Below are 45,874 nucleotides of genomic sequence, written 5' to 3'. Positions count from 1 at the left end.
TCCCAAGCACCACCTCAGCACATCCCAAGTACCACCTCAGCACATCCCCAGCACACACCAGCATCACCCTGCGCTTTATCGTAAAAAAAACAGACGCCTTCCCCATCCTGCAAAACCGACAGAATAAGACATGCTTAACTATATTTAACTATTTTTTAACTTTTAGCTTGCCTGTCTTGTAAGTTTTGCTTATTTTTAAATCAACGGCGAACACACATACCTACGTTTATGAACAAAGGCCGTTCAGATGTTGCCCAGCCCTTTTTTTTAAACGAGGGGCTGGGCAACACAAAGAATCCAGCCAATTTACGGGGCTAAGTGCACAACGCCACCTCTGTTTAAACGGCACCTTTTGTCCCTTCCCAGCAGAGGCCACAGCACGGCTTGAGTCACGCTCGCCCCAACCAACACCAGAGACAGCCTGCACAAAAAACCACAGGCACACTGGATGGAGCCAAACCGATCCGAGCGGGAAGCAGCGCATAGGGAAAAGACAGGCGGCTAAAGAGATGCGCCGCACAGGCTAAAGAGGAAGGCGAAAAGGATTGGATCGTATCAACAAGCGATTCAAGTCAAGGGCAGAACAGTTGAGCATCGCCCGCCCCACTCATACCGCACACTCAAAGCCAGAGATCGCCGGAACAAGGGCTCAACAGCCGCTTACAAGAGATGTTCACAAAAAACCAAGTGCGGATCACAGAACAGACAAGCGCGCACACCCTGACCTGCTTAAAAGATCAAGAGCGCGCCCCAAACCGCACACATAGTGAGCAAAGGCCGTGGCCACAAATTAGAATTTACCGACATGCGACATTAACCAAGTCCAGAACGGTGCAACAGAGCCCCTCACCTGCCAACTCTCACAGGCAAAGCCCCATCAAGCAGAGGCGTATGAGCGGCTTGAGTCGCGTTTATCCATAACCAACATCAGAGATAGCCTGCACAAAAGACCACAGGCCACTAGGTGGAGCCAAACCGATCAGAGCGGGAAGCCGCGCATGGATAAAAGACGGCGGGCTGCTAAAGAGATGCGCCGCACAGGCTATAGAGGAAGGCGAACATGATTCAATCGTATCAACAAGAGATTCAAGCTTGGGCTGAAGAGCCTACGGCGAGCCACTGTTTTACAGCGCTTGCCAAGCATGAGCAGTGGGCGTTGGCGGGCCTTTTTTATCAACAACACCCGGCTTGGCTTGAGGATGCCATGGGAGAGATGCCCTCTGACGCCAAGAGCGCGATGACCTGGGGATTACTCGGCCAACCCACCTTAATGGATGATGCCCTGGCAGCCTTAACCCACTACTGCGCTCGGCAGATTCAACAGGACATTGATTTAGCCACAGAGTCTATAGAACGTGAGGACGACTTCCCCATGCACATGGGCACCTGCATCACCATCATCGAAGCCGACACCCGCACCAGAGCCAAAGAGAGCAAAAGAGAGCAAAAGAGATAAACAAATAACCTGAATCGACCTGTAGTGATGAGGCTACACTTTTCTGTACGGCAAGCTCACACTTCACCTTTCTAAGAATCTTTATGATCTGGTGTTCTGTGAATCGGGTTTTACGTATAGCAGCCCCCCGGCAACCTCAGTCTGCCAGAGAGCACTCTACTTCTGAACGGCACTACTTAGGGAATGCTTACTGGAAAGGTTCAGCTTACAGTTCCTGGGGTGTCATATGGTGATCTGGTTGCCGTTGATACCTGCTTTGATGTCACCCTCAAAGATGTTGGCAAGACCTACCTGCAATGAGCTATCAAATTTGCCGGTTAGGTGTGACTCGGGAACACTCTATCCCAACAAACTACCCGTTATCACTGCTTACGGATGCTGCACCTACCTGCAAGCCACACAACGCTCAGTGATAACAAACGAGTTTTTGTGCTCGCCCTGACCGTTACCCTACAAGACCTTACTTAATGAGAAGAGATTGAGATAGAACACCCAGACATCAAGACCCCAGAGCAATGGTATTGTAGAACGTTCACATCGCTCTTTGCTAGACGAACATTTCAGGGTAATGGGATGGATAAAAAGGATGTATGAATCAATTGAGCAGAGGAAGAGAGTCTGGACGCTTTATGGGCCTCTACAATCACAAACGACCACACTAAGGAGGGTAAAATCCCTACGCTATTTGAACTGCAGGGTTACCGAAATCTGGCAATGGCACTAAGAAGGCAGTGAAGGCAAACATCCAATCGGGGCGCAACTGACAGATGATACCATCACTGAACATATTCTGACGGGGTCATACAAGCCGTATAACAAATTCATTCAAATTTGAGCACCCTCTAGAGCTTCCTTTAGAGCATATTTCACTGCCCGTTCTCGATAGTTAACTAATGTATCCAAGTGCTGTTTGAACAACACCTTCGCCATCCAATAACTAAATTCTCTCCAATTATTAAATGGCTGCGGCTCTATATCTGGATCCTCACAGACCTCATCTACATTTTGATGAGCACGATAACGAGACAGGGTCCGGGCTATATGAAAATCAAATCCCACACTACCGTTAATAGGTTTAGGTAAAATGAGATTCCCCCCTCCTGCAGGACTGGAAAACATTACACTTGATTCTTTAATTACGTCCCGGAGCCCCCACTTGAAACCAGGGAGAAAAACACCACCGTTCACCAAAGCCTTCAGATCATCAGCAGGCATAAACCGAAAACATTGTAGGGCGTCACTGATCTCACCTTTATAAAACTTAGCATCCTGTTCTTTAAGGCCTACCTGATCTATAAACTCTTTTAGATGATCACTCACAGCAGAAACACAATCAGCTTGGCTCAAACTTTTATCTAATTGCGGATCAATATCGGCCCTTCCCAACACAAGCTTCATCTTTTCATACTCTTGCCTTAGATCCGCGGCAACCTGCTGCTCAACAATGACCATGGAGACTTGATAGCCAAATAATTCATTAATCAAACTGTGAAGGTGCTGTTCTTTATGGTTACGAGCCGTACCAACCGATGTACTACGAATATAAGGTTTCTGAGCGACTTGAGTCCGAATTAATGCGCTTGGCAGCAACGTACCAATATGATGGACATCCAATATTGAACTAAACTTGGCTGTTTCCTCTGAGCCATCCGCAAGGCGTTCCCCCTGAGCGATAACCCGATTAACCTCCCCCTCTAAACTTTTTTGGAGTTGGCAGACATAACAGACAATCTGATCAATAAAATTCGTTCGAATACTAGCTTTAGCGTAGTCTATTTGCTCACTTCTACTACCACCAGCATTTTTGATTGCTGTGTTGACCTTTTTCAGCTGGCCATGAAATTTGTATTCAGCCAACTTCAAAATATCATTAATATATTTAGCGTCTACCGCACAAACCACAGCACGTCTCCAGGTAATGCAGACATAAAAGGGCCTTCCCCCTATCCTTATTGGACTTCAGAGAAAGGCCCTTTTATTTACCACAACTGATGCTTTGGCTCAACCTATCCGGAAATATTTTTTTCCCGTATTTACACGGTCAGAGTCGAGTTAACATTAGCCTATATATATAGTTCAAACCAATCACACATAAACCTCATAACTGGGAATTTCAGCATTGCCGCCATGTTCTAGCACAAATTCTATATTTTTTTGAAGGTCTGCTTTGACGTTGCTGTTGCAGTTTTGCTTGCACTTATTGAAGGCTTCCGTTTCCTTCACACTACAGAGCCCTTGATCTTGCCCCACTTTGGACATGCCATCACCAAGAGGCGCATCACTAGAACTTGTGCGCTCATTGACTGACGTTGAAACTTCGTCGAATCGCTCTTGATTGAAGCCCATGACATACTCCTTAACTTAGGGAAAAAGGCAATCATTTCCTGGCATATACCAATATTGATTACCATTTAACATAGACCCTATCGCCTGACTTGGTTAGCGGGGCCTCTCCAATAAAACAGTCCTGTAGCAAATCCGTAAGCTTTGGACTGGAAAAATCACCAAATTCATTGCGTCTGAATTAAAAAAAGGGCCTAACGCCACAAAAAAGCACAAACCACCCTATCAAGAAAGACGCGGAGATTATAGGTACCACCTATGGAGCAGTCAAACTATTTCCAAATAAGCACCCAAGTTAAAAAATGTTTTCTCTTCCATTTCACGAGCTTGGGCTGCATAAAAAAACAGGTCCTCGACTAATTTAACGACTGTCTTAGTGGCAATCAAGAACAATCGCCTTTTTCTACATCGGTTCTTTATGACTACCCCATTAACTTTTTCGTTATTTCCACCAAAAGGGTATGGCAGAAACGACCTTGCTTATCGAAAAATACATACATCTCAAGGCTCGCACCACTTAAGTGTCGCAAATTCCATTCCAGCTACAGTCTATAATTATCGATTATGAGCTATGATCTTGAACGATGCCAACAAGTAATCAATTTTGTAAAACCCGGAACAAGAAGGCCGAGGCTGCCCGGATTTTTCAAGCAAGTCGAGCGACAACTTACAACCTGGTTGTCACGAGACAGACTGTAACCAAGACCACCAATTCCAAGTAAGCGGAAATCAAACAAGGAAGCCTTGATAGAGCATCTCGAAGTCTATCCAGACACTTAAAAAAAAGAGCACACTGTTCATTTTGGAGTTTGTGATACCACCATCAGTGCTGCGCTAAGGAAACTTAGGATCGGCAAAAACAAATGTAACGCTTCACTGAGATACAGATACAACAAGGGCGTACTATTGGGCTGACCGGCATCGTCACTGGGAGTAGTACGATCATGAAAATATAGTTTTTTTTGATGAATGCGGATTTGAAGAAGAGGTGGATTTGCTGTCACGCGTGGGCACCAAGGGTGAAAAGGTCTATGGTAATTTTGCGGGGAGTAAGCGCAAGCGCACCAACTTGATCATGGCCCAACGCGGTAAGGAGTGGCTAACGCCTATGATCTTTGAGGGTTCGTGTCATGCTACGTTGGTTGAGGCATGGATTGAAAAGATGCTATTGCCTCAATTGAAGGAGCCTAGTGTGATCGTTATGGATAATGCCAGTTTCCACACTAAACGGAATATTGCTGAAATACTTGCTAGAGATGGTCATATACGCCTCCCGCTTCCCCATATAGCCCAGATCTCAACCCTATTGAGCAATCCTTCGCAGCCTTGAAAAAACGTAGAGAGTTCACCGTGCCACCACCAATGTTAGCAAAATGAATAATGTCTAATTATGGCTTTCGGTGACTATATGCACGCAACGGTGACACGCTCGACCTCAACCAACAAAAACAGCACTGTGCACATCTTCTACGGCCCCTCTTGGCTGCATTCAACCAAAATACAGAGCACGGCCTTTGCTAAGGGCGTACAGACTACAGAACCATGCCCCATCAACCTGTTGCGGTTATGCAATGGGTATTAAAGCATCCAGCTTTAGGGCGGTTAGGAGTGGTTTTGAGCGGATAACCAGCGCCATCTCAATGGCGCTGGATTTTGTGCGGGATGTGACTTAAGTGCAGAGCGCTTTAACCCCAGCATACACAGGGGCCAAATGAGGGTTTAAACGTCATCTGAGCAGACAACTGTGAGGGGGGTTGAACCAACGGGCTGAAGGCAGGAGCAGGTTAAAACACACCCTTTAAAACGGAGACAGGCCCGTTATAAAACGGGCCTGTCTCGTAGAATGGCGGAAGGGGTGGGAAAATCCACACAACTCAATATATTTCACTTTTTCATGAACCTACAATACACAGAAACCTAAATGTACGGCATAATTGTACTGCAGTTCAGGAAGTTCGAATTGCCAATGTGGGAATCGAACCCTGAGCCCCTTGAAAAATGTTCCAAAAATCTCATCGGGTATCAACATGTAGGAAGGTAAGTCATCCCCCCCCCTGGGTGGCGCCCCTCTTTTCCCACACTAGCTGGCATGCCTCACAACCCAGCACACATCCATCTCCTACCCCCACCACTCCTGCATCAACCCACGCTGTCCCATTTCGGTATACCCCAGAGAGACACAGAGATGAGACACTTTATGCATGCTTAAGCACTTGATAGTTCGTGCTTGAGTCGGGTATGGCGAGAAGGTCTAGACCCCAATAAGACATTAGCAGCACTACCACCACCAATGCAGTAACCACAGGGGGGAAGCACGATGACCATCTATGGATACGCACGGGTTAGCACCACCGAACAAGATCTGGAGATTCAACAGGAGGCACTGACAGGAACAGAGTGTACCAGCATCAAGGCTGAGAAGATAAGTGGAACGCTGGGCACACAGGAGCGTGAACAGTTAAGAACATTGCTTGAGTACATTCAGGAAGGGGACGTGCTGGTGGTCACCCGTATCGATAGGCTTGCCAGATCCATCGCAGACCTTCAGCAGATCATTGGGACGCAAGGCTAAAGGTGCAGCACTCCAAGCTACAGAGCAGCCCATTAATACCAGTACAGCAGCAGGGAAGGCATTCCTGGATATGCCGGGGGTGTTCGCTGAGTTCGAGACCAACCTACGTAAAGAGCGGCAGCAGGAAGGGATTGAAAAGGCCAAGGAACGAGGTGTGTATAAGGGGCGTAAGAAGTCCATAGACCGTGATGAAGCGCTTAGGCTGCACAGTGATGGGGTTCTACGGAGATAGCGAAGAGGCTGGGAGTGGCCAGGAGCAGCGTCTATCGGGTGCTGGATGAGGCGAAGAAGTAGAAGGCTGATGGGTGAAAAGGGTACTAAACCGATTCGAACCCCCGAAAAACGGAGGCCAAGAGATCGGCTCAAATCCGAGCACATCTCCTCAATCTAGAGGGCAATGGACTGTTCAACAGGTTAGGCTCTGGCCCTCATCAAGCCCCCCAAGTACTCACCCGCACCGACAACAACCAGCCCTTCCACTTCCGCAGTGAGGATGGGTATTTCAATATGACCAAGGCCGCAACACAGTTTGGTAAACGATTGGACAATTTCACGACTACCCACTACTGACGGCTCTGTCGAAGCATTGGCCTCATCCCTAGAGATTAGTGAAGACAAAATTTGGGAAGCTACACAAGGAAGCCGCGAAGGTACATGAGGTCACCCCAAGCTGGCCGTGTTCTTTGCGCGTTGGCTGGACGTGAAGTTCGCCGTGTGGTGTGACCTCGTGATCGACGACATCATGAGCGGGCACATGAACGTGGAGGTAACCAACGAGAAGGAAGCAGCTTCGGCCAATGTGCCTGAAAGTTTCCGTGATGCGTTACGCATGGCTGCTGATCTGGAAGACGAGAAGATGCGGCTGGCTGAGGAGAAAGCTGTACTGGAGCAGAAGAACCAGGAGAAGCAGCAGCAGATCGTGGAGATGGCCCCAAAGGTTGAGGCCTACAACACGCGGGTGGACCGTGGAGGGTTCTATACCGCAACCCAGGTAGGCAAGATGCTGTCCCCACCTATCTCTGTACGCGCCCTTAACAAGTGCCTGAAGATGTTGGGCTGGGTATACACGAAGGATAAGAGCGGGGATTACACGCGCAAGTTCACTGCACGGACTCAGACACCCATTCTAGGGCAAAAGCCAAGACCACCACCCCTCTTAAGATGCATGGGGTGGTGGACTTGGTCATTATGTGCTTAAAAGCTGTAGTTTAAACCAACACGTAGAAGGTGACCGTCAGGATCTAAAGATGCTTGACCGCCAGATGCACTATAAACTTTGCTATTGAAATTGGTGTAGAGCCAGTCACCCTTAACTGAGAGTTTAGAACTGAGACGGTGCTCTAGACCCGCACCTACTGTAAAGCCGGTATGAGTCTTTTTATCGCTTGGTGGGTTACCCTGGAATTCTGCCTCCATCCTGGAGAAAGCAATACCGGTGGTGGCATAGGCTAGAGTATTGCCAAATAGCCGACCTACCCGAGGACGCAACGTAGCTATATAGTCAACATTAGTCTCTGCAATTAGCCCTATAGAAGTCATGTGGGTTCCTTGGATATTTCCCAAGGAGAGATCACTTTCAAGACCAAAAATCCATTGCTCCTGCTGCCGGTTAACACCCAACTGAAGGCCGATAAGTCCACCTTTTACTTGACTATCAAAGGTATCAAAAATTGCATTCTGGTCTACACCTTTACTGTTGAGGAGCACACCTCCCAGATGGACACCAGCATGAAATCCTGACCATTCTCCAGAACCTAACCACTGGGAAGACTCTTCAGCACTTACCGGCGTTGCACTGATACACAGACCCGCGACGACTCCTAATAAAGATCCGCTGAATAAATGTTTATGGATGTGAAACATAAAATACTTTCCTTTAGAACAAAAGAGGTTGCCAGTAAATCGGGCATCTTAATGTAATCTTGATGACTCATGCTAGCGTTTTATTCAAAACCAAACATTGCTATCCCCCTGGATTGAAGTAATGGGTTATGCGAATCCGACCAAATCTGTGGCTGACCATTGTGAGCTGCTGAGTCTAGTGACCCGCTAAACCTCAAGGAACTGGTGAGTAGAAGGACAGAAGCAGCAGCAGAAGACCCGGCAGTAGAGCCTCCCGCCGCACTGATGGGGCAACACTTTTCTGGACGGTTTTTTACGCAGAAACTGTGAATGCCAGATCGCACTGTTCAGGGGTCATATAGCCGATGGTTGAATGCTTTCTCTGGCGGTTATAAAAGACCTCGATGTACTCAAAGATGGCCTGCTTAGCCTCTTCACGAGAGTTGAAAACAAAACCTCCGATCAACTCAGTTTTCAATGTGCCAAAAAAGCTCTCCGCTGGTGCGTTATTCCAGCAGTCTCCAAGACGGCTCATGCTTTGGAGATATCCCTTCTCTTTGAGCAGGCCAGTGAAAAGATTAGATGTGTACTGGCTTCCTCTATCGCTATGGACCATTAAGCCTACTGGCGGCCTACGCTTGAAGCAGGCCATTCTTAGGGCGTCCGTTACCAATGATGCCTTCATGTGGTCGGCCATGGACCAGCCCACAACGCTACGTGAGAAAAGGTCTATCCAAACAGCCAGATAGAGCCAGCCTTCTTTGGTCGCAACNAAAAGGTCTATCCAAACAGCCAGATAGAGCCAGCCTTCTTTGGTCGCAACGTAGGTGATATCGCCCACATATGCCTGATCTGGCCGCTCAGCGGTAAACTCACGGTTCAAGTGGTTTGGCGCTACGGGCAAAGAGTGATTTGAATCTGTGGTAATGACCTTGAAACAACGCTGCGCTTTACACTCCAGACCAAGTTTGCGTTTGATCCTGGCAACTCGCCTCCTACTGACGCGAACACCATGCTCAACCAAACAGCGGTGTATACGCCTGGAGCCGTAGGTTGCTCGGCTTCCATGAAAGATCTCAACGATCCATTCCCCTAAAAGCCTGTTTTCCTCTGTCCGGGCTGATTCTCGCCGGTTGAGCCAATCGTAATAGCCACTTTTAGAGACACCCAGTACGCAGCAAAGATGTTCAACTGAATGGTAACGCCTTTGCTGTTGGATAAAGGCGTACTTTACTGGATGTCCTTGGCAAAGTACGCGGCGGCTTTTTTTAAGATGGTTTGTTCTTCTTTCAACTGGGCTAGCTCTTTACGTAGCTGCTTATTTTCCCGCTGAAGATCAACCATTTCAGGAGATTTGCCGCCTGCTTTCTTGGCTGCCGCTTGTGCCCGCCAGTTGTAAAGGTTCTTTGAATTGACATCCAGTTGCTCGGCGATCTCCGGCACGGATTGATCCGTGCTGTTCATCAGGTCGACAGCACGATCCTTGAACCCCTGGGTGTACCGTTTCAACTGTCGTTTGCTCATCAAGACACCTCCTCTATGCGGGAGTCCTATTCTCCCTCAGAATGGGTGTCCAGAAAAGTGTACCCACCTCAAAGCCGGGCGGGGTGAGGATTGAGACTGGACAGATCCTGCCCGCCGCCGCCCCCAGAGGTTGGTTCCGTTACGGTGGCCTGGTGGTTAAGGTCACGGGGTCCGGCCTGCATGGCCACCAAGACCGCCCCAAGCTGGTGGGGGTCTGCAGCCAGAATATGGGTACTTTTGCTCATGGAGCTCTCCGGGTTTAGGCCATAAAAAAACCCCGCCTGGGCGGGGTTGAGCATCATGCTTGTGGTGTTGGGGCTTAACGCCACGGTTTTAACTGTTGTTCTGTACAGACAGGCGGCTGTTTTAGATCGGGGCGATCTGGTGGAAAAATGACCGGAAACCCCTTTTTAATACAGCCTTGTTGTAACTGTTCATTGGTAATTTTTAATTGGAGACTCTTCGGAGTTTCCAAAAAATGCTGGGTGAAATCAACTCCGCTCCAGATCACATCTTTCACTTTTGCCTTCGTGAGATTGATGCCATGTGCTCGCGCCTCGCTCAGGTTGGCCCCGCTCAGGCTAGCCTCGTTCAGATTAGCCTCTTCAATTGTTACCGAGGTCAAGTCGGCCCCCTCTAACCATGTACCCCTTAGGCTGGCTGATAACAGATTAGCTTCAGTCAAATTAGCTCTATTTAAGTTAGCCCTGTCCAGGTCGGCCCAAACCAGTTGAGCCTCAGTCAAGTCAGCCCAAATCAGTTGAGCCTCAGTCAAGTTGGCCTTAATCAAGTTGGCTCTTAACAGATCAGCATCTATCAAGTTGGCCTCAGTCAAGTTGGCCTCAGTCAAGTTGGCCTGGGCTAGGATGGCATAGGTCAGGTCAGCCTGGGTCAGGTCAGCCTGGGTCAGGTCAGCCTGGGTCAAGACAACCGTAACCAGTTGGGCCTCAGTCAAGTTGGCCCTAACTAGTTGGGCCTTATCCAGTTTGGCCTCAGTCAAGTCGACCTTATACAGGTTGGCTTCAGTCAGGACGGCCTGGGTCAGGACAGCCTGGGTCAAGTTGGCCCTAACCAGTTGGGCCTCAGTCAAGTTGGCCTCATACAGGTTGGCCTCAGCCAAGTTGGCCCTAACGAGTTGGGCCTTAGTCAAGTTGGCCCTAACTAGTCGGGCCTTATCCAGTTGGGCCTCAGTCAAGTTGGCCTTATACAGATTGGCCTCAGTCAATCTGGCCCTAACTAGTTGGGCCTCAGTCAAGCTGGCCTTAATTAGTTGGGCCCCAGTCAAGTTGGCCCTAACTAGTTTGGCCCTTTCCAGTTGGGCCTTAGACAAGTTGGCCCCATCCAGTTGGGCCTCAGTCAAGTTGGCCCTAACTAGTTGGGCCTCAGTCAAGTTGGCCCTAACCAGTTGGGCCTCAGTCAAGTTGGCCCTAATCAGTAGGGCCTCAGTCAAATTGGCCTCATACAGCTGGGCCTCAATCAAGTTGGCCCCAACCAAGTTGGCCTCAGACAAATTAGCCTCAGACAAGTTGGCCTCAGACAAGTTAGCCTTGATCAAATTAGCCCCTGCAAGCTCAAGAGCAACCAGATAGCTGGGGGCTTTTACAATCTTATTACCCAGTTTACTGGGGTCAATATTGGGGAGAACCTGGACCTGCCGGGATAGATCAATGCCGGTGAGTTCCTCGCGAGATTTCATGCATAGCGCCATGCCAAAAAATAGACAGTAATCTTGTTGGTTGAGATACTGCAAAGCCCGTATTTTGCCACTGTTGCCCGGTGCATTGGTGGCGATAATGGACCACGCCCGCATGACACGGTCATCAATACGGTCATCAATTTCCAAGACGAGTAAAAACAGCGCGAAAAAGGATCCGGCTATGGCGGCAGGATGCCCCTTGAGAAAGCGCCCCAAACAGCGCAACCCTTGGTCTGGATGTCGCAAGCAGGGGCGAGCCTGATGTTGCCAATGCACCAATAGACGCTTGGCACGGCGTAGAAAACTGGGCTGCTTGGGTCTTAACAACATGTTTTTCATCCCCCTTATCATACTGGATAGACAAGGGGGCAGTTTAGCCGATTTAACCGGTACTAATACCCCCTTTTTCATGCCTTTAATAAGCCTTGTTTTTTGAGTTTTTCTTGCTCTAAAGCACGGGCCTGCCTCACACGGTCGCTGTCGTTGCCGGTCATACTGGCGGTCTCCTCCGCCAGTGTGGTGAGGCCCATATTCATGCGCTTTTCGGCGGCTCTGGCCTCTTTTTCTTCATCAATGGCACCACGGGCTGGACCGACCCACTTGCAGCGCAACCACGCGTGACGGGCCAAGGGGTTGGAGAAAAACCCCGGCAGATCAACCAGCCCCCGTGCAGCGGCCTCCTGAATAACCAGGGTACGCAGGGGGTTGGCATAGTACATCTCCAATTTTTTGCGCTCGACAATGTACATGCGCCACGCTTGCAGCATGGCCGCACGGGCGGCGCTGTATGAGCTACTGTAGTAGAGCGTGAGCTCTTCAACCGGGAGGTTAAGGGACGCTGCAATTTGCTTTTGAAACGCCGTAACAAAGGGGTCAAACTGGCTATTAGGCCGTGCAGGGTTAATGGTGGTGGCCTTCATACCCGCAGGTAGCTGGTTGATGGAGCCTTTGCCGATTTTTAACTTTTTTAATGCGGATTCACTCTCTTCTTGCTGTTCTGCGGAAGTGCGGCTTGAGCTACGATCAAGATCACGCAAAACATCGGGCGGTTCATGACCACCATTGGCGGTGACATCGGATTCAATAAACAGGGTAAGCATGGCGGAGACAACCGCACTCATCACCTCAGCTGGTGCCTTTGGGGCTGATCTTGAGATAGAGCCCACCACCATCTGAATGGAAGCCCGGCTTTGTGAGTGACTTTATTTTGAGTGCAGATAACTTCGGCATATCGTACCCCAGCCGCCAAATTTCGGTTAGGACTACAACTGAGCTTACAACGTTGATGCGGATTCATGCGAATGGAAACGAACAGCCTTGAACACAAGGTACGCGTAAAACACTGATTTAAGGCAAGAAAAAGGCCCGTCATGGACGGGCCTGATTCGTATAATGGCGGAAGGGGTGGGATTCGAACCCACGGATCCTTGCGGATCGCTGGTTTTCAAGACCAGTGCATTCAACCGGGCTCTGCCACCCTTCCTTTGCGGAACATAGGTATACACAAATCAGGGTGGGCTTGGCAACCCCCTAACCCTAAAAAAGTGCATTATTTAGCCGGAATCACCTCAAGCCCGCTCATATGGGGGCGTAAACCTCTGGTTCCACCACACGACCACCTGCATGGTTTGGCCGGAATCACCTCAAGCCCATCCCTATAGCGCCGTAAAACCTCTGACATCACCACATGGCCACGCGCATTATTTGGCCGGAATCACCTCAAGCCCACTCATATGGGGGCGTAAACCTCTGACACCACCACACGGCCACGCGCACGTTTTGGCCTGAACAACCTCAAGCCCATCCCTATAGCACCGTAGAACCTCTGACACCACCACATGGCCACGTGCATTATTTGGCCTGAATAACCTCAAGCCCACCCATATAGGGGCGTAAAACCTCTGGTACCACCACACTGCCATCGGCCTGCTGGTAGTTCTCCAGTACCGCCACCAATGCACGACCGACCGCCACACCAGAACCATTTAGGGTGTGTACCAGCTCTGGCTTACCCTTGGCCTCCCGGCGGAAACGGGCCTTCATGCGCCGCGCTTGGAAATCCTCGGTATTGGAACAGGAGGAGATCTCGCGGTATTTAGCCTGCCCCGGCAACCACACCTCTAGATCATAGGTCTTAGCCGCGCCAAAGCCCATATCCCCACCACACAGCACCACCGTACGGTACGCTAAGCCCAACCCCTTCAAGACAGCCTCGGCATGGCCTGTCAGCTCTTCCAGGGCGTCGTAGCTCTCACCAGGACGGGCGATCTGTACCAGCTCCACCTTGTCAAACTGGTGTTGACGGATCAAACCACGGGTATCCTTGCCCGCTGCACCAGCTTCACGTCGGAAGCAGTTGGTCCAAGCGGTCATACGCAGGGGCAGTTGAGCATCTTCTAAAATCTGCTCCCGGACCAAATTGGTCACCGGTACCTCTGCTGTGGGGATCATGTAGTAGTCATCATCCCGAGCGCGGAACAGATCCTCTTCAAACTTGGGCAGCTGACCGGTACCAAACAGACACTCGGCATTGGTTAAAACAGGGGGCAAAACCTCCTGATAACCGTGGTCGCCGGTGTGCAGATCCAACATGTAGTTGGCCAGCGCACGGGAGAGCCGCGCCCCGAGCCCTCTAAACACCGTAAAACGGGAACCCGCCACAGCCGCGCCCGCTTCAAAGTCCAAAATGCCCAGATCTTCGCCAATTTCCCAATGGTTTTTGGCTTCAAAATCCAGCGCTGCGGGCTCACCCCCCTCACCTGTGGTGGGCGACCAACGACGCACCTCGACATTATCCTCTTCCGAGGCCCCCTCCGGCACGGAGCTGTGGGGGGTGTTGGGCAGTGCCACAATAATGGCCTCAACCTGGGTCTCCAGATCCTTCAAACGGCTCTCCAGCTCTTTAAGCTTGGGGCCGACATTTTTCATCTGCTCGAACAGGTCCGAGGCATCCGCTTTGGCCGCTTTGCGCTGGCCAATCTCTTTTGAGAGCGCGTTGCGTTGAGATTGCAGCTGCTCGACATCGGTCTGAATGCCACGTTTGCGGGATTCCAGCTCACGAAAATGGCTGAGATCCACCGAACCACCCCGACGCTTGAGCGCCGCCTCAACAGCATCGGTATCCTTACGAATGCGTTTGATATCCAGCACGGTTACGCTCCCTCTTCCTCGGATTCTCCACCCTCAGCATCAGGCTCAGGAGCCGCAGCTTCCTCCCCTGCCTCTGGGGTAATGACATGACCCTCTTCATCCAACGCTTCAATCTCTTCGGCTTCCGCCAAACGTGCCACGGAGACAACCCGCTCCCCATCGGCCACATTCAACACCCGCACACCCATGGTGGCACGGCCCGCAACGCGGATAGAGTCAACCTTGGTACGCAGTACCGTACCCTGATCGGTGATCACCATCACCTCATCACTCTCATCCACCACCAGTGCGCTCACCACATGGCCGGTCTTATCCCGTGCATCCATGCCGATCACACCCTGGGTACCCCGACCTTTGGTGGGGTATTGGGTCAGGTCACTGCGCTTGCCATAGCCGTTTTCGGTCATGGTCAAAAGCTGGCGTCCCACACTCTCGGTATCAATAACCGTTAGGGCGATGACCGCATCGTCCCCTTTCAGCCGCATACCCCGCACCCCCTGGGAGACACGCCCCACACGGCGCACCAGCTGATCACGGAAGCGCACCGCTTTACCACCCTGGGCAACCAGCATAATCCGACCGGGGGCATCGTCGCTGCTTAGATCTTCGGCCACGACCTCCTCAACACGCCCCTCTTCAGCCTCACCACTCACGTCACCATCGGCTTCATCACTCCCATCACCATCGGCTTCACCACTACCGGGCAGCAACGCCACACCAATCAGGTCGTCGCTCTCCAGCAGATTAATGGCACGAATACCGGTGGTACGGATGTTGGCATATCCCGATAGCACGGTCTTTTTAATCAAACCACTGCGGGTGGCGAACAATAGATCCCAGTTCCCCCAGGCCTCTTCGGCCACCGGTACAGGCACGATCTGGCGAACCTTCTCGCCCTCTTCCAGCTGCAGCAGGTTGACAATAGCCTTACCCCGAGCAATACGGCTACCCGGTGGAATTTCATACACTTTCAGCTTAAAGACTCGACCGGTATTGGTGAAGCAGAAGATGGTATCGTGGGTAGAAGCCACGAACATCTGCGCCACAAAATCCTCATCTTTAACCCCGGTGGCGCTCTTGCCTTTGCCGCCGCGACGCTGGGCCTGATAGGTCAAGCTGGGCTGACGCTTGATATACCCACCGTGGCTGACGGTAACCACCATCTCCTCTTCAGGGATCAGATCGGCAATGGAGAAATCACCCACCGCTTCCACAATTTGGGTCCGACGGGGGTTGGCGTAGCGCTCTTTAATCTCCAGCAGCTCTTGACGGATAACATCCATTAAGATGGAGTCCGAAGCCAAAATCGCTTTGAGACGGGCGATCTCAGTCAAGATCTCCTCAAACTCATCATGGATCTTATCGATCTCCAGCCCGGTCAGGCGGTGCAGGCGCATATCCAAAATGGCCTGGGCCTGTTCGGCAGAGAGCTTATACCCACCCGGTACAAACTGTGGCGAAGCGATATCCCCTTCGCCCAAGGCACGCAGCAACATGGCCTCAACCGGGCCACGCTCCCACATTTCAGACATCAGCCCCTCTTTGGCTTCGGCGGGGTTTTTGGCGGCACGGATCAGGCTAATCACCCGATCGATATTGGCCAACGCAACCGCCAGACCCTCCAACAAGTGGGCACGGGCCTGGGCCTTGTTCAGCTCATAAATGGTCCGACGGGTCACCACCTCACGACGGTGTTTTAGGAAGGCGTCTAAAAAGCCCTTTAACGAAAGGGTAACCGGACGGCCATCCACCAACGCCAGCGCGTTAATGCCAAAGCTGCTCTGCATAGGGGTGTGCTTAAACAGCTGATTAAGCACCACCTCCCCTTGGTGGTCACGCTTGATCTCAACCACCACACGCATCCCTTGACGGTCAGACTCATCCCGCAGGTCAGAGATACCAGTGACTTTTTTATCCCGTACCAGCTCGGCAATACGCTCCACCAGCTTGGCTTTGTTGACCTGATAGGGCAGCTCGTGGACCAAAATGGTCTCACGGCCATCCTTACGGGTTTCAATTTCGGTCTTCGCACGGATGATGACAGAACCCCGCCCCGTCTCATACCCCGAGACAATACCGGCCTGTCCATGAATCGACCCCCCCGTGGGGAAGTCAGGACCAGGGATGTACTGCATCAAGGCGCGGGGGTCCAGCTCAGCATCATCAATCAGCGCGCAGGTGGCATCAATCACTTCCCCGAGATTGTGGGGGGGAATATTGGTCGCCATACCCACGGCGATACCGGCTGATCCGTTGACCAGCAGGTTGGGATATTTAGCTGGCAGCACTTCGGGCTCTTTAAGGGAGCCATCGTAGTTCGGGCCAAAGGCCACCGTCTCTTTATCAATATCGGCCAGCAGTTCCGAGGCCAGGCGGGTCATACGCACTTCGGTATAACGCATGGCAGCGGCAGAGTCGCCATCCACCGAACCAAAGTTACCCTGGCCATCCACCAGCAGGTGACGCATGGAGAAGTCCTGGGCCATCCGTACAATGGTGTCATAAACCGCCGAGTCACCATGGGGGTGGTACTTACCGATGACGTCACCCACCACACGGGCAGATTTTTTATAGGATCGGTTCCATTCGTTCCCCAGTTCCCGCATGGCAAAGAGCACGCGCCGGTGTACGGGCTTTAGGCCATCACGCACATCGGGCAAGGCACGCCCTACGATTACGCTCATGGCGTAATCCAGATAGGAGCGTTGCATCTCATCTTCAATGTTGATGGGAAGCTGTTCCGCAGTGGGGGTGGTGTCGCTCATGGTATTCCTTTGTTCAACCCGTTTTACCCGGATTTAAAGCAGCCAACGGGATTCAAAACCGTCCAGTTTTAGGAAACCGGCAGTATACACTGAACCCACCCACCAATCCTAGGGATGTTAAACAGCCATAGGCACTCTTTTTTAGGGCAGAGAACCACCCCGGCAGGGGTTGAGGGGAAAAAACCAGCTTCAGCGCAATAAAAGCCCCTTACACCGCGCCCTACCCACCCACAGACAAAGCGGCAACCGGGTTAGGCTCCAAAGCCATTTTTTGCTCCCCACCCATGGCCAAGCAGGCTCAATTTTAAGCCCACTGAACCCACATAAAACAGTGGCCGAGCCAAGATCGGCACACGACCGACACGCCCCCATCTATTGATGAGCACCTGCACCGCACGGACCCGCCGCTTGATAGACCCCACAACCTGCGCCGAACAGACCCGGCCAGCGGCCCCCGGAAGGTTTTTTAAAGCTCACCCCAACAACGAGCGCTTAGCACCAGCAGAAACGCGTAAGTAGATAGCATGCGAATAGCCGCATAACCGAACCGGCCCCCATCTATTGATGAGCACCTGCACCGCACAGCTCCGCCGCCTGACAGAGCCCACAGCCTGCGCCGAACAGACCCGGCCAGCGGCCCCCGGAAGGTTTTTAAAGCTCACCCCAACAACGAGCGGTTAGCACCAGCAGAAACGCGTAAGCAGACAGCCCAGAGACAACAGCCGAACCAGCCCTGCCCTCACTTATTAATGAGCGCCTGCACCGCACAGCTCCGCCGCTTGACAGAGCCCACAGCCTGCACCGAACAGACCCGGCCAGCGGCCCCCGGAAGGTTTTTTAAAGCTCACCCCAACAACGAGCGCTTAGCACCAGCAGAAACGCGTAAACGAACAGCCCAGAGACAACAGCCGAACCAGCCCTGCCCTCACTTATTAATGAGCGCCTGCACCGCACGGACCCGCCGCTTGACAGACCGCACAACCTGCGCCGAACAGACCCGGCCAGCGGCCCCCGGAAGGTTTTTTAAAGCTCACCCCAACAACGAGCGGTTAGCACCAGCAGAAACGCGTAAGTAGATAGCCCAGAGACAACAGCCGAACCAGCCCTGCCCTCACTTATTAATGAGCACCTGCACTGCACAGCCCCGCCGCTTGACAGAGCCCACAGCCTGCGCCGAACAGACCCGACCAGCGGCCCCCCGGAAGGTTTTTAAAGCTCACCCCAACAACGAGCGCTTAGCACCAGCAGAAACGCGTAAACGAACAGCCCAGAGACAACAGCCGAACCGGCCCCCATCTATTGATAAGCACCTGCACCGCACAGCCTGCACCGAACACACCCGGCCAGTACGGCGCCATCCACTCTAAAGAAGGCCGAGAGCCGCCTTAGAGAGGCAGCAGGCAGCAGGCAGCAGGCAGCAGGCAGCAGGCAGCAGGCAGCAGGCAGCAGGCAGCAGGCAGCAGATAAGAGATAAGCCGCACAAAAACGGCACCTCCAAGCCACCCCCCCGTTTAAACCACTCGGGATCACGCGTTTCCTAACCGTACACGGCAAGAACCGTAGCGGGTATTTAGCATCGTGCACTCAAAGAGCGGCAAGAACCGTAGCGGGTATTTAACATCGTGTACTTAAAGAGCGGCAAGAACCGGTGGCGGGCACTTCACATACAGCTCTAACTGATCGGCACCGACAAACAATGCCAGAGAGGTTGAGCCGAAGAGAGCCAGAAAGCCTGCGCCACCCTGTTTAGGGTCAGGACCATCGGTCCGTGGAGAGGGGAGAATAGCGATGAACGCCCCGGATGGCGAAGAGGTCCTAGCGAGGGAAGAAGGTGTGATTGTAAGGAGAGAAGAGACCTCGGGGTCGGGGTCCGTTGGCCGATGCACAAAGCCCCAGCCACGCCACCCGTCAAAATTCAGAGACACATACAGAGAAAGAGAGAGACCACAACCAAGCGCTTAGATGGTGTTAAACACCACTGCCTTCGGCTTTTTTCTGCTCTTCATCGGGATCAAAACCTAAAATACGGGGAACATCCAACACCACCAACAGTTCTGTTTTTTGCTGCACCACCGAGTGCACAAACTGCGCAGAGATCCCTGCCATATTGGCCGGGGCTGAACGTAGCTGCTGGCCGTTAACCTCCAACACGCCCCCTAACTGATCAACAATCAGGGCCACAGAGTCTTCCCAAAAGACCACCGTACGGGCCAGCTCTTCATCCAACTGGCGCACATGGCTACGGGTCTTTAGAATAATGGCATACTCTTTAGGTTGCTGACCGCCACCATCAGGAGGAGACCAACCCAAGCGTGTACGCAGATCATAGAGGGTACAGACCCGACCACGGTTGTTGAGCATACCCCGAATATAGTCCGGCGCACCGGGTACCGGTGTACTCTGGTGGGCACGCTTGATCTCCTGAACCATGCGGATATCCACCCCCATAATCAGGTCACCCAACCGAAATGTACACAGAACCATAGGGAACTCTCCTTAAAGACAGAACAATCCATCCATCGTTGCAAAAATGAGCCCACTTACAGTCTAAGGCTCAAGATGGAGGCACCGTCCCTCCCACACATCCCCATCCAGACCCATGGGAAATTTACTTCATACCGGTATGATCTATTGAGCAGCTTACCGCACAAGAGTTCAAGACAAGTGCCTTAAATCGTGCACAATGAGGATTATGAGCATGCCCAAGTTAAGGAACCGATGCAGAACACACCGTGCATGGACCACCCAAGTTGGGAGCAACACCAGAGCAGCCCAGTACTCTGACGAGGGTTTTATGGTAAACCATTTCCAGTCAGGATAATAGGCTAGAGAGCGCTCGCACCGCACCGCCTCCCTAACAAGTCAAACAAGACCAACAAAAAATATTTTATTCCACCTATATACCAACAGCTTACACAAGATCACACCCAACCACGCCCCCGCAGCCCACCGCATAAAAACCTTCAAACGCCCTTTAAAAACCACCCCTGAGCCGTATAACATGGGGTATAAGCAGGCAAATCTGCATCTGCCCCCCTGTGCAGACCCCGGCTGTAAACTTGAGCCCACTTAGGGCTTGCGCTATGATGCAGCCACCCAAACAAACCCAAACCAAACCCCCTTAAAAGCCACCGGTTAAGAAAGCACAGACCCATGCCTACACAATCCGATGCGATCCTTCAAACCCTGTTTGCCGACCTTGAGCTGGATGGACCCAACGATGGGGATTGGGCGGTCAAAAATAATGTTGGCATGGTGGCCGAACGGTTGGGACACAGCAGCCCCACCGAAACACGGGTGGACCATATTGAGGTAACCTGCCAACCGGCCGACACCCAACAGCCCCCACAGATCCACAGCTATGCGATCGGCCCGGGCAAATATGCCTCGGCGATCTGGGCAGAGGCCTGTGCCGACCCCAAGGCAGAGGCTCAATCCGGTGAGATCCGCAGCCTGACCATGAGCAGCACCCCCGAGAGCCAGGCGCGGCTGGACATTCTTGCCCAGTTTATGGGCAAACAGGTCATGACCGCCGCGGCCACCCCGGCCTGGAGCGCCAAAGACCATGTGGTCTCGGCCATCTTGCAAGCCCCAGCGGGGGCCGAGATCACCCTGAAAGCCCGCTTTAAATAGAATCCAGCCTCTTAGATCGACCGGGCACGCTGCAACACGCCCCACCCGACAAACCGGCCAACCCTCACGCGGGTTGGCCGGTTTGCATCTCTTCACCCCACCCCACGGCTGCTTGTCTGTCCGCCCCCCTTAAATACCCACGTTTAACGGCTCTGGGCCCTCTTTTTTATACCACCCCGCACCATGCCCACTTTAACCCGGACTTCTCAGATAGAGGCCCCAGCTTTCGAGAGTGGATGCCTGAAACTGGATATCGCGCAGGCCCATTCAAAGAGAGCCATTCGACAACGGATCAGGCACGCCCTTGAGCGAACAAAAACCCCGTGCTTTAAGGCGGGGACGCGGTTTTAAGCGCACCCCTGGTGCTGGCCTTCGCCTTCACCGGGAACAGGACACCGCATTGGGCTTGACCTCACAACAGAGGGGCCGCTGAACCCTGCATAAAGGCGGGCAAGCAGGCCACGCCATCGACTCACCTCTCCTGTTATGACGAGCAACACCATGCCGTTTGGCTCTCGTTGTTTGTCTTGGCAGAACATCGTGCTCATTTCATGGGGAATAGGCACGACCACTAGAGATCACTCACCGCGCGATGCCAACCCTGCGTAAGAAGTGGATTAAGTGCGCAGCGAAGGGGGTGACCCGTCGCCGATGGGTCACGTTCCAAAGGGCAGCGGAACAGTCACGGCGCGAGGATTCAGCGTAATCCTCAGCCAAACACAACAAGGGCAGATGGCTACCACATCGGGCATTTAAGGCGCTGTAAAAAGGGCATCCGGATCGCTTTATCCAACAAGGGTCCCGGCAAACAACCCGAGCAGATCGAAGCGGGTTTGGGGCTGGTTGGGACAAACAGGGCGCGACCGGCCCCATTAGAGGTGAAGGGTAGATCGATTCTTAGGTTGTGATCGTTTAAATGCAAGGCTTGTTGAGAGCTATGCTGGCCCTATCGGTGGACATACAGCGAGAGACCCGCGAAGATTTGCGTTCAAACATGGTTAAGACGATATTTCGTAAAGCATTTGCCCTCAATCATCTGCGGCCCCTCCTCCACAAAACCTAAACGTTTGACCGCCTTTGAGTTTGCTCGGCTTGGCGGTAATAAAATCGTTATCGAATCCAGCTTCATCTCATGAAAGGCTTGCTCTTTAATGCGGCTAAAAATCTTTGGCCCCCACCCCCAAAATTTGGGATGCAGAATCAAAGCAAAATCGGCCTCTCCATGCTCCGGCTGCAACCCGCCCCAACCGGCAAACTCACCTTGAATCATAATCCCTTGAGGACCAAACCCATACTGGTCCCACAGTCTCTTTTTAGCGTTCAAAAACGTCCGGCACTGTTGCGCGCCAAAGCGACCACCCAGCAGCGGTAACTGTTTGCCCACCTGCTCATGGGTCATCAGCGCCATAATCTGCTCTTCATCGATCTTAAAAAGGTCAACAAACTCGATCTCATCCATGCGGCGACTTTTCCTTATGAAGACATCTTTCTTGAAGGTTGAAAACGAACGGTCGGTTTGGTCTGCCATCATCGTTCCATCGGCTCAAAAGAAGATGGCGTCTGCAACGCGGTTTATGTTCCTTTAGAGAGGATGAACGGGGGGCAAGTTTCAATACGGATAGAAGGCCCGAGGCTTGACCCGAGTATAGGCGATACCCTTAAAGCCCAGGTGCCGCCATAGGATCTGTTCCCATGGGATCCGCCATCGCGTGCAGAGATCCCCCCAGGCGAAGGTACGCTCCACGTCTGGGCATCGTCGGTCGCGGCGTAACAAGCGCCTTGGCCACCTTTAAAGAGCCCCCCTCTTTAGATCCACCGAGCATTCTGCGACGCGTCCCCCCACAAAAAAAGACCAACCGGGTTAGGGCTGGCCTTTTTTATATCTGTCACTGCTACCGGCTTAATGGTGCATTTTTTTCATATGCTCCATATGCTCATGGCCCTCTTTTTCATGCTTGTCATGATCCTTATCGTGATCATCATCATGATCCTTATCGTGATCATCATCATCGTCGTCGTCATGATGCATCATACCCATGCCTTTTTGCATCATCTGCTGACCCATATGTTGGCTATGGTCCATCATGCCTTTACCATGATCCATCATACCTTTGCCATGGTGCATCATGCCCCCTTGGGTGGACATTTTTTTAACCGGCAACGCCACCTTTAAGGTCTGTTTATTATCAAAGGTCAGGGTCAGGTCGATCTGATCACCACTTTTGATCGGCCCTTTGCCCATCATCAACATAATATGCCAGTCACCGGGCTTTAGAATGGTCTGACCATGGGCCGGTACAGGAATGCGGGGTTGTTCCACCATGCGCATCACCCCATCCACCGGCATAGAGCGGTGCATCTCTACCCGTTCAAACTGAGCGGAGGTCACACCGGTCAGAGAGACGGCATCCATACTATGGTTCATCAGCACCATAAAAGCGGCACTCATACGCATGTTAGGGGGCATCTCCCGCACCCACCCCTCACTAACCATCACGGCGCCACCATGACTACCGGCCTGGAGCATGCCCACCGAACCCAACAAAACACCACACGCCACAACCGTTTGCATCACACGTTTCATCATGGTTTAGCATCCTTTATTTTCATGGTTTTTATCGTTTTAAACAGAGCCACCAACTCATCGGGGCTCTTATCACTAGGCAGGGCCGCCACCATCTGTCCCGCAGGGTTGATCACATGCAGCTTGGCACTGTGGGAGATCAGATAATCCTCATCCCCCCGGCCAGGCTCACGATAGTAGAGCGCCCCCATTAATCCCGCCACCGATGCGATGGCCTTATCCTGCCCGGTCACCCCAATGATTTTGGGGTGAAAATAGGCGGTGTACTCTTTAAGCAACGATACCGTATCCCGCTTGGGGTCTACACTCACAAAAACCCCTTGATAATCGTCCGCCATGTTCTGCTCGGCCATGACATCAAACATCTCAGCCAGCAACGTCAGAGAGGTCGGGCAGACATCCGGGCAGTAGGTGTAGCCAAAAAAGAGCAAAGACCACTGACCTTGTACCCGTGCTTTATTAAACACCTTACCCTCTTGATCCACCAGATCAAAGGACTCTAAGGGGCGCGGGGCGGTCACAGCAATGCCCTTTACCTGATCGGGAAAAGAGACCCACTGCGGCCCGCTGTTTTTATCGGCCTCACCGGAACATCCTGCCAGCAGCAAACCCAGCACAACGCCCAAAACAGGCCATAGCCCCCGTCCGCTGGGGGTGAATGCCACATGTTTCATACCACACATCCTTATCTTAATGGTGATCAAGACACCCTTTTAGACCGAACAAGGCTGACCGACCCCCCTTTTTAACACGCTGGAACAAAAGCGGCTCCACACCGCACCACTAATGGTGGAAACTGGGCGCAACAAGGGTTAAAATGCGCCTTCTCCGGCATCGGTTCCCCTCCCTTATGGGCAGAAACCGTGTCGATGGCATTGATATTCGTTATCCCGCACGGTTTTTCCGTGTCTGCTCCATAAAAAAGGTATCCTCATGTCTTTGCAACTCTCGGCCTTGACCGCTCTCTCCCCGCTGGATGGCCGCTACGGCAGCAAAACGGCTGATCTGCGTACCCACTTCTCTGAATATGGCCTGATCCGCGCACGTGTCCAGGTAGAGGTCAGCTGGTTGCAGGCCCTGGCCCATGAACCGGGCATTCCTGAAGTACCCGAGTTCCATGCTTCGGATATGGAGAAGCTGGAAAAGCTGGTCGCCTACTTTGATGAAGAGGGCGCCCAGCGTATTAAGGATATTGAGGCCACCACCAACCACGATGTCAAGGCGGTGGAGTACTACCTTAAAGAGGCGGTTGCCGGTACAGATATTGAAAAGGTCAGTGAGTTCATTCACTTTGCCTGCACTTCAGAGGACATCAATAATCTTTCTCACGGCTTAATGCTACAGGGCGGCCGCGATGAAGTTTTGCTACCGCAGATGGATAAGGTGATCCAGGCCGTGGTGGCCCTGGCCAAGCGCTATCGGGATCTGCCCATGCTCTCCCGCACCCATGGTCAGCCCGCCTCCCCCACCACCCTGGGTAAGGAGATGGCCAACGTCGCCGACCGCCTACTGCGGGCCCGTGACCAGTTCGCCGCGGTGGCCATTCCCGGTAAAATCAACGGTGCCGTGGGCAACTATAACGCCCACGTCTCAGCCTACCCCGATGTCGACTGGCCCGCCTTCTCCCAAACCTTTGTCGAGAACCTGGGCCTGGAGTGGCAACCCTTCACCACCCAGATCGAACCCCACGACGGCATGGCCGAGCTGTTCCACGCCCTCATGCGCTTTAACACCATCTTAATCGATTTCTGCCGCGATGTTTGGGGCTATATCTCCTGGGGCTTCTTTAAACAGAAGACCGTCGCCGGGGAGATCGGTTCCTCCACCATGCCCCACAAGGTTAACCCCATCGATTTTGAAAATGCTGAGGGCAACCTGGGCATGGCCAACGCCATGTTGGATCATCTGGCCATTAAACTGCCCGTCAGCCGTTTTCAGCGGGATCTGACCGACTCCACCGTCCTGCGCAACATGGGGGTGGGCTTTGGCTATACACAACTGGCGCTACAATCGGCCATGAAAGGCATTGGTAAGCTGGAGGCCAACGAGAAGCGTCTGCTGGATGATCTGGATGCCAACTGGGAAGTTCTGGCCGAGCCTATTCAAACCGTTATGCGCCGCTACGGTATTGAAAAACCCTACGAAAAGCTCAAAGAGCTCACCCGTGGCAACCGGGTTGATCAAGCCACCATGCAGGCTTTTGTTGAGAAGCTGGAGATCCCTGCCGAGGCCAAACAGGCGTTGATTGAAATGACCCCAGCCACCTACATTGGTCTGGCCAAAGAGCTCACCGACCGGTTGGAAGGTTAAGCGCACCATGGCCGATAGCTACGGGATAGACAGCCATAAACTGACCTACCACCCAGTACGGGTGGCACAACTGCTGATGGGTCAAAACCAGTGGCAGACGGCGAAATCCATATACCCCATCTACCTGGAAATTTCGCCCATTGGTGCCTGCAACCACCGCTGCACCTTCTGCGCCGTAGACTATATTGGCTACAACAGCGCCAATAAGCTGGATGCCGACATGATGAAAGCCCGCCTCCCCCAAATGGGGGAGCTGGGCATTAAATCCATTATGTATGCCGGTGAGGGGGAACCCCTGCTGCACAAGCGCATCAGTGAAATCCTGTTGGACACCAAGGCCGCGGGGATCGACACCGCCCTAACCACCAACGCCACCGTGTTGCCGGTCGATTTTATCGATAAAGCCCTGCCCACCATCTCCTGGATCAAAGCCTCCATCAACGCGGGCACGGCGCAAAACTACGCCAAGATCCACCAAACCAAAGCTGAAGATTTTGGCAAGGTGATAGAGAACCTTAAAGCCATGGTGGCGGCCAAACGTCGGGGCAACTTAGCCGTTACCTTAGGGGCTCAGGCGCTGCTGCTGCCAGAAAATGCTCAAGAGATGGCCGAACTGGGCCGCCTGTGCCGGGATGAGATCGGTCTGGATTATCTGGTCGTCAAACCCTACTCCCAGCATATGTTCAGCGAGACCCGCCTGTATGAGGGGCTGAACTACCAAGATCTTATGGATCTTGAAGCCCCCTTAAAAGCCCTAAGCAACGATCATTTTCAACTGGTTTTCCGTCGTGCCACCATGGAGAAGTATCAGGACGAAAACCGCTACACCCAGTGCAAAGCCACCCCCTATTTATGGGGTTATATTATGGCCGACGGCACCGTCTCAGGCTGTAGCGCATTTTTGCTGGACAAAAACTTTGAGTACGGCAATTTGAATGACGACGATTTTAAAACCATTTGGGAAGGGGAAAAACGCCACGCCGGATGGCGCTATGTGCGCGAAGAGCTGGATATCTCCCAGTGCCGCAGCAACTGCCGGATGGATGCCGTTAACCGCTATCTGCACCAACTGGAACAGGGCGTACCCCACGTCAACTTTATCTAGCCCAGCCACGCCATAAACAACCCAGGCCGCTGGCCCCAACCCACCCAGGGCAACGGGCAGGATAAACCCCACCGGTGCCTTCGCTGTCATTCGCTCTCGTGCTCTGGCCGCCACGGCGCCACCAGGGGCCGCACCTCGGCCTAACCTGGCCGCTCCAACCCCTGATCCATAAGAGACACCCCACCGGATGGTGCGCGCTGGGCGCCATTGGAGACTTCCCCACAGCAACGGCGGTGTGCACGCGTTTGCGCTGGGGCTTGCCCATGGGCGGGGCCAAAGGACAATCCATGACGGGCGGGGAGCAACAGCGCCACCGCAACCTCTTGGGCCATGTGGCTGTAGTACACACGTTTGCGCTGGGGCTTGCCCATGGGCGGGGCCAAAGGGCAATCCATGACGGGCTAGGAGAAACAGCGCCACCGCAACCCCTTGGGCCATGTGGCTGTGGTGCGCAGGATACAACGGGGGGGGTTGGCCTGGGGGTTAAGCCAAAGTGGCATCCATGGGCATGGCCTGGGGGGGGTGAAAACGCCACCACAACAGCCCAAGACCCAACAGCATCACCCAACCGGTGGCGGGGATGGGGCTGGCACTGGCGTTCAGCGATGCACTGGTGGCGATATCCCAGCCGATCACATCCAAAGCCCGTTGATCGGCGTCACTAATGGCCACTGCGGTGGCACTGGCCAAGGTGGGATCCATAATACCCAATATGGGGGATTGCCCATCCTTCCAGTGACTGGCCTGTTGGCCATCCCCTTCATAGACCCCAGTGGAGAAGAGATACTCCTGATAGAGGTCATCAAAAAAGACGTTGTTACTGGCGTCTGGGATCATATAACGGGTGGCGGTGGTAAAATTATCGGTGGTGGTCGGATCATCCGCAGCGGTACTAAAACGGAACATATCCAGCGGGGTTAAATAGATGGGGCTGCCATCGGTATCCGCCGTATCCACGCCAGAGGCAAACCCCAGAGCGTGGCCAATTTCGTGGGCCACCACGGTTTCAAAGTCATAACTACCCGCGGTCACACCATCGCTGTTGTCATAGTCCCAACTGTAGTCAGAGCTGTACTGAATGGTGGCATCCGACGCTGTCCAATCAATACCATAGCCGCTGGTAATGCCCAGCCCCCGCATGTTGGCTTTATAGACCTTCATCAAACTGGTGTTGACGGTGGTGCCATCTGGGTCGGTAGTGACATTAATGCTTGAAGAGTCCGGCAGGTAGGTGGTGATGGCTTCATCCGACTCATCGGCGGCATCGGCCACCATCCAGCCGCGCACGGTATCAAAATCAACGGTGTAGTAGGTGGAGCTCGCGGCCCCTAAGGTACTGCCCCCCAGTGAGGCGAAGCTGGTATCGATAATAACCGTGACATTATCGGTAATAATATCGGTCCACTGGGTATAACCCCGAATAAATGCCGCCTGCTGTTCGGCGGTATAACTGGTGTAGTTGATGTCAAAGGTCAGCGCCCGCACCGGTGTGGCCACCCACAGGGTGCTACTGAATAGCGTCACAAAAAATAGGCGTAAAAACATCATTATCCATTCACCGAACCATCTGCTTCATTAAGCGTTGCGCAGCCTTGCGCCCTTTAAAAGGGGCATCGGTTGAGAGCGCTTGCTTTAGATAAAACTTTGCAGCGTTCACTTGATTGCTGGCCTGTAAAACGCAGGCCATGTGATAATTCACTTCTGGGTGTGCCGATAATTTTTTCAAGGCCTTACGCAGCGCCACTTCCGCCTCACCATAGCGCCCAAGCTGATAGAGCACCCACCCGTGGGTATCGTGCATCGCCGGGTTATGGCTGGCTTTTAGCGCGGGTAACAGCGCGTTGAGCTTATGCAAACGCGCCGGGGATTCAGGTGAATCGACCAAAAGCATGGCCAAATTATTAACGACGTATCCTTCTTTCGTATCGGTCGCCATCAGTTTTTCATAAGCAGAAATAGCCTGCGCCTTCTTCCCCTGCTTTTCTAAGCTGTGGGCCAACAAAAAGCGTGAACGGTTATCCTGGGGCGCCAGCTCCAACAACCGCCGCAGTGTGGGCACCGCCAGATCAAGCCTGTTATCTTGCAGATAAAGCAGCGCAATCTGCCGTTGGGGAACATCCCATTTAGGGGCTTTTTCCCGCGCTTTTTCAAACCACAACAACGCCTCAGCCCGCTGTTTATTCTGCACGGCGATATCCCCCCTTAACTTTAAAAGAAGGGGGTTATTCGGTTTTTCTTTAAGCCACGGTTGCAACAAGCGCTGGGCGGCTTGGGTCTCTCCTGCGTGCAGATAAAGGGGCAGTAACAGCTGCATGGCAATGGTATCGTTAGGATCCCGAGCCAGCGCCTTTTGCAAATGGTCACGGGCCTGCTCAAACTGCCCGTCCCCCTTAAAGACCAAACCCGCCAACCGGTCACTTATGGCCGCTTGGGGGTGGTACTTTAACAGCTGCGCCACCTGGGTTTTGGCCTCTGCCCAGCGCTGCTGTTCGCTCAGCATGACCACCATACCCACCAAGGCCCCCCGGTGGCTGGCCTGCTGTTGCAGGAGGATTTTATAGTGCTCCAAGGCCCCTTTTTGCCCCATGCGCCGCATAAGCTCGGCCAACCGAAAGCGCAGGTGGGGGTTTTGCGGCTGTTGTTCCAGCATGGTTTGGAGCAGATGCCGTGCAGGCCCTACCTGACCCGCCCGCAGGTGCGCCATAAACAGCGCCGATTGCGCCGGTTTAAGCTGGGGTTGCAGGGTCACCAAGCGGGTCAGCAGGGTCACCGCCGCGCTGGCTTGATCCTGCAGCGCCATCAACACCCCTTTTAAGACCAGACCCCGCATCATCCACGGCGGCCACTGGGCCTGGCTGGCCTGGTTCCAATCCAGCATACGGACCTGCTGCAACCCCTTTTTAAGCGCCCCTGCCCTTAACAGCAGCTCAGCCAGCAGAACCCGCGCCTGCCCCTGAAGGGTGTGATCCTTTGCTCCATCCACCATATTTTGCAGCAGGGCCATGGCTTTTTGGGGCTGCCGCTGCTGCACCCACAACCCCGCCAAGGCAAAGTTGAGGGGGGTCAGCTCAGGGTGCTTTTGCACCACCTCCTGAATATAGGCCATGGCCTTGGCCGCCCCTTGTTGCTCCATCATCCAATGCAGCAACAACAGATGGCGCTGGGGGTTGGTCGGCTGCTGGGCCACCGCGCCATCCAGCGCCTGCCGGACCTGCGCCAACTGGCCCAAGCGGTAGTACTGCACCGCCTGTAAAATGTAGGGAACATGAAAATCAGGATCCGCTTTGCGCCAGTCATCCAGCGCTTTTAACAGAGGCTCCGGCTCCCCTTGCCGCTCCAACAGGGCGGCCATCTTCCACCACAACAGCCGATCCTTTGGCCGCTGGCTTAACCCCTGGGCCAGCACCTCCAACGCGTGTTGCGGCTGGTTCGCCTTTTCATAAAGCTGGGCCAGCAGCAGGGCGGCATCACCACGCTGGGGGTGATCTTGCAGAATTTGCTGCACATCGGCCATCACCCCCCCACGTTCCTGCTCAGAAAAAGTGTTGAGCCGGGTGCGGATGGCCGCTTTTAGAATACGTAGCTCCGGCTGGCTGTTTTGAACCGCCGCCACCAACGCCCAGGCCCGCGAGGTTTGCCCCATTAAAAAAAGAAAACGTGCCAGCTTTAACCGGGCCGAGGCATGCTTGGGTTGCCGTTGCAGGGTTTGCTTGTAGGCGGCCACCGCGGCTTTAAGATCCCGCCGGCGCTCCGCCACCTCACCCAACCGGTAGTGGGCGGTTACCCGATCCGGGTCGATCTGCAACACCCGCTGGTAGGAGATACGGGCTTTCTCCCACTGCTCAGCCTGCTCATGCTGCTTGGCCTGGGCAAAAGCCGCCGCGATACGGTCTTGGTCCGAAGGCCACATGGACATACTTAGCCCAACAGCCACCACCAAAAACAGCAGGATCACCCCATAGAGCCAGGTGTGCCGTACCGGCTCGGGTTTACCAACCTGATCCACATAAAATTCCGGCTCGGTTTTAACCCTCAGCCAAACCCGCCCCACCCGCAGCATATCCCCATGGCTCAGCTGCGCCTGCTGCTTAAGTTCAGCCTGCACAAACTGGCGGCGTCCTTGGCCTAGGCTTTTGCGCACCAGATGCAGATCCCCTTGGGGGTTGCCCGCCTGATGGTGCAAAAACGGCGTCACCCCCGGATGGTGTTGATTAACCTGATAGCGGGAACCCTGACGGCTAAAAACCAGATGAAACGGAGCAACCGAGGGGTGACGTAACACCACATGGTTACTGGAATCCCGCCCCAACCTTAAACCGCCACTGTGAAAGGGCGAGAGTTTGGTTTTAACCTGGTGAAAGGGGTCGACTGGTGACGGTGTGGTGGGGGGAGAAGAGTCCGTCATCGCCCTGATCCTGGGAATGCTTCACAACAGAGGGTCGCCATCCCTCCCCCTGCGACGATCCATACAAAAAGCGTTGGCCAATGCCCATCCATGGGTTTTTCCTTTATATACACGCCCTACGGTTGTGGTAGAGCGGCTTGAATCTGCGGATAAAAGGTTTCAATAAAATGCTGCATCTGCCCCTGCACCTGTTGCGCGGTGTGGCCGTAGGGTATGGGGGCGCTCACCCGGACCAAGGCCCCATCACTGCGTTGCCCCAACCCACTGTTCAGCAACAGGTGCCACTTCACCTTCAGCTCACTGGCCAACGGCTGCCCCTGCTGCATAAACCAGTAGAGTACCAGCTCTTTTTGACCACCCTTCTCAATCACCAACTGGTTCACAGGCAGCCCCACACCCTGGGGCAACGCTAAGCGACGTGCAGTCTGGCTAAGGATCTGCCACCCACCACCGGGAATGCAATAACGTGGGGAGTGGGTCGCCTTAGAGCCCTGCTGCCGCCCATAATAGGCCATATAGAGCGTCACAACCTGACGGGGCCCATGGTGGTAGGTACGCAGGAGATAATCATCCAAAGCCAACTGGGCTAAGGTTGGGGCATCCAGCGGGGTGTTCTGCAACGTCTGCCAGCCCTGCTGTTGGGTGGGAAATTGGCTCAGGGGCTTCTCCAGCCTCTGCACCGACAGCTGCGTGGGCATGGGAAAAAACAGCCCTAGCCCCGCCACCATCACGGTGATCGTAATCCAAGAACTGCGGGATGAACCCTGCGTTAACGGATGCGTCCCACCCGGCAACTGGGGGGTAGGATCCACGGCCACCCGCAGCTTGAGAGCCAGCGCGGTCAGCACCGCAAAACCGAGCAGATAACCCACCCATCCTTGGGCATCATGATAGAGCCCCTCCATCCAATGGTAGGCTTTCCACTCCGCCATTAACCCGGTAAAGGCCAAACGCAGTGCGTTGATCACAACCGCCAGCAGCGTCGCGGCCAGTAGCTGCGCCACCCCTGCGGGCCAGCGCAGCGGCAACAGGAGTATAAGTAGGGCTGAAAAACTGATAAAAGGCAGCAGGTAGCGCAGACCACTGCACGCCTCCACCACCTGTAACTGGTAGTGCCCCAGGTCAATCACATTGCCCTGGAGCAACACATTAACCCCGCCCCCCTGCAACAGCGCCACCCCAAGCACAGAGGAGATCAGTTCAAGCTGGGTAGAGAGGTAGGTGTGCAGGGGAGATGGCAGGGGCACCATAAGCAGCATGAGCAAAAAGGCCCCCTGTAGCTTAACAAAGCTCTGCCACCCCACGTGGGCCAAGGTAATGCCCGCAAAGACCAACACAAAGCCGTACTGCCCTAAAGCGGGTGAGAGCGCCAAACGCCCCAGCACCAACCCCAGCACCCCCAACAACACCAAAGGTACCCCCGGCCAGGTCGCCCCCACCGCCCCCTGGGCAAGCCGTTGCCGCTGTTGCCAAAGCAGCGCCACCGTGAGCAGCGGTATAAACACACCGTGCTGGTAGTCTGCCCAGCTCTCCCACACCAGGGCCATCTGCACCAGCTCCTGCCAACTGAGCAGCAACAGCAACAGCAGACTAAGAACCGGTAAACCAGCGCGGCCCACCCGGTTCAACGGCCCACGCTTATGGGATAAAATACGGTACATAACCCTTCATTTCGAAATGCGCTTATCAGCTCTTCGATCCGTTTAATCTTTTTGGGGTAGCGCCCCTTAAAGACCCCATAAAATCGCTTAAAATACGAAACTCGATCGTATTTGCAAAAGAAACGCCCCGTCAACGAAACAAATTCAGTTCTGCAGAAAGCCCGCATATCCGCTTCATCTCTCAGCTGTTTTTTCCTTATCCGCAACAAAGCCACAGGGGCAGAGAGCTAACCTTTATCAATAAGAGGCGCAAACAAAGCCTTTAAAAGCGGATCGGTAAGCAGGCCTCACCATGATACCGCGCCACGCGGTGCCTGGGCTGGGTTTGTGCGCCTAATCGGTCGGACGCCAAAGAACCACGATGCCCACGCATGGTTTTCCCCCGCCCCCCCTGCCATGACGGGCCAGAGACCACCGACCAGCAATGTTTCCTAAAAATATCCGGGCTAAGGCAACGAGCAACCTTTGACAAGCTGCTTTAAAGATCGCACTCTTGGCCGGATGTGATCATTTTTTAACGCCATATGCCTGGGCACGTTTGACGCATACTAAAAAAGCATAGGCAAAAGGGTTCGAGGGGACAAACATGCTTGCTCTGGTTACTGGTGGTGCGGGGTTTATTGGCAGCCACCTCTGTGAAAAGCTTTTGCAAGAAGGCCACACCGTGCGCGCCCTGGATAACTTTTCCACCGGACGCCGCGACAATGTCGCCCACCTGATCGATAACCCCGGTTTTACGCTGCATGAAGGGGATATACGCGATCCCGAAACCTTGGTCACCCCTTTTCAAAACGTTGAGTGGGTGTTCCACATGGCGGGGCTGGCGGATATTGTGCCCTCGGTTGAGAACCCCACCACCTATTTTGAGGTCAATGTTCACGGCACCCTCAATGTGCTGGAATTTGCCCGTCGCAACAAAGCCAAGCGGCTGGTCTATGCGGCCTCCTCTTCCTCCTACGGTATTCCAGAGATCTACCCCACCCCGGAAGAGAGCCCCATACAACCCCAATACCCCTACGCCCTGACCAAATATATGGGGGAAGAGCTGATCCTACATTGGGCCGAAGTCTACAAAATGCCCAATGTCTCCCTACGGATGTTTAATGTGTATGGTCCCCGCTCCCGTACCACCGGGGCCTATGGTGCGGTGTTTGGGGTGTTCCTGGCCCAACGGCTGAACAACAAACCCTACACCGTGGTGGGGGATGGCCAACAGAGCCGTGACTTCACCTACGTCACCGATGTGTGTGAAGCCTTTTATGCCGCCGCCCAATCTGACCTGATTGGTGAGGCGATGAATGTCGGCAGTGGTGGTCACCAGAGCATTAACCGCTTGGTGGAGCTGCTGGGTGGGGAGGTAACCTATATTCCCAAACGTCCGGGTGAGCCAGACTGCACCTTTGCCGATACCACCAAAATTCGTAAAAATCTGGACTGGGAACCCAAGGTGAACTTTGAACAGGGTGTGGCCAATATGCTGGCGTGTATTGAGGACTGGCGCGACGCCCCTGTCTGGGAACCGGGCACCATCGCCAAAGCAACGGCCTCCTGGTTTAAGCACCTAAGCACCCCCTGACCCCCCAAAAAAACAGGCCACGGCGTCACGGTTGTACAGCCGCCACCCCCGTGACCCGCCGGACGAGGCATCGTTTTTTTACTCAAGTTCCTGGGCAAAGGGCCGATACCGAGCGTAGACAGATACTTTTTATAGATAGCATGGATTAAAAAGCACTCATGGCTCCTTCTGCGAAATTAATGACCCTGGATCAGCTCGCCCCCCTCTGCCAAACGCTACGGGAAGCGGGCAAACGCATTGTGCAGTGTCACGGCACCTTTGACCTGCTGCATCCGGGCCACATGCGTCATCTACAGCGGGCCCGGGATGAGGGCGATGTGCTGGTGGTGACCCTAACCGCCGACAGTTTTGTCAACAAAGGCCCCAACCGTCCGGTCTTTCCCCAACATCTGCGGGCCGAATCCCTCGCCGCCCTCTCGGTGGTGGATTATGTGGCCATTAACCATGACATCACCGCGGTACCGGCCATTGTGCAGGTTCGCCCGGATATTTATGTCAAAGGGCAAGACTACAAACAGACCGAAGATGATCTGACCGGCAACATCTCGTTAGAGCGACATGCGGTCGAAGCCCATGGTGGCAAGATCTTCTTTACCGAAGAGATTGTCTTTAGCTCCAGCACCCTGATCAATGATTATCTGGATGTTTTTCCCCCCGCCACCAAGGACTTTTTGGATCAGTTCAAAGGGCGCTGGAACCCGGATAAAGTGGTGGAGGCTGTTCGCGGTTTTTCCGACATGAAGGTGCTGGTGGTCGGGGAAGCCATCATCGATGAGTACTGCTACACCACCCCCATGGGTACCATCGGCAAGGGCGGCAACATTATCGCCACGCGATATAATGATAAAGAGATCTTTGCCGGGGGTTCCCTGGCCATTGCCAACCATCTTTCCGGCTTTGTTAAAGAGGTTGAGCTGGTCACCGGCATTGGCCCCAACTGCCCCCATGAAGGGTTCATGCGTCAGCAGTTGGAAGAGAATGTAAGCCCGCATTTTTTCCACTATGAAGAGGCGCCGACCCTGGTCAAACGCCGCTATGTGGATGAGACCACCAAGCTGTTTGAGATCTACTATTACGATCCCTCCCCCTTAACAGAGGAGGTCGATCAATCGCTCTGTGCATGGATCCGCCGTCACGCCCCGGCGTATGATCTGGTGGTGGTGCCTGATTATGGTAACGGCTTTATCAGCCCCGCCATGGTCGACGCCCTGTGCGATGCCGCCCCCTATCTGGCGGTAAACACCCAGATCAACAGCGGCAACCGGGGTTACCATGTGATCACCCGTTACCGCCGAGCAGACTTTGTCTCCCTCAACGAACCTGAGGTACGGCTGGCGGCCCACAACCGTCGGGATCCTCTGGAAGGGGTGGCGCTGGGCATCGGCCACAAGGTCAAGGCTGAGCAGATGTCCATTACCATGGGGCCCAACGGTGCCATGATGCTGGATATGCAAAAAAACGAGGCGCTACAGATCCCTGCCCTGGCCACCCAGGTGGTGGATATTATTGGCGCGGGGGATGCCTTTTTAACCCTGGCAGCCCTGGCCGCCCGCAACGGTTTACCGGCGGAGTTGGGGGCCTTTTTGGGTAGCACGGCTGCGGCACTGGATCTGCAAATTGTCTGCAACCGCACCTTTGTCACCCCAGAGGCCCTGTTGAAATTTGCCACCTCACTGCTGAAGTGACCATGCGTATTGGTATTGATTTTGACAACACCATCATCTGTTACGACCCGCTGTTTGTGCAGGCGGCGCAGGATCTGGGTCTGCTGAGCACCCCGCAGACCAACTGGGATAAACCGCGCATACGCGACCATATTCGTCGCCAAGCAGATGGGGAGCTTAAGTGGCAGCAACTGCAGGCGGAGGTCTATGCCCACCGTTTACCCCAGGCCCGCCCCAAACCCGGTGTACAACATGCCCTGCAACAGCTGGCCAAGGCTGGTTTTGAGCTGGTTGTGGTGAGCCATAAAACCCAACATGCCAAGCAGGATCCCCACCAGGTGGATCTTCGCCAGGGGGCGCGGACCTGGCTACAGGCCCACGGTTTTTTTAAGCGGGGTGGCGGGCTGGACCCGCAAAAGCTCTATTTTGAGCCAACCCGTGATGAAAAAATTGCCCGCATAACCCAACTACAGTGTAGGCTGTTTGTGGATGATCTGATTGAGGTCCTAACCCACCCGGATTTTCCACCACAGACCCAAGCTGTACTGTTTGCGCCGTGCCATGCTGACGGCGCCGAGCGACCCTATGATCACTTCACCCACTGGGCAGAGATCGAGACCGCCTTGCTTGACGGGACCCTAGTATGAGCTACCCCCCTCCATCACAGGGCCAAACCCCACGCATTGAAGATCCGTGGCAACTGGCTGAGCATCTGCTGGGTCGTGCCCCGCTGGCCATCAAACCCGTGGGTAACGGGGGGTGGAACAACCACCTCTTTCAGATCAAGACCGATCAAGGCATGGTGGCGCTTAAACGCTACCCCGACAACGACCTGCGCGGACGCATGGCGCGGGAGACCTCGGCCCTATGGTTTTTAACCGCCCACCCCCCCACCGCGACCCCACGACTGCTGAGCCTGGACCCCATGCAAAATGCGGTGTTGCTCGACTGGGTAGCGGGCGAGGCGATCCAGAGCGAAACCGCCGACCATGCCACCATTGATGCCATGTTGCAGACCATGGCGCACCTCCACCAACTACGCCACGCCCGTGGGGCGAACAATCTGGTGGCGGCCTCGGACGCGGTGTTTAATGTGGAGAGCGCCAAACGGCAGATCCGTCACCGCATGCGCCGCTTAGATAGCGCCCGCCAGCAGCACCCCAAGCTCCACGATATACTGTGCCGTTTGGAAGGGCTGGCCGATGAGCTGATCCCCCGTGCCCATGAGCAGTGGCCCTGTGAAAACCCCTTGCCCACCGCCCTGCGCACCTTAAGCTTTTCAGATTTTGGTTTTCATAACGCCATCCGCAGTACCGACGGCACCATCACCTTTGTGGACCTGGAGTATTTTGGTTGGGATGACCCGGTCAAACTGGCTTCAGACACCTTATGGCACCCCGCCATGGCCCTGCGCGGTGAGCTGCGCAGCCACTTTTGCGAACAGGCGGTTACCCTCTATGAAGAGAGCGGCGACCAGCACATTCGCAAACGTTTTGCCACCATGCACCCCCTGTTTGGTTTGATCTGGAGCTTAATTGTGCTCAACCCCTTTATCCAGACCGGTGAGGTCGCCCCCGCCATGGTGGGCACCACCGACACCAAACGGTTGGAGGCGCAACTGGCCATGGCCCACCGCTACGCCGACACCCTAAAAACCGGCTGTCATTTGACCTACCACCCGGCTCTGACCCCTGAACAGGAGTCCTAATCTCTTATGCGTGCCCAGATTGAACGCCCCACATTCAACACCCCAGCGCTGGACGACCGCGCCCGTCACCTGCGCCGTCTGGTGCTTCGCGCCCTGGATAAAGGGGGGCGTGGCCACCCCGGTTCTGCCATGTCACTCATGGAGATTTTGCGGGTTCTTTATGATGATATTTTACAGACCGACCCCGCCAACCCCCAGTGGGCCGAGCGGGACCGTTGCATCCTCTCCAAAGGGCACGGCTGTCTGGCACTCTATGCGATTTTGGCGGATAAGGGCTTTTTTCCCACCGCCGAGCTGGATGGCTTTTGTGGACTAAACAGCCGCCTTGGGGGCCACCCTGAGCGCTTTGTACTGCCCGGGGTCGAGGCCTCCACTGGGGCGCTGGGACACGGGCTTTCTATCGGCGCGGGCATGGCCAAAGCGGCCAAGCTTAAAGGGTCTAGCTGGCGGGTTTTTACCCTCATGGGCGATGGGGAGATTGATGAAGGCTCGGTGTGGGAAGCGGCCATGTATGCTGCCAAGCACCAGCTCAACAACCTGGTGGCGATCATCGACTACAACAAGTTGCAGTCCTACGGCCCAGTCAGCGCGGTGCAAGGGCTAGAGCCCCTGACCCACAAATGGCTTGCCTTTGGCTTTGCGGTGCATGAGGTGGATGGCCACGATGTGGCGGCCCTTCAGCACACCCTGAATAACCTGGACCCCAGCCAACCCAATGCGGTGATTGCCCATACGGTTAAAGGCAAGGGTATTCCCGAAGCCGAAGACAACCCCACCTGGCACCATAAATCCTATCTCAAGCCCGAAGAGATGGAACTGCTTTATCAAGCCCTCGCCTAAGTAAGTGACAGGAATAGCCTCATGCGACGCAGTTGTTTGAATGAAGTCCACGCCCTGGCCGAGCAGGATGACCGGGTACTGTTTGTTGGTTCCGACCTGGGCGCTGGCACCCTGGATGCCATGCGTGAAGGCTGCCCCGAGCAGTTTTTTATGGAGGGCATTGCCGAGCAAAACCTGATCGGGGTGGCGGCTGGCATGGCGCTGGAAGGGTATATCCCCTACGTCAACACCATTGCCACCTTTTTAACCCGTCGGTGCCTGGAGCAGGTGACCATTGATGTGGCCTTACACAAGCTACCGGTGCGTCTGATCGGCAATGGTGGCGGCATGGTATACGCCCCCCTGGGGCCCACCCACACCACCTTGGAGGATGTCGCCCTTATGCGTGCCATCCCCAACATGACGGTGATCGCCCCGTGTGATGCCGAAGAGATGAAACGCTTAATGCCCCTCACCCTGGGCTGGCCCGGTCCCATCTACATTCGTCTGGCCAAAGGGGGGGATCCGGTGGTCTCCCAACCCGACAAACCGGTGGCCATTGGCCGTGCCATTCCCCTGGTGGAGGGACGGGATGTAGTGATCGTGACCTACGGCATTATGGTACACCGCGCCCTGACCGCGGCAGAGGCGCTGCGTGAAGAGGGTATTGAGTGTACAGTGCTGAACATGCACACCATCAAACCCTTGGATGAACAGGCGATCTTGCAATCGGCAGTGGGCAAACGCCTGGTGGTTACCGTGGAGGAGCACAGCCTGACCGGGGGTCTGGGTAGTGCCGTGGCGCACCTGTTGGCCACCACCGATGCCCTGGAGAACGGCCCCCGCCTACGCACCCTGGCCTTTGCCGATGCCTTTTGTGAAGGGTATGGCAGCCAAAACCAGCAAATTGCCAAAGCTGGGGTGGATGTGGTGGATATTCAGCGCACCATTAAAGAGGCCTTTGTTTAAGGAAACCCAATCATGGCCAAGCTCTACAGCCATTTAAAATTTTTACGCTTTCAATCCCACCTGCAAGCGTTGCAGGAGAAACGGGTTGAGGCACCGGTGCATATCCGCATCAAACCCACCAACATCTGCAACCAGGACTGCTGGTACTGCGCCTATAAGGTCAGCCACCTGCAACTGGGGGAGAATATGGTGGAGCGGGATGTCATCCCCGAAGCGAAGATGCATGAGATCGCCGATGACTGTATTGAGATGGGGGTTAAAGCTGTCACCTTTTCTGGTGGGGGGGAACCCTTAGTCTACAAACCGCTGCCGGATATTGTGGAAAAACTGGCCAAAGGGGGCATTCGCGTGGCCTCCCTGACCAACGGGGTGAACCTTAAGGGACGCATGGCGGATGCCTTTGCCAACCATGCCACCTGGATCCGCATCTCCATTGACGCCTGGGATGGCCCCAGCTACGTCAAGGCCCGTGGGGTTAAGGCGGATGAGTTTGATCGGGTGTTGCAGAACATTCGTAACTTCACCGCCCGCAACAGCCGCTGCGTCTTGGGCATTAGCTTTATCGTCACCAAAGACAACGCCGAACATCTTTATGATGCGGTTAAGCTGTTTAAGGAGGCTGGGGTTAACCATGTCAAACTCTCCGGTACCGTCATCGCCAACAGCGGGGCCGAGAACAACGCCTACCACCGCCCGCTCATGCCCACGGTGAACGCTCAAATTGCCCAGGCCAAAACCCTGGCCACCGATGATTTTGGGGTGATCGACTACTACCATGAGCTGGAAGAGCGGTTTGATAAACCCTACAACAGCTGTCCTTTTTTGCAATTTTTAACGGTAATTGGTGCCGACCAGCGGGTCTACACCTGTCAGGACAAAGCCTATACCGACCTGGGACAGTTGGGCTCTATTGAGGGACGCCGGTTTAAGGATTTTTGGTTCTCGGAGGAAAACCGCCAACGTATGTTTGCCTTCGATCCCTCCCAGAACTGCAACCATCACTGCGTCAGCCACACCAAAAATCTGGCCATTTTGGACTATCTTAATCTCGACCCCGACCACGGTCTATTTGTATAAGGAGCCCCCCATGGCCCGTTTGGACTTTCTTTCTGAGTATCACAACCGCACCAAGCGGGACTATGTACAGCGGGTGTTGGAGCATGACAAGGCCGAGTGTACCCGCATGGCCCGGCAGTGGGGATATGAGTACTGGGACGGGCCCCGCCAGTATGGTTACGGCGGCTACCACTACGATGGTCGCTGGCTAAAACTGGCCCAAAACCTGGCCAAGCACTATGGGCTAAAGGCCGGTGACCGGGTGTTGGATGTGGGGTGTGGCAAAGGGTTTTTAATGTATGAGCTCACCCAGGCGGTGCCGGGTATTGAGGTGGTGGGTATCGACATCTCCCCCTACGCCCTTGCGCATGCCAAAGAAGAGGTGAAAGAGCAGATTATTCTGGGCCACGCCAAAAAGCTCCCTTTTGAGGATGACAGCTTTGATCTGGTCTTCTCCAACACCACCTTGCACAACCTGCAACTGCCGGAGCTGGATCAATCCATCCGGGAGATTGAACGGGTGGGCAAAGGGGGCAATAAGTTGATCTGTGTCGAGTCCTACCGCAACGACCAGGAGAAGGTCAACCTGCTCTACTGGCAGTTGACCTGCGAAACCTTTTTTTCCCCCGATGAGTGGGTGTGGCTCTATAATCAATGCGGCTATCAGGGCGATTGGGACTTTATTTTTTTTGAGTAAGGTCAGCAGCGCCACACAGAGTTCTCATCCTTACCGGCCTGCTGGTCGATAAAGAAACTGTCCCCCTGTTGCTTTGGGGCATACACGTTACGGTTATGGATAGATTATTTTAGGTTTATGGCACGTTCTCTCATCATAGGTGCATCGGGTTTTATCGGCCAACAGCTCTATCGGCGCTTGGGTGCTGAACGCTGCGTGGGCACCTATGCCCACACCCCCTTTGCTGGCGGGGTTGCCTTTGACCCCACCACCACCGACCCTGCGCTGTTTTTGGATCAGCACGGCCCCTTTGAGCATATCTATGTGCTCATGGCCATGAGCAGCTTGGTGGCCTGTGCCGAAGATCCCGCCCGTGCTCACGCCATTAATGTGGATGCGGTCTTGGCCATTGCCCGTTGGTGCCAGCAGCATCAAACCCCCCTGCTGTTTAGCTCCAGCGATGCGGTGTTTGATGGTGAGAACGCCCCCTATAATGAACAGCATCAGCCCACCCCGCTGGTCACCTATGGCAAGCAAAAGCGGGAAGTGGAGTGTTATCTCCAGGCGCACATGCCGGAACTGCACACCACTGTACGGCTCTCTAAAACCTACAGCAGCGACCCTGAAGATGGCACCCTACTCTCGGCCTGGGCCAAAGCATGGCAACAGGGCCAGGCCATAACCTGTGCCACCGATCAGCGCTTTAACCCCATCCATGTGGCCGACGCGGTTGAGGCTATGGTGCAGTTAATGGCGGGGCAACACCGGGGGTTATATCATCTGTGCGGCCCCACCTCGGTCAACCGCTATGAGCTGATGTTACAGCTTAAAAAGGCCTATGAAGCACGCCTTGGCCCCCTGCCCAGCTGGGACATCACCACTTGCCTGATCAACGATTTTGGTTTTTCCGAACCTTGGCCCATCGATATCTCAACCCAGATCGACAAACTGCTGGCCACCCTCCCCCTAACCCCCCGCACCCCAGCACAGGGGTGTGAAGATCTGGTTAGCGCCCTACTCCAACACCAAAGCAACCCATAGCCCCCTCGGCCACCCTGCCCACCGGAACGGGGACACCCTTGATTGCCCTAATCCTTTGCCTACCCGAACACCGACCCTGCCCCTTTGAACACCCGTATACCCTAGCTTGGCCGAGCGATCATGCGTTATTCAGCGCACAAGGCGGCACCCAAACATGGCGTGGCAGCCCCCCCCCTGTACAGCAGAATCGTTGGACAAAGGGAGCACGGGAACACTCTAGATACCCCAGGCGTGAGCAGGGGGGAAACTTCGGGGGCACACCCTGTTTCAGGACCAAAACCCTGCATCGCCACCCTTGAACAACCTGCCCATCTCCCCCTCAACATCGTGGAGAGATGAACACCCCGATGCAGAGTTTCCCCCCCGGTCACACTTGCTGGATACCCTAAGCGCTCTGCCCACCATGGCAGGCCATTCATTACACAACTAATATTTTACAAGAAAAACCTATTATGGGCAGACCATACTCGGCTGATGTGCCCCCTCATCAACCCGCCCCTTTAGCCGCAATGACCACCCGGTCACGACCCTAGCATGGACATCCTGCAAAAAAACAAAACAGAAACACTCTAATTATTCTCGCAAAACAAGAGTATATTTGTTATATTTGTCTCAAAGAATATAGCTGTATATCCAATTTTCGCACATTGGCAGGAATGGGCTTTTTTGCCCTTTTAGGTTCTATAATGAAACATATTTCACGGATAGCCCTGTTACTTTTGGGGAGTGTTTGGGTGGGCCTGTTCCATGCCAACGCCACGTCGGGGGATGCCTTAATCTCCGTTGATCCTGCGGTACGCAAATACTGTCTACAACCTGGTGGGCCACTGGGTGGAGGCTCCGGTCAGGTGCTCTCCCAAAACCAGATCCACTCGGACGTCTGCCAACAGCTCTACCAGCAAGAGATCGCCCGTTTACGGGCCAAAAACTTTCAAAAGCAGCACGGCAGCCAATGGTGCCGCCAGTTAAGGGTACAAATTGATCGATTGAATGCCCAAAACGCCCCGCTTCCTGGCCATTTCAAGGCACTACAGCAGACATCCCACTGTCAGCAAAACGCCAAATATGACCTGCCCTAAGGGGGCCAGCGGTAAGCGACGCTTTATCCCCTGCCCGGTTTAGCCTATGATGCACCCCTGCTTTCGTTTCTACCATGCGAGAAGGGTTTAACGGTGCATCAATCTCACCCCTCTGATCGACCTAAGCAACCTGATCATGCCGTGATGATGGATGTGATGGACGATCATGGTCAGCCCACATGGCTGCTGCCCCCAGCACGGGGCCACCTACATCTGTTTATACATCCCAACCGTTGGTTCCTGGCCCAAACCGCCCTGGCCCAGGAGATTAGCCAGGGGCAGATCACCCTCATCCCCTATCTGCTCGACCACAGCAGCTTTTCATTAACCGATTATGTCCAGCAAGCCGGGCTTACGCAGATCGACCATTTGCGACTGCCCGCCGCCCATGCCTGTCAGCTCTTTAGCCAGGACCCTTCCCCCCTGCTGGGTCGGCGCATGGTGCAGTGCATGGAAATTCTGCCCCCCCTCAGCACCGAACACGGGCAGTTATTGCAACCGCTGTGGCACCAACAGGGTTATCACCCCTTTCACGCCCCCAGTGGCACCCTGACCCCGCTGGCCCAAGAGAGCCCCCCCCAAGGCACACTGTTTCTTATGACCACACGGGCCATGGCTCAGCAACAACAGCCGCACCCCAATGGGGGGCCACCCTCTGAGCTTTTAAAACAGCACGCGCTGTCCCCCAAAGGGGTTATTCTCATTGGCGCGGGTGATGGGGCGATCTACCCCCCCTTTCAACAAGCCGGTTTTGAGCACGCGCTGTTGGTGGAGGGCCACGGGCCCCGCTATCAACAGTTACAGCAGCGCTTTGCCCACAACCCCCAGGTGGTGACCCAACCCGCGATCCTTAGCCAGCACCAAGAGCGCGGCTATTGGGACCCCCAGCACAACCGTTATACGGCCCAGCCAGGTGGCACCCCGTGCCAAGCCACCACCCTGCCCCAGTTGATGCTCTCCAACCGGTTACAGATCAACCCCTATAACCTGTTGATGATCCAAAGCAACGGCACCGAACTGGATATTTTAAAGGGGGTTGAGGCCAACCTACCCCACTTTGAGGCGGTGTTGGTGGCGGTACACTTTTTTGGACCACAAGCCACCTGCCCCCAGGTGGATGATCTGCTGGAAGAGGCCGGTTTTCGCCGGGTTGCCGAACAAGGCAACCAGCAGGGGTACGCCCTTTACCAACGGCGTCGGCGTATCGCCATGAGCACGCTAGGGGCCAACGGCCGCTACGCCAACCAGCTGTTCCAATACTTAGCGTTGGAGGTCATGGCCAAAGCCCAGGATGCCGTGATCGAAACCCCACCTTGGGTAGGTGAGGCCCTGTTTAATATCCGCAACCGACGCCCCACCGGTAAGTATCAACTGGTGAAAGATATCACCTGCATGGCCTCCCCACTGGGGATGATGGAATTTCTTGAGAGCGACATGCCCCACCTGCGGGATTTTGACCTTTGGGGCTATTTTCAACCCCATAGCCGCGAGCTACGCCCCCACAAGGCGCTGTTCCGCCGTATTTTCACCCCCAAGCCCTCGCTTAAACAGGGCATGGACACGGCGCTGGAAAAACTATTTGGCACCGAAGAACACACCCTGGTGACGTTGCACCTACGCCGGGGGGATTATGGCTACAGCTATTTTTTCATCACCCCAGAGGCCTGGTATCTCCAGGTTTTGGAGGAGCTTTGGCCACGGCTGCACAACCCGGTGCTGTTTATTGCCAGTGATGATATTGAACAGGTGATCGGTGCCTTTGACGCGTATAACCCTAAAACCGCCGAAGATCTGGGTATTGGTGTACAGGGGGTGGGCTATTTCATCGACTACTATGTGCAGACACAAGCGGATATTTTGGTGACCTCCAACTCCTCTTTTTCATTCTCTGCGGCCATGCTCAATGAGGTTGGTACCATCTTTATGCGCCCAGACCCTGCCCTAAAAAAGATGGTGCCCTTTGACCCATGGAATGCCGATATTCTGATCCGGGAAGTCCATGAAGAGCTGCTCACCGACCAGCGCGACAGCAGCGGAGATATTAAAGCAGACCCCAACGAAGCGTAGCGTAAAGCGCGACAGAAAAGTGACCCCAAGCCAGTCATGGCAAGGCGTCGCCTAAAACCACGGCGGCCCACCCTGTCGCACACGATGATCCGGTGACGGGACCCTGCAACGCCATCAGCGTTACCCCAAGCCAGTCATGGCAAGGCGTCGCCTAAAACCACGGCGGCACACCC

Annotated in this window: 35 protein-coding genes, 1 tRNA gene and 1 pseudogene; 19 read left to right on the top strand and 18 right to left on the bottom strand. The window is 54.4% G+C overall.

Annotated features, from left to right (window positions below; translation table 11 throughout):
* The coding region (locus V5T57_RS18650; RefSeq protein ID WP_332892771.1) for a hypothetical protein at nucleotides 1-182 on the top strand (182 nt) is incomplete at its 5' end.
* An 878-nt stretch (nucleotides 183-1,060) separates the two neighbouring features.
* Nucleotides 1,061-1,456 (top strand): hypothetical protein, encoded by a 396-nt coding sequence (locus tag V5T57_RS18645; protein WP_332892770.1) that lies wholly within the window; start codon nucleotides 1,061-1,063, stop codon nucleotides 1,454-1,456.
* Nucleotides 1,457-2,281: 825 nt separating this feature from the next.
* Here V5T57_RS18645 and V5T57_RS18640 read toward each other — a convergent pair.
* Nucleotides 2,282-3,358: a hypothetical protein gene (locus V5T57_RS18640; protein WP_332892769.1), complete on the bottom strand. Its 1,077-nt coding sequence runs from the start codon at nucleotides 3,356-3,358 to the stop codon at nucleotides 2,282-2,284.
* A 183-nt stretch (nucleotides 3,359-3,541) separates the two neighbouring features.
* Entirely contained in the window at nucleotides 3,542-3,802 is a 261-nt protein-coding gene (locus V5T57_RS18635) for a hypothetical protein (RefSeq protein ID WP_332892768.1), read from the bottom strand.
* Between the two features lie 949 nt (nucleotides 3,803-4,751).
* On the opposite strand from V5T57_RS18635, the gene V5T57_RS18630 reads away from it, so the two are divergent.
* The 3 genes and pseudogenes from V5T57_RS18630 (at nucleotide 4,752) to V5T57_RS18615 (ending at nucleotide 7,569) form a co-directional block, all read left to right on the top strand.
* Nucleotides 4,752-5,129 (top strand): transposase, encoded by a 378-nt coding sequence (locus tag V5T57_RS18630; RefSeq protein ID WP_332892773.1) that lies wholly within the window; start codon nucleotides 4,752-4,754, stop codon nucleotides 5,127-5,129.
* A gap of 987 nt (nucleotides 5,130-6,116) precedes the next feature.
* Nucleotides 6,117-6,665 (top strand): annotated as a pseudogene (locus V5T57_RS21020) (recombinase family protein).
* A 433-nt stretch (nucleotides 6,666-7,098) separates the two neighbouring features.
* Nucleotides 7,099-7,569 carry a phage antirepressor KilAC domain-containing protein gene (locus tag V5T57_RS18615; RefSeq protein ID WP_332892765.1) on the top strand — a complete coding sequence of 157 codons (471 nt, stop codon included), beginning with the start codon at nucleotides 7,099-7,101 and terminating at the stop codon, nucleotides 7,567-7,569.
* Here the strand turns inward: V5T57_RS18615 and V5T57_RS18610 are convergent.
* The 9 genes from V5T57_RS18610 to V5T57_RS18570 all read right to left on the bottom strand — a co-directional run bounded on the left by V5T57_RS18610 (nucleotide 7,566) and on the right by V5T57_RS18570 (nucleotide 19,832).
* Nucleotides 7,566-8,234 carry an outer membrane protein gene (locus V5T57_RS18610; RefSeq protein WP_332892764.1) on the bottom strand — a complete coding sequence of 223 codons (669 nt, stop codon included), beginning with the start codon at nucleotides 8,232-8,234 and terminating at the stop codon, nucleotides 7,566-7,568. The two genes, V5T57_RS18615 and V5T57_RS18610, sit on opposite strands and share 4 nt — an antisense overlap.
* Nucleotides 8,235-8,526: 292 nt before the next feature.
* A protein-coding gene (locus V5T57_RS18605) for an IS3 family transposase (protein ID WP_332892763.1) occupies nucleotides 8,527-9,737 on the bottom strand; the annotation gives its coding sequence in 2 pieces (ribosomal slippage) (nucleotides 8,527-9,470 and nucleotides 9,470-9,737; 1,212 coding nt in all).
* 68 nt (nucleotides 9,738-9,805) lie between these two features.
* A complete protein-coding gene (locus tag V5T57_RS18600) occupies nucleotides 9,806-9,982 on the bottom strand; it encodes a hypothetical protein (protein WP_332892762.1) in 177 nt (58 codons plus the stop codon).
* A 74-nt stretch (nucleotides 9,983-10,056) separates the two neighbouring features.
* Nucleotides 10,057-11,763: a pentapeptide repeat-containing protein gene (locus tag V5T57_RS18595; protein WP_332892761.1), complete on the bottom strand. Its 1,707-nt coding sequence runs from the start codon at nucleotides 11,761-11,763 to the stop codon at nucleotides 10,057-10,059.
* A 77-nt stretch (nucleotides 11,764-11,840) separates the two neighbouring features.
* A complete protein-coding gene (locus V5T57_RS18590; RefSeq protein WP_332892772.1) occupies nucleotides 11,841-12,554 on the bottom strand; it encodes a phage portal protein in 714 nt (237 codons plus the stop codon).
* A 272-nt stretch (nucleotides 12,555-12,826) separates the two neighbouring features.
* Nucleotides 12,827-12,916, bottom strand: a tRNA-Ser gene (locus V5T57_RS18585).
* A gap of 368 nt (nucleotides 12,917-13,284) precedes the next feature.
* Nucleotides 13,285-14,583 carry a serine--tRNA ligase gene (serS, locus tag V5T57_RS18580; RefSeq protein WP_332892760.1) on the bottom strand — a complete coding sequence of 433 codons (1,299 nt, stop codon included), beginning with the start codon at nucleotides 14,581-14,583 and terminating at the stop codon, nucleotides 13,285-13,287.
* Between the two features lie 2 nt (nucleotides 14,584-14,585).
* A complete protein-coding gene (gene gyrA / locus V5T57_RS18575; protein WP_332892759.1) occupies nucleotides 14,586-17,348 on the bottom strand; it encodes a DNA gyrase subunit A in 2,763 nt (920 codons plus the stop codon).
* 1,968 nt (nucleotides 17,349-19,316) lie between these two features.
* Nucleotides 19,317-19,832, bottom strand: coding sequence for a chemotaxis protein CheW (locus V5T57_RS18570; protein WP_332892758.1), 516 nt, complete (start codon nucleotides 19,830-19,832; stop codon nucleotides 19,317-19,319).
* A gap of 669 nt (nucleotides 19,833-20,501) precedes the next feature.
* Here V5T57_RS18570 and V5T57_RS18565 point away from each other — a divergent pair.
* Nucleotides 20,502-20,981, top strand: a complete 480-nt coding sequence (locus V5T57_RS18565) for a hypothetical protein (RefSeq protein ID WP_332892757.1) — start codon at nucleotides 20,502-20,504, stop codon at nucleotides 20,979-20,981.
* Between the two features lie 988 nt (nucleotides 20,982-21,969).
* Here the strand turns inward: V5T57_RS18565 and V5T57_RS18560 are convergent.
* The 3 genes from V5T57_RS18560 to V5T57_RS18550 form a co-directional block, all read right to left on the bottom strand.
* Nucleotides 21,970-22,440, bottom strand: a complete 471-nt coding sequence (locus V5T57_RS18560) for a GNAT family N-acetyltransferase (protein ID WP_332892756.1) — start codon at nucleotides 22,438-22,440, stop codon at nucleotides 21,970-21,972.
* 441 nt (nucleotides 22,441-22,881) lie between these two features.
* A complete protein-coding gene (locus V5T57_RS18555) occupies nucleotides 22,882-23,568 on the bottom strand; it encodes a copper chaperone PCu(A)C (protein WP_332892755.1) in 687 nt (228 codons plus the stop codon).
* The gene (locus V5T57_RS18550; protein ID WP_332892754.1) at nucleotides 23,565-24,239 is read right to left on the bottom strand and encodes an SCO family protein; all 675 of its coding nucleotides are present in this window, start codon (nucleotides 24,237-24,239) and stop codon (nucleotides 23,565-23,567) included. Before V5T57_RS18550 ends, V5T57_RS18555 begins: the two co-directional genes overlap by 4 nt.
* A 265-nt stretch (nucleotides 24,240-24,504) precedes the next feature.
* On the opposite strand from V5T57_RS18550, the gene purB reads away from it, so the two are divergent.
* Nucleotides 24,505-25,875 (top strand): adenylosuccinate lyase, encoded by a 1,371-nt coding sequence (gene purB / locus V5T57_RS18545; RefSeq protein ID WP_442918241.1) that lies wholly within the window; start codon nucleotides 24,505-24,507, stop codon nucleotides 25,873-25,875.
* A 7-nt stretch (nucleotides 25,876-25,882) separates the two neighbouring features.
* The gene (locus V5T57_RS18540) at nucleotides 25,883-26,980 is read left to right on the top strand and encodes a radical SAM protein (protein ID WP_332892752.1); all 1,098 of its coding nucleotides are present in this window, start codon (nucleotides 25,883-25,885) and stop codon (nucleotides 26,978-26,980) included.
* Nucleotides 26,981-27,120: 140 nt separating this feature from the next.
* Here V5T57_RS18540 and V5T57_RS18535 read toward each other — a convergent pair whose 3' ends face one another.
* The 4 genes from V5T57_RS18535 to V5T57_RS18520 all read right to left on the bottom strand — a co-directional run bounded on the left by V5T57_RS18535 (nucleotide 27,121) and on the right by V5T57_RS18520 (nucleotide 33,046).
* Nucleotides 27,121-27,363, bottom strand: a complete 243-nt coding sequence (locus V5T57_RS18535; protein ID WP_332892751.1) for a hypothetical protein — start codon at nucleotides 27,361-27,363, stop codon at nucleotides 27,121-27,123.
* A gap of 100 nt (nucleotides 27,364-27,463) precedes the next feature.
* Complete coding sequence (locus V5T57_RS18530) at nucleotides 27,464-28,528, bottom strand: NF038122 family metalloprotease (RefSeq protein WP_332892750.1); 1,065 nt, start codon at nucleotides 28,526-28,528, stop codon at nucleotides 27,464-27,466.
* A 7-nt stretch (nucleotides 28,529-28,535) separates the two neighbouring features.
* Nucleotides 28,536-31,385, bottom strand: coding sequence for a tetratricopeptide repeat protein (locus V5T57_RS18525; RefSeq protein WP_332892749.1), 2,850 nt, complete (start codon nucleotides 31,383-31,385; stop codon nucleotides 28,536-28,538).
* Between the two features lie 116 nt (nucleotides 31,386-31,501).
* Nucleotides 31,502-33,046, bottom strand: coding sequence for an exosortase C-terminal domain/associated protein EpsI (locus V5T57_RS18520; protein ID WP_332892748.1), 1,545 nt, complete (start codon nucleotides 33,044-33,046; stop codon nucleotides 31,502-31,504).
* A gap of 586 nt (nucleotides 33,047-33,632) precedes the next feature.
* Here V5T57_RS18520 and V5T57_RS18515 point away from each other — a divergent pair.
* From V5T57_RS18515 to V5T57_RS18465, 11 genes are all read left to right on the top strand, one after another.
* Entirely contained in the window at nucleotides 33,633-34,622 is a 990-nt protein-coding gene (locus tag V5T57_RS18515; protein ID WP_332892747.1) for an SDR family oxidoreductase, read from the top strand.
* Between the two features lie 158 nt (nucleotides 34,623-34,780).
* Nucleotides 34,781-36,307: a PfkB family carbohydrate kinase gene (locus V5T57_RS18510; RefSeq protein ID WP_332892746.1), complete on the top strand. Its 1,527-nt coding sequence runs from the start codon at nucleotides 34,781-34,783 to the stop codon at nucleotides 36,305-36,307.
* Nucleotides 36,308-36,309: 2 nt separating this feature from the next.
* A complete protein-coding gene (locus V5T57_RS18505; RefSeq protein WP_332892745.1) occupies nucleotides 36,310-36,933 on the top strand; it encodes a hypothetical protein in 624 nt (207 codons plus the stop codon).
* Nucleotides 36,930-37,994 (top strand): phosphotransferase family protein, encoded by a 1,065-nt coding sequence (locus tag V5T57_RS18500; protein ID WP_332892744.1) that lies wholly within the window; start codon nucleotides 36,930-36,932, stop codon nucleotides 37,992-37,994. Before V5T57_RS18505 ends, V5T57_RS18500 begins: the two co-directional genes overlap by 4 nt.
* Before the next feature lie 48 nt (nucleotides 37,995-38,042).
* Nucleotides 38,043-38,834 (top strand): transketolase, encoded by a 792-nt coding sequence (locus V5T57_RS18495; RefSeq protein ID WP_442918240.1) that lies wholly within the window; start codon nucleotides 38,043-38,045, stop codon nucleotides 38,832-38,834.
* A 21-nt stretch (nucleotides 38,835-38,855) separates the two neighbouring features.
* Nucleotides 38,856-39,782, top strand: a complete 927-nt coding sequence (locus V5T57_RS18490) for a transketolase family protein (protein WP_332892742.1) — start codon at nucleotides 38,856-38,858, stop codon at nucleotides 39,780-39,782.
* 12 nt (nucleotides 39,783-39,794) lie between these two features.
* Complete coding sequence (locus tag V5T57_RS18485) at nucleotides 39,795-40,859, top strand: radical SAM protein (protein WP_332892741.1); 1,065 nt, start codon at nucleotides 39,795-39,797, stop codon at nucleotides 40,857-40,859.
* 10 nt (nucleotides 40,860-40,869) lie between these two features.
* Nucleotides 40,870-41,535 carry a class I SAM-dependent methyltransferase gene (locus V5T57_RS18480; RefSeq protein ID WP_332892740.1) on the top strand — a complete coding sequence of 222 codons (666 nt, stop codon included), beginning with the start codon at nucleotides 40,870-40,872 and terminating at the stop codon, nucleotides 41,533-41,535.
* Between the two features lie 117 nt (nucleotides 41,536-41,652).
* Complete coding sequence (locus V5T57_RS18475; RefSeq protein ID WP_332892739.1) at nucleotides 41,653-42,555, top strand: SDR family oxidoreductase; 903 nt, start codon at nucleotides 41,653-41,655, stop codon at nucleotides 42,553-42,555.
* A 686-nt stretch (nucleotides 42,556-43,241) separates the two neighbouring features.
* Complete coding sequence (locus tag V5T57_RS18470) at nucleotides 43,242-43,634, top strand: hypothetical protein (protein WP_332892738.1); 393 nt, start codon at nucleotides 43,242-43,244, stop codon at nucleotides 43,632-43,634.
* A 93-nt stretch (nucleotides 43,635-43,727) separates the two neighbouring features.
* Nucleotides 43,728-45,701, top strand: a complete 1,974-nt coding sequence (locus V5T57_RS18465; protein WP_332892737.1) for an alpha-1,2-fucosyltransferase — start codon at nucleotides 43,728-43,730, stop codon at nucleotides 45,699-45,701.
* Nucleotides 45,702-45,874 lie beyond the last annotated feature (173 nt).

This window comes from Magnetococcus sp. PR-3 (genome assembly GCF_036689865.1).
Taxonomy (GTDB): Bacteria; Pseudomonadota; Magnetococcia; order Magnetococcales; family Magnetococcaceae; genus Magnetococcus.
Note: the sequence above shows the minus strand (reverse complement) of the source record. Positions and strands in the feature narration are given on the sequence as shown.

Bases quoted from the DNA above. Each gene is read 5' to 3' on its own strand.
- V5T57_RS18525 (WP_332892749.1), bottom strand. From the start codon at position 31,385: ATGACGGACTCTTCTCCCCCCACCACACCGTCACCAGTCGACCCCTTT.
- V5T57_RS18520 (WP_332892748.1), bottom strand. From the start codon at position 33,046: ATGTACCGTATTTTATCCCATAAGCGTGGGCCGTTGAACCGGGTGGGC.
- V5T57_RS18600 (WP_332892762.1), bottom strand. From the start codon at position 9,982: ATGAGCAAAAGTACCCATATTCTGGCTGCAGACCCCCACCAGCTTGGG.
- V5T57_RS18645 (WP_332892770.1), top strand. From the start codon at position 1,061: ATGATTCAATCGTATCAACAAGAGATTCAAGCTTGGGCTGAAGAGCCT.
- V5T57_RS18500 (WP_332892744.1), top strand. From the start codon at position 36,930: ATGAGCTACCCCCCTCCATCACAGGGCCAAACCCCACGCATTGAAGAT.
- V5T57_RS18515 (WP_332892747.1), top strand. From the start codon at position 33,633: ATGCTTGCTCTGGTTACTGGTGGTGCGGGGTTTATTGGCAGCCACCTC.
- V5T57_RS18590 (WP_332892772.1), bottom strand. From the start codon at position 12,554: ATGAGTGCGGTTGTCTCCGCCATGCTTACCCTGTTTATTGAATCCGAT.
- V5T57_RS18560 (WP_332892756.1), bottom strand. From the start codon at position 22,440: ATGGATGAGATCGAGTTTGTTGACCTTTTTAAGATCGATGAAGAGCAG.
- V5T57_RS18480 (WP_332892740.1), top strand. From the start codon at position 40,870: ATGGCCCGTTTGGACTTTCTTTCTGAGTATCACAACCGCACCAAGCGG.
- V5T57_RS18475 (WP_332892739.1), top strand. From the start codon at position 41,653: ATGGCACGTTCTCTCATCATAGGTGCATCGGGTTTTATCGGCCAACAG.
- V5T57_RS18565 (WP_332892757.1), top strand. From the start codon at position 20,502: ATGCCTACACAATCCGATGCGATCCTTCAAACCCTGTTTGCCGACCTT.
- V5T57_RS18530 (WP_332892750.1), bottom strand. From the start codon at position 28,528: ATGATGTTTTTACGCCTATTTTTTGTGACGCTATTCAGTAGCACCCTG.
- V5T57_RS18490 (WP_332892742.1), top strand. From the start codon at position 38,856: ATGCGACGCAGTTGTTTGAATGAAGTCCACGCCCTGGCCGAGCAGGAT.
- V5T57_RS18555 (WP_332892755.1), bottom strand. From the start codon at position 23,568: ATGATGAAACGTGTGATGCAAACGGTTGTGGCGTGTGGTGTTTTGTTG.
- V5T57_RS18470 (WP_332892738.1), top strand. From the start codon at position 43,242: ATGAAACATATTTCACGGATAGCCCTGTTACTTTTGGGGAGTGTTTGG.
- gyrA (WP_332892759.1), bottom strand. From the start codon at position 17,348: ATGAGCGACACCACCCCCACTGCGGAACAGCTTCCCATCAACATTGAA.
- V5T57_RS18635 (WP_332892768.1), bottom strand. From the start codon at position 3,802: ATGGGCTTCAATCAAGAGCGATTCGACGAAGTTTCAACGTCAGTCAAT.
- V5T57_RS18595 (WP_332892761.1), bottom strand. From the start codon at position 11,763: ATGTTGTTAAGACCCAAGCAGCCCAGTTTTCTACGCCGTGCCAAGCGT.
- V5T57_RS18540 (WP_332892752.1), top strand. From the start codon at position 25,883: ATGGCCGATAGCTACGGGATAGACAGCCATAAACTGACCTACCACCCA.
- V5T57_RS18570 (WP_332892758.1), bottom strand. From the start codon at position 19,832: ATGGTTCTGTGTACATTTCGGTTGGGTGACCTGATTATGGGGGTGGAT.
- V5T57_RS18505 (WP_332892745.1), top strand. From the start codon at position 36,310: ATGCGTATTGGTATTGATTTTGACAACACCATCATCTGTTACGACCCG.
- V5T57_RS18485 (WP_332892741.1), top strand. From the start codon at position 39,795: ATGGCCAAGCTCTACAGCCATTTAAAATTTTTACGCTTTCAATCCCAC.
- V5T57_RS18510 (WP_332892746.1), top strand. From the start codon at position 34,781: ATGGCTCCTTCTGCGAAATTAATGACCCTGGATCAGCTCGCCCCCCTC.
- V5T57_RS18550 (WP_332892754.1), bottom strand. From the start codon at position 24,239: ATGAAACATGTGGCATTCACCCCCAGCGGACGGGGGCTATGGCCTGTT.
- V5T57_RS18610 (WP_332892764.1), bottom strand. From the start codon at position 8,234: ATGTTTCACATCCATAAACATTTATTCAGCGGATCTTTATTAGGAGTC.